Source organism: Mucilaginibacter achroorhodeus (assembly GCF_007846095.1).
In the GTDB taxonomy this organism is placed as follows: domain Bacteria; phylum Bacteroidota; class Bacteroidia; order Sphingobacteriales; family Sphingobacteriaceae; genus Mucilaginibacter; species Mucilaginibacter achroorhodeus.
In genome coordinates this window covers 749,082-806,752 of sequence record NZ_VOEI01000001.1, presented here as the reverse complement: position 1 = coordinate 806,752, position 57,671 = coordinate 749,082, and the positions used below count along the sequence as shown (strand labels likewise).

The 57,671-nt window shown below is 43.3% G+C and carries 52 protein-coding genes (2 of these 52 cut by a window edge); 32 read left to right on the top strand and 20 right to left on the bottom strand.

The genetic code is table 11. The annotated features are described in order from the left end of the window. The 6 genes from FPZ42_RS03795 to FPZ42_RS03770 all read left to right on the top strand — a co-directional run. Positions 1-949 carry the final stretch of a hypothetical protein gene (locus tag FPZ42_RS03795; protein ID WP_146269142.1) on the top strand. The gene continues 1,169 nt to the left of window position 1, outside the view, so the window shows 949 of its 2,118 coding nt (coding positions 1,170-2,118); its start codon lies beyond the left edge, outside the window; it ends in the stop codon at positions 947-949. Further along, positions 949-2,709 (top strand): hypothetical protein, encoded by a 1,761-nt coding sequence (locus FPZ42_RS03790; RefSeq protein ID WP_146269141.1) that lies wholly within the window; start codon positions 949-951, stop codon positions 2,707-2,709. The genes FPZ42_RS03795 and FPZ42_RS03790 overlap by 1 nt, the downstream gene beginning before the upstream one ends. Positions 2,710-2,845: 136 nt before the next feature. Then, positions 2,846-4,483 (top strand): TldD/PmbA family protein, encoded by a 1,638-nt coding sequence (locus FPZ42_RS03785; protein WP_146269140.1) that lies wholly within the window; start codon positions 2,846-2,848, stop codon positions 4,481-4,483. 4 nt (positions 4,484-4,487) lie between these two features. Then, positions 4,488-5,819 carry a TldD/PmbA family protein gene (locus FPZ42_RS03780; RefSeq protein WP_146269139.1) on the top strand — a complete coding sequence of 444 codons (1,332 nt, stop codon included), beginning with the start codon at positions 4,488-4,490 and terminating at the stop codon, positions 5,817-5,819. 79 nt (positions 5,820-5,898) lie between these two features. Next, on the top strand, positions 5,899-6,891 hold the full coding sequence (locus tag FPZ42_RS03775) for a phosphotransferase enzyme family protein (RefSeq protein WP_146269138.1): 993 nt from the start codon (positions 5,899-5,901) through the stop codon (positions 6,889-6,891). A 2-nt stretch (positions 6,892-6,893) separates the two neighbouring features. Further along, complete coding sequence (locus FPZ42_RS03770; RefSeq protein WP_146269137.1) at positions 6,894-7,754, top strand: NAD(P)-dependent oxidoreductase; 861 nt, start codon at positions 6,894-6,896, stop codon at positions 7,752-7,754. On the opposite strand, the gene FPZ42_RS03765 is transcribed toward FPZ42_RS03770, so the two are convergent. The 3 genes from FPZ42_RS03765 to FPZ42_RS03755 all read right to left on the bottom strand — a co-directional run bounded on the left by FPZ42_RS03765 (position 7,751) and on the right by FPZ42_RS03755 (position 9,128). Then, positions 7,751-8,554 carry a hypothetical protein gene (locus tag FPZ42_RS03765; protein ID WP_146269136.1) on the bottom strand — a complete coding sequence of 268 codons (804 nt, stop codon included), beginning with the start codon at positions 8,552-8,554 and terminating at the stop codon, positions 7,751-7,753. The genes FPZ42_RS03770 and FPZ42_RS03765 overlap by 4 nt on opposite strands. An 83-nt stretch (positions 8,555-8,637) precedes the next feature. Next, positions 8,638-8,916 (bottom strand): type II toxin-antitoxin system RelE/ParE family toxin, encoded by a 279-nt coding sequence (locus FPZ42_RS03760; RefSeq protein ID WP_146269135.1) that lies wholly within the window; start codon positions 8,914-8,916, stop codon positions 8,638-8,640. After that, a complete protein-coding gene (locus FPZ42_RS03755; RefSeq protein WP_146269134.1) occupies positions 8,913-9,128 on the bottom strand; it encodes a hypothetical protein in 216 nt (71 codons plus the stop codon). Before FPZ42_RS03755 ends, FPZ42_RS03760 begins: the two co-directional genes overlap by 4 nt. 101 nt (positions 9,129-9,229) lie before the next feature. On the opposite strand from FPZ42_RS03755, the gene ispG reads away from it, so the two are divergent. After that, positions 9,230-11,296 carry a (E)-4-hydroxy-3-methylbut-2-enyl-diphosphate synthase gene (ispG, locus tag FPZ42_RS03750; RefSeq protein ID WP_146269133.1) on the top strand — a complete coding sequence of 689 codons (2,067 nt, stop codon included), beginning with the start codon at positions 9,230-9,232 and terminating at the stop codon, positions 11,294-11,296. A 114-nt stretch (positions 11,297-11,410) separates the two neighbouring features. Here ispG and FPZ42_RS03745 read toward each other — a convergent pair whose 3' ends face one another. Then, entirely contained in the window at positions 11,411-12,553 is a 1,143-nt protein-coding gene (locus tag FPZ42_RS03745; protein ID WP_146269132.1) for a glycoside hydrolase family 26 protein, read from the bottom strand. Positions 12,554-12,861: 308 nt separating this feature from the next. On the opposite strand from FPZ42_RS03745, the gene FPZ42_RS03740 reads away from it, so the two are divergent. From FPZ42_RS03740 to FPZ42_RS03730, 3 genes are read left to right on the top strand one after another with little or no spacing between them, the layout of a single operon-like run. Then, positions 12,862-13,590 (top strand): MlaE family ABC transporter permease, encoded by a 729-nt coding sequence (locus FPZ42_RS03740; protein WP_255563306.1) that lies wholly within the window; start codon positions 12,862-12,864, stop codon positions 13,588-13,590. Between the two features lie 6 nt (positions 13,591-13,596). Then, a complete protein-coding gene (locus FPZ42_RS03735; protein ID WP_146269130.1) occupies positions 13,597-14,370 on the top strand; it encodes an ABC transporter ATP-binding protein in 774 nt (257 codons plus the stop codon). A gap of 16 nt (positions 14,371-14,386) precedes the next feature. Beyond that, positions 14,387-15,376, top strand: coding sequence for an MlaD family protein (locus FPZ42_RS03730; protein ID WP_146269129.1), 990 nt, complete (start codon positions 14,387-14,389; stop codon positions 15,374-15,376). A gap of 60 nt (positions 15,377-15,436) precedes the next feature. Here FPZ42_RS03730 and FPZ42_RS03725 read toward each other — a convergent pair whose 3' ends face one another. After that, complete coding sequence (locus tag FPZ42_RS03725) at positions 15,437-17,236, bottom strand: hypothetical protein (RefSeq protein ID WP_146269128.1); 1,800 nt, start codon at positions 17,234-17,236, stop codon at positions 15,437-15,439. 138 nt (positions 17,237-17,374) lie between these two features. On the opposite strand from FPZ42_RS03725, the gene miaB reads away from it, so the two are divergent. The 12 genes from miaB to FPZ42_RS03665 all read left to right on the top strand — a co-directional run bounded on the left by miaB (position 17,375) and on the right by FPZ42_RS03665 (position 30,765). Continuing rightward, positions 17,375-18,814, top strand: coding sequence for a tRNA (N6-isopentenyl adenosine(37)-C2)-methylthiotransferase MiaB (miaB, locus tag FPZ42_RS03720; protein WP_146269127.1), 1,440 nt, complete (start codon positions 17,375-17,377; stop codon positions 18,812-18,814). Positions 18,815-18,846: 32 nt separating this feature from the next. After that, positions 18,847-19,185, top strand: a complete 339-nt coding sequence (locus tag FPZ42_RS03715) for a four helix bundle protein (protein ID WP_261382215.1) — start codon at positions 18,847-18,849, stop codon at positions 19,183-19,185. 98 nt (positions 19,186-19,283) lie between these two features. After that, complete coding sequence (locus FPZ42_RS03710) at positions 19,284-20,531, top strand: sigma-54 interaction domain-containing protein (RefSeq protein ID WP_146269125.1); 1,248 nt, start codon at positions 19,284-19,286, stop codon at positions 20,529-20,531. 10 nt (positions 20,532-20,541) lie between these two features. Continuing rightward, positions 20,542-21,099 carry an LptE family protein gene (locus FPZ42_RS03705; protein ID WP_146269124.1) on the top strand — a complete coding sequence of 186 codons (558 nt, stop codon included), beginning with the start codon at positions 20,542-20,544 and terminating at the stop codon, positions 21,097-21,099. Positions 21,100-21,110: 11 nt separating this feature from the next. After that, positions 21,111-23,003 carry a hypothetical protein gene (locus FPZ42_RS03700; RefSeq protein ID WP_146269123.1) on the top strand — a complete coding sequence of 631 codons (1,893 nt, stop codon included), beginning with the start codon at positions 21,111-21,113 and terminating at the stop codon, positions 23,001-23,003. An 11-nt stretch (positions 23,004-23,014) separates the two neighbouring features. Then, positions 23,015-23,377 (top strand): preprotein translocase subunit SecG, encoded by a 363-nt coding sequence (secG, locus tag FPZ42_RS03695; protein WP_146269122.1) that lies wholly within the window; start codon positions 23,015-23,017, stop codon positions 23,375-23,377. A gap of 246 nt (positions 23,378-23,623) precedes the next feature. Beyond that, positions 23,624-23,920, top strand: a complete 297-nt coding sequence (locus FPZ42_RS03690) for a co-chaperone GroES (protein ID WP_146269121.1) — start codon at positions 23,624-23,626, stop codon at positions 23,918-23,920. 110 nt (positions 23,921-24,030) lie between these two features. Beyond that, positions 24,031-25,662, top strand: coding sequence for a chaperonin GroEL (gene groL, locus FPZ42_RS03685; RefSeq protein ID WP_146269120.1), 1,632 nt, complete (start codon positions 24,031-24,033; stop codon positions 25,660-25,662). Positions 25,663-26,046: 384 nt separating this feature from the next. Further along, positions 26,047-26,886: a mechanosensitive ion channel family protein gene (locus FPZ42_RS03680; protein WP_146269119.1), complete on the top strand. Its 840-nt coding sequence runs from the start codon at positions 26,047-26,049 to the stop codon at positions 26,884-26,886. Between the two features lie 247 nt (positions 26,887-27,133). Further along, positions 27,134-28,390 carry a pyridoxal phosphate-dependent aminotransferase gene (locus tag FPZ42_RS03675; protein WP_146269118.1) on the top strand — a complete coding sequence of 419 codons (1,257 nt, stop codon included), beginning with the start codon at positions 27,134-27,136 and terminating at the stop codon, positions 28,388-28,390. A 63-nt stretch (positions 28,391-28,453) separates the two neighbouring features. After that, the gene (locus tag FPZ42_RS03670; RefSeq protein ID WP_146269117.1) at positions 28,454-29,164 is read left to right on the top strand and encodes an SAM-dependent methyltransferase; all 711 of its coding nucleotides are present in this window, start codon (positions 28,454-28,456) and stop codon (positions 29,162-29,164) included. After that, complete coding sequence (locus tag FPZ42_RS03665) at positions 29,164-30,765, top strand: FAD-dependent monooxygenase (protein ID WP_146269116.1); 1,602 nt, start codon at positions 29,164-29,166, stop codon at positions 30,763-30,765. The genes FPZ42_RS03670 and FPZ42_RS03665 overlap by 1 nt, the downstream gene beginning before the upstream one ends. A gap of 78 nt (positions 30,766-30,843) precedes the next feature. Here the strand turns inward: FPZ42_RS03665 and FPZ42_RS03660 are convergent, their stop codons facing one another. The 9 genes from FPZ42_RS03660 to FPZ42_RS03620 all read right to left on the bottom strand — a co-directional run bounded on the left by FPZ42_RS03660 (position 30,844) and on the right by FPZ42_RS03620 (position 37,498). Then, the gene (locus FPZ42_RS03660; RefSeq protein ID WP_146269115.1) at positions 30,844-31,368 is read right to left on the bottom strand and encodes a hypothetical protein; all 525 of its coding nucleotides are present in this window, start codon (positions 31,366-31,368) and stop codon (positions 30,844-30,846) included. Between the two features lie 44 nt (positions 31,369-31,412). Then, a complete protein-coding gene (locus FPZ42_RS03655; protein ID WP_146269114.1) occupies positions 31,413-32,141 on the bottom strand; it encodes a dioxygenase family protein in 729 nt (242 codons plus the stop codon). Positions 32,142-32,253: 112 nt separating this feature from the next. Then, positions 32,254-32,955 carry a LytR/AlgR family response regulator transcription factor gene (locus FPZ42_RS03650; protein WP_146269113.1) on the bottom strand — a complete coding sequence of 234 codons (702 nt, stop codon included), beginning with the start codon at positions 32,953-32,955 and terminating at the stop codon, positions 32,254-32,256. A 4-nt stretch (positions 32,956-32,959) separates the two neighbouring features. Continuing rightward, positions 32,960-34,168 (bottom strand): sensor histidine kinase, encoded by a 1,209-nt coding sequence (locus FPZ42_RS03645; RefSeq protein WP_146269112.1) that lies wholly within the window; start codon positions 34,166-34,168, stop codon positions 32,960-32,962. A gap of 70 nt (positions 34,169-34,238) precedes the next feature. Continuing rightward, positions 34,239-34,838 (bottom strand): tRNA-(ms[2]io[6]A)-hydroxylase, encoded by a 600-nt coding sequence (gene miaE / locus FPZ42_RS03640; RefSeq protein WP_261382214.1) that lies wholly within the window; start codon positions 34,836-34,838, stop codon positions 34,239-34,241. Positions 34,839-34,930: 92 nt separating this feature from the next. After that, positions 34,931-35,503, bottom strand: coding sequence for a nicotinate (nicotinamide) nucleotide adenylyltransferase (gene nadD / locus FPZ42_RS03635; RefSeq protein WP_146269111.1), 573 nt, complete (start codon positions 35,501-35,503; stop codon positions 34,931-34,933). 48 nt (positions 35,504-35,551) lie between these two features. Further along, positions 35,552-35,920: a four helix bundle protein gene (locus FPZ42_RS03630; RefSeq protein ID WP_146269110.1), complete on the bottom strand. Its 369-nt coding sequence runs from the start codon at positions 35,918-35,920 to the stop codon at positions 35,552-35,554. A gap of 39 nt (positions 35,921-35,959) precedes the next feature. Then, positions 35,960-36,529: a guanylate kinase gene (gene gmk, locus FPZ42_RS03625; protein ID WP_146269109.1), complete on the bottom strand. Its 570-nt coding sequence runs from the start codon at positions 36,527-36,529 to the stop codon at positions 35,960-35,962. A gap of 93 nt (positions 36,530-36,622) precedes the next feature. Continuing rightward, the gene (locus FPZ42_RS03620) at positions 36,623-37,498 is read right to left on the bottom strand and encodes a YicC/YloC family endoribonuclease (RefSeq protein ID WP_261382213.1); all 876 of its coding nucleotides are present in this window, start codon (positions 37,496-37,498) and stop codon (positions 36,623-36,625) included. A gap of 200 nt (positions 37,499-37,698) precedes the next feature. On the opposite strand from FPZ42_RS03620, the gene FPZ42_RS03615 reads away from it, so the two are divergent. Further along, positions 37,699-38,421 (top strand): hypothetical protein, encoded by a 723-nt coding sequence (locus FPZ42_RS03615; protein ID WP_146269108.1) that lies wholly within the window; start codon positions 37,699-37,701, stop codon positions 38,419-38,421. Positions 38,422-38,463: 42 nt separating this feature from the next. Further along, positions 38,464-38,823: a four helix bundle protein gene (locus tag FPZ42_RS03610; RefSeq protein ID WP_146269107.1), complete on the top strand. Its 360-nt coding sequence runs from the start codon at positions 38,464-38,466 to the stop codon at positions 38,821-38,823. A 39-nt stretch (positions 38,824-38,862) separates the two neighbouring features. On the opposite strand, the gene rnc is transcribed toward FPZ42_RS03610, so the two are convergent. Genes rnc through FPZ42_RS03595 form a run of 3 tightly spaced genes read right to left on the bottom strand, consistent with a single transcriptional unit; the run spans position 38,863 to position 41,115 of the window. Next, on the bottom strand, positions 38,863-39,588 hold the full coding sequence (rnc, locus tag FPZ42_RS03605) for a ribonuclease III (protein ID WP_146269106.1): 726 nt from the start codon (positions 39,586-39,588) through the stop codon (positions 38,863-38,865). A 9-nt stretch (positions 39,589-39,597) separates the two neighbouring features. Further along, a complete protein-coding gene (gene fabF / locus FPZ42_RS03600) occupies positions 39,598-40,851 on the bottom strand; it encodes a beta-ketoacyl-ACP synthase II (protein ID WP_146269105.1) in 1,254 nt (417 codons plus the stop codon). 24 nt (positions 40,852-40,875) lie between these two features. Continuing rightward, positions 40,876-41,115, bottom strand: a complete 240-nt coding sequence (locus FPZ42_RS03595) for an acyl carrier protein (RefSeq protein ID WP_067058906.1) — start codon at positions 41,113-41,115, stop codon at positions 40,876-40,878. Positions 41,116-41,505: 390 nt separating this feature from the next. On the opposite strand from FPZ42_RS03595, the gene FPZ42_RS03590 reads away from it, so the two are divergent. Beyond that, positions 41,506-41,925 carry an IPExxxVDY family protein gene (locus tag FPZ42_RS03590; protein WP_146269104.1) on the top strand — a complete coding sequence of 140 codons (420 nt, stop codon included), beginning with the start codon at positions 41,506-41,508 and terminating at the stop codon, positions 41,923-41,925. Positions 41,926-41,989: 64 nt separating this feature from the next. After that, positions 41,990-43,426: a pyruvate kinase gene (pyk, locus tag FPZ42_RS03585; protein WP_146269103.1), complete on the top strand. Its 1,437-nt coding sequence runs from the start codon at positions 41,990-41,992 to the stop codon at positions 43,424-43,426. 217 nt (positions 43,427-43,643) lie between these two features. Here the strand turns inward: pyk and FPZ42_RS03580 are convergent, their stop codons facing one another. From FPZ42_RS03580 to FPZ42_RS03570, 3 genes are all read right to left on the bottom strand, one after another. Further along, positions 43,644-44,156, bottom strand: a complete 513-nt coding sequence (locus FPZ42_RS03580) for a thioredoxin family protein (RefSeq protein ID WP_146269102.1) — start codon at positions 44,154-44,156, stop codon at positions 43,644-43,646. A 130-nt stretch (positions 44,157-44,286) separates the two neighbouring features. Then, a complete protein-coding gene (locus FPZ42_RS03575; protein ID WP_146269101.1) occupies positions 44,287-44,556 on the bottom strand; it encodes a hypothetical protein in 270 nt (89 codons plus the stop codon). 441 nt (positions 44,557-44,997) lie between these two features. Beyond that, positions 44,998-48,363 carry a methylmalonyl-CoA mutase family protein gene (locus FPZ42_RS03570; protein WP_146269100.1) on the bottom strand — a complete coding sequence of 1,122 codons (3,366 nt, stop codon included), beginning with the start codon at positions 48,361-48,363 and terminating at the stop codon, positions 44,998-45,000. Between the two features lie 652 nt (positions 48,364-49,015). On the opposite strand from FPZ42_RS03570, the gene FPZ42_RS03565 reads away from it, so the two are divergent. The 6 genes from FPZ42_RS03565 to FPZ42_RS03540 all read left to right on the top strand — a co-directional run. Next, complete coding sequence (locus FPZ42_RS03565) at positions 49,016-52,210, top strand: SusC/RagA family TonB-linked outer membrane protein (RefSeq protein WP_146269099.1); 3,195 nt, start codon at positions 49,016-49,018, stop codon at positions 52,208-52,210. A 13-nt stretch (positions 52,211-52,223) separates the two neighbouring features. After that, a complete protein-coding gene (locus tag FPZ42_RS03560; protein ID WP_222431535.1) occupies positions 52,224-53,726 on the top strand; it encodes a SusD/RagB family nutrient-binding outer membrane lipoprotein in 1,503 nt (500 codons plus the stop codon). 141 nt (positions 53,727-53,867) lie between these two features. Beyond that, entirely contained in the window at positions 53,868-54,815 is a 948-nt protein-coding gene (locus FPZ42_RS03555) for a TIGR01212 family radical SAM protein (protein WP_146269555.1), read from the top strand. A 202-nt stretch (positions 54,816-55,017) separates the two neighbouring features. Continuing rightward, positions 55,018-56,256 (top strand): acyltransferase family protein, encoded by a 1,239-nt coding sequence (locus tag FPZ42_RS03550; protein WP_186458672.1) that lies wholly within the window; start codon positions 55,018-55,020, stop codon positions 56,254-56,256. 14 nt (positions 56,257-56,270) lie between these two features. Further along, positions 56,271-57,575, top strand: coding sequence for an acetylxylan esterase (locus tag FPZ42_RS03545; protein ID WP_146269097.1), 1,305 nt, complete (start codon positions 56,271-56,273; stop codon positions 57,573-57,575). 9 nt (positions 57,576-57,584) lie between these two features. Then, a protein-coding gene (locus tag FPZ42_RS03540) for a hypothetical protein (protein WP_146269096.1) crosses the window boundary here: on the top strand, positions 57,585-57,671 show its 5' portion. It continues 759 nt past the right edge of the window; 87 of the gene's 846 nt are visible here — the first part of the coding sequence; it begins with the start codon at positions 57,585-57,587; its stop codon lies off the right edge, out of view.

The following is a 57,671-nucleotide window of genomic DNA, read 5'->3' as shown; positions in this document are numbered from 1 at the left end:
GAGCATACAGGATACTGCTGAATTGCTGAACATGACCGGCATGGTAGCAGGATCGAGCCTGAAGCCTGAATTTTTCAGGAGCGAAAGGCAGATCATTATAGATGCCGAGCAGTTACTGAAAGATAAGGATAGCATCAGCGTAGAGAAATTTAACATCCGCAGCAATAACCTGGCGATAGACCAAAAATTGCTGCGCCTGCGTTATGGCAAATATTTAGGAGAGGAAGCAGAGGACGAGATAGGCAAAGGCAATAATGACCTGGATAACCCGGAAGATTTTAGCAATGCCAAAAAGATACTGAAAGAGTACACAGACGACCACGACAATGCCGATGATGCCGGTTTGTTTGAACCGGCCATAAAAGCCCAGCTTAAAGCCACCCTTACCGAAATGTGGAAGGCCGAACTGCAACTGCGCCTGTACAAACCTGCCGCCGCGCTGCCTTTTGCGTTTAAAGCACTGCGATTATTGAAAGACCTGCAGCAAAAATCCCGCGCTTATGTGGCAAAAACGGCTTACAACTCGCCACCGCTAAAAATGGAAAAGCGATTGAGCGGCGAATTGGACAATGTGACTTCGCCAACTGATAAGCAGGAGATAAAAGCCGCCTCGGATGGGCAAGCAGCACTGCGTACCGCCGTTGCCGTATTACAAAACCTTAAACAAGGAACCACGCCTAATGCAGCGCAAAAACAATCCCTCCAACTGGCAGATCAAAAACTGAGCGAAAATGCCTCGGCGCAACCGGGTGTTTATCTGCCAGCATTAAATGCCATGAGGCGTATCCTTGCTACATCCGCACCCAAACGCACGGACATAGAGCTGGTTGAACGTGCCATTCAGAAAAGTTTATCGCCACTGAATACCGCGCCATCTTCGGCACAGTCGCCTGCCGATATGGGGCTGTCCAAGCAATATTACAAGAACCTTAAATCGCTCAACCGTTAATGCAAAGCCTGCCCCCATATCTTGTAATTACGGTTTGCGCCATTGCTGCCATCATTTTCGGCTGGCTGGAGATCAAACGGCGTAAAAGATCGTGGATAGGGTTACGCCTGGCGGCTGTTTTAATAGCCGTTGTGGCTTTGGCGTGCATTGCCTTGCCACTTAAGTACAATACTACTCGAAATATCGATAAGGCTCAAAAACACATCTTACTCACTCCCGGCTTTGCCAAAGACAGCTTGCCTACTGATGCCAATATTCACTTTTACACCTTAGATGCATCTGTAAAGAAAAGGATGGCAAAAGCAAAGCTGCTTACAGGTTTGGACGAATTAGGCGATTCGATAGGGTTGCATATTTACGGCGATGGTTTAAAGCCATATCAATTAGAACAGTTGGAGGGAGTACCTATCGCTTTCCATCCATCATCTAAACCGCACGGTGTAATTGCTGCAAGTTGGCCGGAGAAAGTTAAAGCTGGCGATAATTTGCAGGTACAGGGCTTGTATAACAATATATTGAACAAAAAAATTAAGTTAACCTTAAAAGGATCGGCAACGGCTCTTGATTCTGTCACTATCGAACCAAGATCTGAGGCTAAATTCAACCTTTCGGCTAAGCCAAAAGCCACTGGTGAGTTAGTTTATCAGTTATATGTCGATACTGCTTTGCAGGGTGATGTTCCGGTGCAGGTTATTCCTACTAAAACGCTTAAGGTATTGATGCTTTCGGCTTCGCCGGATTTTGAAACCAAGTTTTTAAAGAACTGGTTGGCGGGTAACGGCTATGCCGTAGCCATGCGCACAGTTATAAGTAAGGATAAATACAATACCGAGTTTATCAATTTGCCACAAGCTAACATCAATAGCCTGTCAGCAACCATCCTTAATAAATTTGATGTGGTTATTGGTGATCTGTCTGTTTTGGCTTCACTGAACCCGGCAGAAGCAGCAGTGCTTAAACAGCAGATAAATGATGGCGGCTTGGGTGTCATATTACGGGCAGACAGTACTGATAAAAAAACGTGGCTGCAAAACGGTTTTGCTGTCGATAGGCCATCCGGCAAGGAAGCTTCGCCGGGTTTTATTAGTATCGGCACCCAAAAGAGCAGATCGGGTAAATTGCCGGTTGGGGCCGCATACATCAACCATAATAACGGTACGCAGGCTTTAGCTAAAACAGGTGCTAAAACAGTTGCTGCCATAGCGCAAGCGGGCGCAGGGAAGGTTGTATTTAATATCGTCAACAACAGCTATAGTTGGGTATTAGGTGGTGACAAAGAAGACTATGCCTGGTACTGGTCGGCGCTTATCAGTAACGCAGCGCGTAAAGCAGAACCAGATCCGTTAAAAATAACCTTCTCCTCACTTCCTGTTACCGGCGAACCGGTAAAATTCAATATTGATCGTGGCGATAGCGGCCCCATACTTATCAACAACGAACGTGTTGCCCCAGAGCAGAGCCAGTCCGTCCCGTTCTTGTGGTTTGCGGACGGACAAACAACGGCTCCCGGCTGGCAAACATTGCAAAGCGGTGGCCATTCGGCCTTATGGTATGCCTATCCGGGCGACCAATGGCTGGGCATACAATCCGCTCAAAAAATTGCCGCTACTACGGCTTATCAATCAGCCCATCCTATATTATCTGATGTAACAAAACAGATACAAGAAAAAATTAGGATTGACGTGCCAAAAATTTATTTTTATATGCTGCTGCTTGCAGCTTGTACTTTCCTGTGGATCGAGGCTAAGCGCCTCACCTAAATCCTTTCCAAATGAGAGGACTTCAAATGCGGAGAATAAACCCTTTCATTTGGAGAGGGCAGGGAGAAGCTTTTTACACTGTGTTTTTACTTAAACCGTCTTCCCCGGTTGGGAATTAATTTTTGGAGGACAAACTTTGAGAAGAAGAGATTTTATTTATCTGACGGGAATTGGTGCCGGTGCCATGGCTATGCCGTCGTTAAACAGCTATGGCAACACTATTGATGTGCAGCGGGCGCTTGAGGGTATTGATGTACGCCTTAAAAAGCAACTGGCTGATGCAGGCTTAAACACCGCAAAATCTGCCGGGGCAAGTTACGCCGATGTGCGCATTGGCCGTTACCTTAATCAGTTTGTGATAACCCGCGAGAACCGTGTCATCAACGTAGCCAACACCGAATCATTCGGGGTGGGCATACGCGTTATTGCAAATGGCTGCTGGGGCTTTGCTGCCACTAACGAGGTAACCAAAGAAGGCATTGCCAAAGCTGCACAACGTGCAGTTGCAGTTGCCAAAGCCAACGCTAAACTGGGCAGTGCACCGGTACAACTGGCACCACAAAAAGGCTACGGTGAAGTAAGCTGGAAAACGCCTATCGAAAAGAACGCATTTGAAGTTCCTATCAAGGACAAAGTCGACCTGTTATTAGGTACCAATGCCGTTGCCATGAATGGCGGTGCAAACTTTGTAAACTCCATGATATTTGCCGTTAACGAGCAAAAATATTTTGCCTCAACGGATGGCTCTTATATAGACCAGGACGTTCATCGCCTGTACCCAACTTTTACCGTGACCAAGATAGATGCGGCAAGTAACTCGTTTGAAACGCGCCGGTCGTTAAGTTCGCCGGTGGGTATGGGTTATGAATATCTGACCCCGCTTGCCGATCAGAAAATATCTTCCATTACGCCGTTGTATAAACAGCGTTACGATATGCTGGAGGACGTAAAATTTGCTACAACACAGGCTGCAGAAAAGGTAAAATCAAAAAGTGTGGAGCCGGGTAAATACGACCTGGTTTTAGACCCAAGTCACCTTTGGTTAACCATTCATGAATCGGTAGGCCACCCAACAGAGCTTGACCGCGTGTTAGGTTATGAAGCCAACTTTGCAGGTACCAGTTTCTTAACATTGGATAAATGGAAATCGGGCAATTTTGCCTTTGGCAGCAAGAACGTAAATATTGTTGGCGATAAAACCCAGTTGGGTTCGCTTGGTGCAGTTGGTTATGATGACGAAGGCGTTGCCTGCAAAAAATGGGACATCATTAAAGATGGCATCCTCGTGAATTACCAGGCCATCCGCGATCAGGCGCATATCATCGGCTTAAAAGAGTCGCAGGGGTGCTGCTACGCACAAAGCTGGCAGGATGTGCAGTTCCAGCGTATGCCAAATGTATCATTACAGCCGGGCAAAACGCCAATGGCCGTAAATGATATGATCAAAAATGTAGAAAAAGGGATTTATATTATTGGCGACGGTTCTTTCTCTATCGATCAGCAACGCTATAACTTCCAGTTTGGCGGACAGCTTTACTATGAGATCAAGAATGGTAAGATTGTAGGTATGCTTAACGATGTGGCTTACCAGGCCAATACCCGTGAGTTCTGGAACTCCTGCGTAGCAGTGTGCGACGAGCGCGATTACCGTTTGGGCGGATCATTTAACGATGGTAAAGGCCAGCCAAGCCAAAGCAGCGCGGTATCGCATGGTTCATCAACAGCAAGGTTTAACGGTGTTAATGTAATTAACACAAAAAGAAAGATCGGATAAGCATATGCCTATATATACAAAAGAACAAGCGCAGGCTTTACTGAAAAAAGTACTAAGCTATTCAAAAGCCGAAGAATGTGAGGTAAACCTTGGTGGCAGCGAGGGCGGTAACGTACGTTACGCGTTAAACGCCGTTTCAACAGCAGGCGATATCAGCAATGTTGGCTTAAGCGTAACATCTGTTTACGGAAAGAAAGCCGGTTCAGCATCTATCGACCAGTTTGATGATGCATCACTGGAAAGGGTGGTACGCCGTGCGGAGGAGTTGGCCCAACTGGCTCCTGAAAACCCGGAGTATATGCCGATGCTTGGCCCGCGAGAATTTAAAGAATCCATAACCTTTAACGCAAATACCGCAACCATGACGCCTGAAAGCCGAGCCGAAATGGTTGGTAAAAGCTTGCAGGTATCTAAAGACAGCAAACTAAACGCAGCCGGCTTTCTGGAGAACTCAAGTGGCTTTAACGCCATGATGAACTCTAAGGGGTTATTCGCTTACAACAAAAGCAGTGATGTTACTTTTTCGGTTACCACACGTAACGAGGCAGGTACCATCTCCGGTTATGCAGCTCGCGGCTTTACTGATGTTTCTAAATTAGATACCGCCGCTGCAACTCGGGTAGCTTGTATGAAAGCCAATGCTTCGGCAAATGCAAAGGCGTTGGAGCCTGGTAAATATACGGTGATATTAGAGCCTGTTGCAGCCACATACATGATGGAGAATATGTTCCGTTTTGATGCGCGCAGCGCCGAAGAAGGCCGTAGCTTCCTGAGCAAAAAAGGCGGGGGTATCCGTTTAGGAGAACAATTAGTTGATCCGAAAGTAACCATCTACTCAGACCCATTCAATCCTGATCTTCCTGCCTCAACCTGGAACGGCGATGGCTTACCGCGCGAGAAAACGCTATGGATAGATAAAGGTGTGGTTAAAAACCTATCGTACTCGCGTTACTGGGCGCAGAAGAAGGGTGTTGAGCCTATTCCCGGTCCATCAAATATTATCATGCAGGGCGGCGATGCCACTTTGGAAGACCTGATAAAAAGTACAGAGCGTGGTATCCTGGTATCAAGGTTATGGTACATCCGCATGGTTGATCCGCAGTCGTTACTGCTTACAGGCCTTACCCGCGATGGCACGTTCTATATTGAGAATGGCAAGATCATTCACCCGGTTAAAAATTTCAGGTTTAACGAGAGTCCGGTAATTATGCTTAACAATCTTGAAGCGTTAGGTAAAACCGAGCGCAGCATCAGCGTGGAGAGCTACCGCAGCTACCTGATACCACCAATGAAAATTAGGGACTTTACCTTTAGTTCATTGTCCGACGCGGTGTAAACAGCCTATTAAAATAATTTACGCCACTGCCCATAAGCAGTGGCGTTTTTGTTTCTTTGTACCCCCATTATTTAAAGCCATGAATACCTTTCCTGTTATCAGTTCTATTTTATCGCCGAATATTTTAGCGCCTTATGTACAAGATGCTTACGATTTTGATACCGGTGTAACCTGCAAGCTGCTTAAGGCAGGTGTTAATCATAGCTATCTGATCAATGATCAGGGCAGCCAGAAATATGTATTCAGGGTTTACAGCTTTGGCTGGCGCAACAGGCTTGAAATTGAGGAAGAATTGCGGTTACTTAATCTGCTAAAGGACAACAATATACCGGTTAGCTATGCACTGCATGATAGCGACGGCATTTACATACAGGAGATACATGCTCCTGAGGGCATGCGTTACGGTGTATTGTTCACCTATGCTGATGGTGAGAAACTATTGAACTTTCCGGCAGATGTCCACTATTCCGTAGGGCGGATAATGGCGCAGATTCATCAACTAACGGAGGGCTTATCACTTAAACGGCCCACCTACACGGCAGAACTGATGGTGCAAAGATCCGTAGAGCAGATCAAGGACTTTCTTCCCGAATCTTCCGCCGAAATGCATTGGATGCTTTCTACGCAACAAACTTTACTCAAACTGTGGGCCCATGCTGATGATAGCCAATTGCGGAAAGGTGCAGTGCATATGGATTTGTGGTTCGATAATATGAATATAACCGCAGAGGGCAAGATAAATTTATTTGATTTTGACTTTTGCGGTAATGGCTGGCTTTGTTTAGATATTGCCTACTATATCCTCCAGCTTTACAGCACCGAGAAAGTTGACACGGAACGTGACGAGAAATTGAACAGCTTTTTAGCGGGCTACGAAAGTATTTTGCCTATAAATGATGAGGAGCGACGCCTGCTGCCTATGCTTGGGGTAAGCATGTATTTCTTTTACCTGGGTGTACAGTGCGAACGGTTTGAAAACTGGTCTAACGTTTTTTTAAACGAAACCCATTTAAAACGGTTTATTAATTTGTTGGTTAGGAAATATTTCGACGACCACGTACTTACATCATAAATATGAACACAATGAAGATCGGCTGGATAGGCCTTGGCCTGATGGGAACTCCAATGTCGCAGCAATTGCTTAAGGCAGGTTATCCTCTTACAGTATATAACCGGAGTAAAGATAAAGAAGCAGGATTAAAAGAGCAGGGCGCAAATACCGCATCAAGTCCTGAAGAATTATTAGGGCAATCAGATATCATCATCATTATGGTGACTGATGATAAAGCTATCCGCAGTGTTTTTGAAGGCGAAGACGGTCTGTTAGCCGGTGAAGGAGACGGAAAAGTGATCATCAACATGAGTACTGTGTCACCTGCCATCAGTAAAGAAATGGCGCAGCAATGTATGGCGCATGGCTTAAGCTATCTTGATGCACCGGTATCGGGCAGTGTAAAACAGGCCGAAACAGCACAACTGGTAATTATGGTTGGCGGAGAGAAGAGCGTATTCGAAAAAGTTAAACCGGTTTTGGAAACAATAGGTAAGGTGGCCTTAAATGTTGGCGACACCGGAGCAGGCAATGCGGCAAAGCTTGCTATAAACACGCTGTTGAGCTTTTACACACAAGGGCTGGCTGAGGCGCTTATTCTTGCAAAAAATAACGAGATAGAGCCCCAAGTGTTGCTTGAGCTTTTAGGTAATTCAGCTATTGCCAACCCATATACCAAGCTAAAAGGCGAAGCTGTTGTAAATAATAACTTTAAAGCCGCATTCAGCTTAAAGAATATTGTGAAAGATCTGAAACTCTCGCGGGATATCGGTTTGGCTACACCTTTAGGCAAAACAGCTTTAGCAACATTTGAGGCGGCATCGCAAAAGCATGGCGACGAAGATCTTATCGCTATTTACAAATACCTTGATAATAGTAACTAATCGCGTTTGCGTTTTAGGGTATAAGAAGGCTTGTTAGATTTAATGTGTTCGGCATCATCATACAGGTACAAGGTTTTCTTGTTGATGATAAACGAATAAGATTTTTGGCCGGCGGCATTCATGTTAAACATGATTTCGTCATGGCTGTGCTGTGGATCGGCAATATGGTCGTTCTGTACAAAATAGGTGCTTAAGCCGGGCAGGCCACTAACTTTGCCATCATCGGTGAAACGGGCGTTGACAGGCTTGCCTGTTGCATCTGTTCCCTGGTAGTTTCCGCTAAGTATGGCTTGGTTGATCATCAGGTTCATGGCAGTTGCAAGATCACCTACCTTATTTTCATCAGGTGCTTTAATGTATTGGGCGCTACTGGTTTCTTTCGTTTTGTTGTCGTAATGGTAGATGATAAGCGTAGTATCGTTATTTTTAAGTTTATAACTCAACTCGTCGTTGCCAAAAACAATGGTTGTGGTATTTCTGCCGGGTTGAAACCTCAGGGTTAAATTTGCAGCCTCATGATTATTTACCACCGCGGTCACAGGTATGCTATCACCCTTCATTTTTGAAATATCGATGCGGAATACGGTAACGCCTACACCATGGTCAACCGCCTCCAGTGGCGATTTACTTTTCTTTACTTTTTTTATATAATCCTTTTTTACCCAGGTGCCGTTTATCAACGGTTTAAACTGCTGCAACAGTTCGGGGCCCTGGTTAAGGGGTTTATCAGCACTTTGCTGGTTGTTGTCGCAACTGCAAAATAAGGCGGCGGATATAATAAGGGGTACGAAACGCTTCATGCAGATAGTTTATAATGCCTAATATAAACTTTATGTTATCAAAAAACATGCTAAGCGGCATAAATGCTGTAACTATTAAGAGCTTATTTAAAATATCTTTTGTAATGCAATACTCTTAAAATTACAATTTCATCTTTTTTGATGATGTAATGCACACCGTAAGGGAAGCGATACATAGGTGCGATCCGAATTTTTCTGTACCTGATTTGGAATAAGGTAGGCTCTTGTTGTATGAACGATACAGTTTCAAAAAATTCAGCAAAAAAATTCTCAACTACTGCTTGGGAGATATCGGCGTAATAGTTTTTCGTTTCTTCAAGATCTTTTTCAGCTTCGTGTCTGTACTTTAAAAAATATTTCATTTAGGCATGAATTTGCTTTTAATGTGTTCGGCAGATACGTAGGTTGCTGTACCATCATCTTCCTTTAAAAGCATTTCATCCATCATCTTCTTGTACTCATCTGTTAATTCAAGATCGCGCTGATGTTGATGCAAAAGGTTCTCGTAATGTTCTATCGATATAATCACAGATGTCCTTTTACCGTTTTCGTCGGTCACAAATTGCGTTGCCATATTCAAATTTAACTAATTGTTGTCAGAACATCATAGTACTTAGAAACGTTTAACATCTAAACTTCTTTCGTAAATTTGTGCTCATCTAATTCCACGCCTGCATGAATGCTGATGCCGTTAAAGTGCTGCCCGGTAAATATTGTAATTCGCTAACAGATTATTCGCGCTTCGTTACTCGCGAAGTATTTATTGGCGATGTGCCTATGGGTGGCAATAACCCCATCCGCATACAAAGCATGACCACTACCGATACCATGGATACAATTGGTACCGTTGAGCAGACCATCCGTATGGTTAACGCCGGCTGCGAGTATGTGCGCATTACCGCACCAAGCATTAAAGAAGCCAATAACCTGGCCGAAATAAAAAAGCAGCTCCGCATGCGCGGATGCAATGTGCCGCTTGTTGCCGATATACACTTTACGCCTAACGCGGCCGAAGTTGCTGCCCGCATAGTAGAGAAAGTACGTGTAAATCCCGGTAACTACGCCGATAAAAAGAAATTTGACCAGATAGACTATACCGATCTTGAGTACAGGGCCGAGTTAGAACGCATATTTCAAAAGTTTAAACCTTTGGTGGGCGTTTGCAAGGAATATGGTACTGCCATGCGCATAGGCACTAACCACGGCTCACTAAGCGATCGCATCATGAGCCGTTATGGCGATACCCCACAGGGGATGGTAGAAAGTGCCATGGAATTTATCCGCATGTGCGAGGAACTGAATTACTATAACCTGGTAGTATCCATGAAAAGCAGTAACCCGCAGGTTATGGTACAAGCTTACAGGTTACTGGTTGAAACCATGGTGGCCGAAGGCATGAATTACCCGTTACACCTTGGCGTTACCGAAGCCGGCGACGGTGAGGATGGCCGTATCAAATCTGCCGTGGGCATAGGTACATTATTGGAGGATGGCCTCGGCGATACAGTGCGCGTATCATTAACCGAAGAACCCGAAGCAGAAGCGCCGGTTGCAATTGCTTTAGTTCAGCGCTACGCGCTTAGAAGTCAAAAGTCAAAAGTCGAAAGTCAAAAGAATGAAACAGCTTCCTCTCCTTTGGAGAGGGCTGGGGAGAGGCTTTTATACTCTCCTTATGAATATAAAAAACGCGAAACCTACGAGGCCAACGCCTTTATAGGCGGGCACATGGTGCCGCGTGTGGTAATAGATCTGCAGCACGCTAATCTTAAAGATCCATCGGTGTTGAATGCAGCCGGCTACATTTATTCGCCGTTGTTGGATAAGTATAACATGGGCGAGCAATCAGTCGATTTTGTTTTCCTGGGAGATAGTTTGCCATCGTTTAACATGCCGGGTAACCTGCGCCAGCTTTACAACTACAACACCTGGAAAAAGCTGGTTAACAAAATGCTTTGCCACCCGCTGTTCACGCTTGAAGAATATGCCGCAGCAGATGCAGACCGTTCATCGGCACTTAACCTGGTACGCATAACTCATCATGATTTAGAAACCGAAGCTTTTGGCGCTATTCCTTTAGATAGATCTTTGGTATTTGTACTGGAAACTACCGAACTCCACGGCATGGCCGATCAGCGTTCGTTCTTCCTTAAAATGCTGGAGATGGGCCTCGATGTACCGGTTATTGTTAAGCGTACTTATGATTTTGAAAGCCCAAATCCAAAATCCAAAAGTCAAAACGAGGAAGCGGATCTCACATCTCACTTCTCAGATCTCAATACCAATTTACAACTCTTCGCCTCAACAGACCTTGGTGCTCTGCTGGTTGATGGTTTTGGCGACGGTATATGGATTGATGCACCTCAATTGCCGGTAGATGTAATAACTTCAACCGCTTTCGGTATTTTACAAGCCACGCGCTCGCGTATCTCTAAAACCGAATACATATCATGCCCAAGCTGTGGCCGTACTTTGTTCGATCTGATGGTGACCACACAAATGATCCGCAGCCGTACAAGCCACCTTAAAGGATTAAAGATCGGTATTATGGGTTGCATTGTAAATGGTCCTGGTGAAATGGCCGATGCTGATTACGGCTATGTTGGTTCGGGGCCGGATAAGATCACGCTGTACCGCGGCAAGGAAGTGGTGAAGAAAAATGTTAATACTGATAAAGCGCTTGATGAACTCATTGATATCATCAAAAGCGACGGGAATTGGATTGATGCGGTGGAAGATATCTAACTACATGGCCCGTCATTGCGAGCGGTAGCGCGGCAATCCCCGACTTATAGAGCAGCTCTACCAATCGAGGATTGTCACATCGGCTACGCCTCCTCGCAAGGGCGAGGCAAGAACTTACTTCTTTAACACGTACTTCCCATACACACCCAGTGGCGCTATCCTATTCTCAAATATCACCTGCGGACTGGCAAAGAACTTCTTGAAATCAGCCTCGCTTATCTGTCCTGGGTAGGGGGCATAGTAATGGTCGGGGCGGCCGTTGCGCCAAACCATAGCGTATGATGGCTGATGGTTGGCAAGTATGGGTTGCAGTACGGTAGTCCACCAATTGGCTTGCGGAATTTGTTCATATCCTGTCTCGGGCAGGCAGGTAAGCTTATTATTGCGTTTGGCAATGCCATCAATAATGTCCAGTCGCTTATTAAGGTTGTATTTGTAGTCCTCAACATTCTTATAACAATAATTATCAAAGCCTATAAAATCTACATAGCCGTTGCCGGGGTAGCGTTGCATAAACTCTTCCTCGCTGTTAAAATCAGCTTCAGAAAAAACGATGAGCAGATTATGCAGTTTTCTGGTCTGGCGCAGGTAATCGATAGTGAATCGCCATAGCTGCTTAAACTCTTCCGGGGTGCTTGTGTTGGCACACCACCAAAACCAGTTGCCGGTCAACTCATGAAAAGGGCGAAAAAGGATAGGTATCTGCTCTCCGTCATCACCGTTTAGGTTGGCCATGTAGGCGGCTGCCTTATCAAGCCATTGCTTGTAGGTCTCGTGATGCTCCCCGCCGGGCAATATGGTTGCAACGGTACGCATGCTGGTATCCCATGCGGTTTTACCATTGGCAGGGTTATCCATGTGCCAGCAAAATGTATTGATGCCGCCCCGGCGGTAGGCCTCCTGTACCAGTTGTTTTTGATATTTAAAAGGTACGCCGTTTATATCGCGAACGCTGTCGTGTTCTATCTTAGCCAGGTCCCAGCCGTAAATGGCCGGATAGGTTCCGGTAACGCTTTTTACGTCAGACTGATCTTTTACAAAGCACCAGCCAACGCCATAAGCAGTATCATCATGGTGGCCAAATATGGTACCTGCCCCTTTAAGGCGCTGCATACTGTAGTAAAGTTGCCTGGTTTCGTTAGTAGCTTGCGGGTCGCTGGGGTTAAATAACTGTGCATTTGCCGGCAGCCAAAGCGTTGTAAAAACCGTTATAATCAACAAAAAACACTGGCGGCAGATACTAAATCGCAAACTCATTTCACCTCAATTTTAAAATCTAAGATAAAGTTTAAAGACCATGAACGCGAAAGTTTGAACGTTCCTATCCCTAATCAAATTATAGCCTAAATGATTATACAACATACTTGTGTATCAACTTAATGCCTGCATTAAAACAATTATTACAATTAACTGATTTAACTTTTGAAACAAATCGGTCAATCCGGGTTTCTATATCTTACGTAAATTATACCTTTGCCCAGTTAATGGAAGGCACAGAATCGACATCAGGCACAGCGCCATCGCGCTTTAAAAAAATTGGAAACGCAATATCAGATTTTTTCCTGATGCTGTACCGTATCTATGCCTTTGTAATTCGTTTTTTTAAGGAAGTTTTTCTACCGCCTTACGAGTTTAAAGAAGTGGTAAGGCAATGTTATGAAACCGGCGTTAGGTCATTCACGCTGATAACCCTTACCGGTTTTATCATTGGGGTTATCTTTACCAAGCAAAGCCGCCCTTCACTCACAGAATTTGGTGCAACATCATGGCTGCCGTCACTGGTATCTATCGCTATCATGAAGGCACTTGCACCATTGGTAACGGCGCTTATCGCAGCCGGCAAGGTGGGTTCAAGCATAGGTGCGGAATTAGGCTCTATGCGGGTTACCGAGCAAATTGATGCTATGGAGGTATCCGGCACCAAGCCCTTTAAATTTTTGGTATGTACACGTGTTATTGCTACAACATTCACTATACCATTGTTAGCTACTTATGTAGCACTTATTGCCTTGTTCGGCGGGTATTTGAACATAGCACAAAACGAGGGCACCAGCTACGCTACGTTTATTGAGCAGGCCTTTGAGCCTATAACCTTTGTGGATATTTGGGCATCGTTGGCTAAGGCTGTAGTTTTTGGCTTTACTATTGGTATAGTTGGATGTTACCAGGGGTATAATTCAACCAAGGGTACCGAGGGCGTTGGTAAAGCTGCTAACGGCGCAGTGGTAACAGCAATGTTTATTGTGTTTATTGAAGAAGTTTTAATTGTACAGATAGCCGGATGGTTCCGCTAATATAAAATGGAAAAGCAAAAGGCAAATATCGACATGAATAACGAGGTGATCCGCATCCGCGGGTTGCAAAAATCGTTTGGCGATTATCACGTACTGCGCGGTATCGATCTTGATCTTTACCAGGGCGAGAACCTGGTAGTGTTAGGCCGCTCCGGTACAGGTAAATCTGTATTGATCAAGCTGATATCGGGCATGCTTTACCCTGATACCGGTACCATCAACGTGTTGGGAAATGAGTTAACCACCATAACAGAAAAGGAAATGGAAGCATTGCGTATCCGCATTGGCTTCTCTTTTCAGAACAGCGCATTGTATGATAGTATGACAGTGCGCAAAAACCTGGAGTTTCCATTAGTGCGTAACCGCAAAGGAATCACCCGCAAGGAGATAGACACCAACGTACACAGCGTTTTGGATGCAGTTGGCTTATCGCAAACCATCAACCAGATGCCGTCAGAACTATCTGGCGGGCAGCGTAAACGTATCGGTATAGCGCGTACACTGATCCTTAACCCGGAGATAATGTTGTATGATGAGCCTACGGCTGGTTTGGACCCTATCACTTGCATTGAGATAAACGAATTGATAAACGAAGTGCAGCAGCGCTATAATACATCATCAATAGTTATTACACACGACCTTACCTGTGCTAAAATGGTGGGCGACCGTGTGGCGATGTTGCTTGATGGACAGTTTCAGCGGGTTGGTTCTTTTGACGAGGTTTTTGCAACGGATGATGCCCGCGTGAAACCTTTTTATGATTATAATTTTATAGAATAAAGATATAGTATCCATTATGGACGCAGCAGAAAGTAAAAAATCAATAATTGTAGGGGTATTTGTGTTTTTAGGCGTTGCAGTATTTGTACTGGGCGTACTAACCCTTGGCGGGTCACAAAAAACCTTCGTAAAAAGCATTCACATCAGTTCAAAGTTCAACGATGTTGCAGGGCTTAAAAAAGGTAACAACGTGTGGTTCTCCGGCGTTAAGGTGGGTACCATTAAAGAGATCAAATTTACAGGCTTGCACGAGGTAGATGTGATCATGAGCATAGATGCAGCAACCCAGTCTTACATTCACCGTAACGCAGGTGTGCGCATTAGCAGCGATGGTTTTATCGGTAACAAGATCATCGTGATAGACGGCGGCAGCCCGCAGGCGCCTATTGTACAGGATGGTGATGTTTTACAATCAGAAAAGTTATTGTCTACCGATGATATCATGAAAACCCTGCAACAAAATAACCAGAACATCCTGGCCATAACCAATGATTTTAAAACGCTGAGCAAAGATATTTTGTCAGGTAAGGGTACCGTTGGTGCATTGCTTGCAGATAGTACCATGGGTAACCAGTTAAAGCTTACCATGCGTAACCTGGCAAGTGCAACAACAAACGCATCAAAAATGGCCATGCAGTTGAACAGCTTTAGCCAAAAGATAAATACCAAGGGTGGTTTTGCTGATAACGTACTTACAGATACCATTACATTCAATCGTATCCGTTCATCGGTTACCAAATTGCAGGAAGCTGCAGCAAATGCCAGCACACTTACAGATAACCTGAATAAAGCATCAAACAAGCTTAACACCACTGATAATGCCCTGGGCGTCTTGTTAAATGATCCTAAAATGGCAACGCAGGTAAAAAGTACTATGAACTACTTGCAACAAAGCTCAGTAAAATTAAACGACGACCTTGAGGCAGTGCAGCACAATTTCCTGCTTAAAGGTTTCTTTAAAAAGCGAGAGAAAGCGAAACAGGACAGCTTGAAAAAAGCAATGTAAAAATAACAAAGGCGATGAGCAATCATCGCCTTTGTTATCTTAAGCACTATTATTTCTACATCAATTCTTCTTTTCCTTTTTTAGCTGCTCTCTAAAATTCTTATCCTCTTCCTTTTTTTTCTTTATTGCTTTTTTGATGATCTTCTCTTGTTCTTTCTGGTCTTCTGTATCCTGCTGTGCATTCAATTTTTTTTCTTGTGCCGGGCCTACACCTGCGCAGTTCTTAATGCCATTAAGCAGTACATGCCATACTGTTTTAAAGAAAGGAAAGTTCTTAGGACGAATGTAAACCACGTTAGCCAGTCGGGGTGTAGTATTGCCGTCATCAGGGTTATCATGCTTAAGCACAACGGTATTTACCAGGGCTGTTAACAGCATATTTTTAGTGTAGTTGGGCCTAAGCATATCTACGCTAAGGTCTTTATATAAAAGAGAGACTATACCTTTAGAGATCTTTTGTGTGCTGTATATATTAAAGTCAAGGGAAGTTAAATGGCCCTTAGTAACTTTCACCATACCAAGCGGCATCAATACCGGGTTTATAGCCGATAAGTCCATAGGGGCAAGATGGCCTTTATAGCTGTAACTATAGGCCGCATCGCTTAGATTAAAAGCAAAGTGGATATCGAACCTACTGTTTCCCAAAAATGTGCTGCTGATATCTGCAGTGGCAATGTTGTTCTTTTTAAGCAGCTCCTTCCGGTTTGTAATATTTAATAATCTCCCGTTGATGTTATTGAATTTAAGGTGACCAAATTTCATCGTATTTTGGTTCCGCTCAGCGTAGCTAAAATTCATACGTTTTATTTCAAGCGTATCTACATTGACAGGAAAAGGAATTTTATTACGGATAGCCCAATTGGGGAATGTGACAAGCCTGTCTGTAGTTGGCAAGGGGCCATTGTAGTTACTATATAAACCAAAATTACCTTGATCAATTATAAGTTTTTGTACGTCAATGCTTTGGTCTCGCTGAAAGCCATCGTAATCAAAATTGTACAATACCATATTATCGATATGGAGATCGAACCTGTCGTTTTTGCTTTTGCTAAAAAAAGCAGGGTAAGCTACAGGTATAAGATCAATCCCCTTAACAATTAGTTTTTTTGTTTGGGTTGAGAGCTCTGCTGATCTCACCTTAAACGAGTACAGCCCGTCGGCAGATTTACTTTTATAGTTGTGAAATTTGGTTGTGATATTTTTAAAGAATAGAAAACGTGTAGTATCACTTTCCGATGTAGGATCTATCAGCAAGTTGCTACCCATAATATCCATATTTTTCAATTCGGATATAGCTGGTTTGGGGCCGGTATAGTCAATTTTTTTTAAATGGACGTCGCCAAGCCTCAATTCGCCTACGCTTACCAGCTTAAAGGTCTTTTCAATTTTTTGATAAAGGGTTCGGTCATCTTTTTTATTGCTATCGGGTTGATTGGCATATTTGCTTGCGGTTATATCAGGCATATCCAGCGTAATGCGGGAAATTTGCAGATTTTTGTTGAATAGAAGGTCTGTTACTTTTACACCCGATATTATAAGGCGTTGCACCTGTAATTGATAAAGGCTGTTTGGGACACGCTCTTTCCGCTTTCGTTTTGCTCTATAGACATCCACCGAAGGGTTTAAACGGATACTGTAGAATGTTGCCCTACCGCGGAGTACGTTTAATTTTATATCGCTAAAATCAATACTGTACATGCTGTCGCTGCCTTTGCTTACAGCGGTTTTTAACTTTTCAGAGAGTTTGTTTTCGAGGTAATTGTTGAGGAATAGCACAGGTATCAGTACCACTATCAAAATTATTCCCAATGCTGTGAGCAGCATTTTGAGCCACCTGTTCTTCTTTATTGTGTCTGCCATAAATAATGGTGGCTGTAAGCGTTTCTTATTCCTTAAAGTGTTAACAACAGAAAACTGAATTTGTTAAGCGCTGACAAACTGTCACGCTGGTAATGAATTTTTATGTATTTTTGCGGTTCATTTTTTAAGATCTTAATAATGGAATTCCTTACACCGGATAAAACGCACGATGAGGCAAGGCAGGGAGAGGCTTTAGTATTAGAGCCCGGTGAAAAAAACCTGGGGCGCAAACTTTATATTGAAAGCTATGGTTGCGCTATGAATTTTTCTGACAGCGAGATAGTTGCATCCATATTGGCCGAAAAGGGTTTTGAAACGACAAGCGATTTTAATAACGCAGATGTAGTTTTTATCAATACCTGCTCGATCCGCGAGAATGCTGAAACCCGTGTCCGTAACCGCCTTAAAGAGTTTGCTTATGCCAAGGGTAAAAACCCCGGTATGGTGGTAGGTGTATTGGGTTGCATGGCCGAGCGCTTAAAATCCAAATTCCTTGAAGAAGAAAAGTTGGTGGATGTAGTAGTAGGCCCCGATGCTTACCGCGACCTGCCAAACCTGATAGACAAAGTTGACGGTGGGCAAAAAGCAGTAAACGTTCTGCTTAGCAGAGAAGAGACCTATGCTGATATTAACCCTGTGCGTTTAAACAGCAATGGTATTAATGCATTTGTGTCAATCATGCGTGGGTGCGATAACATGTGCTCGTTCTGCGTGGTGCCCTTTACCCGTGGCCGCGAACGCAGCCGCGACCCGCATTCTATCGTAGCGGAATGCCGCGACCTGTTCAATAAGGGTTACCGCGAGGTTACTTTGTTAGGCCAGAATGTAGATTCATATAAATGGAGTGCCACACAGTCGGCAGATGGTAGTGAGCAGTTAGTAGATGAGCCTATTGTAAACTTTGCTAACCTATTAGAAATGGTTGCGCTTATTGACCCTGATCTGCGTGTGCGCTTTTCTACCTCGCATCCAAAGGATATTACCGACGAGGTTTTACATACCATTGCTAAATACGATAACATTTGTAATTATATACACTTACCGGTGCAAAGCGGTAACAGCCGTGTGCTTGAGCTGATGAACCGTACGTACGACCGCGAATGGTATATGGGCCGTGTGGATGCTATTCGCCGGATTATTCCTGATTGTGCCATTTCAACAGACATCATCACCGGTTTCTGTACTGAAACCGAAGAAGAGCATAATGAAACACTCAGCATGATGGATTACGTACAGTATGATTATGCTTACATGTTTATGTACAGTGAACGCCCGGGCACGTTGGCGGCAAAACGCTACGCCGATGACATACCTGAGCCTATAAAAGCTGTGCGTTTGAACCAGGTTGTGGCAAAACAACGCGAATCATCGCACTATCGCCTGCAGCAACATGTTGGCAGGGTAGACAGGGTGCTGATAGAAGGTTTCTCAAAAAAATCAGACCAAGACTATTGCGGCCGTAACGACAAAAATGCCATGGTTGTATTCCCCGTACAGGAAGGCTACAAACCCGGCCAGTACGCCAATGTACTGGTAGAGAAATGTACTTCAGCAACGTTAATTGGAAAGATCATATAAGAGAGTAAGACGACAAGAGGCAGGAAACAAGAGTGAAACATAATTTCAAAAGTCTACGAATTTGGCAAAAGGCAATGGGCCTTACGGATTTCGTTTATGACTATTGCAAAGGCCTGCCAATTGAGGAGCGCTATAATCTGATAGACCAGCTTAACCGCTGTTCGTGTTCGATACCCTCAAATATTGCTGAAGGCTCCGGTAAGCGGACCAAAGCACATTTTGCAGAGTTCCTGACGACGTCGTTAACATCGTCGTTTGAGTTAGAAACGCAACTACTTATTTGTGAAAGAAGAAAATATGGATCTTCTGACAAACTGAAGCAGTGTTTGGCTTTAGTTATTGAATTGCAAAAAAATGATCTTCAATTTTAGAGAATACGTACTTAAAGGAGATGATTAAAAAATGAGTCAGTAAGTGAGCGAACCTTCTTGTCTTGGTTCCTGACATCCTGATTCCTGATTCTATTTAAATGGATATTCAAGAAATAAAACAACGCTTTGGTATCATTGGCAACTCGCCGTTGCTTAACCGGGCTATAAATATTGCAAACCAGGTTGCACCTACTGATATTTCGGTATTAATTACCGGGGAAAGCGGTAGCGGTAAAGAGGTTTTTTCGCATATCATTCACCAGATAAGTGCACGTAAGCATGGTCCGTTCATAGCGGTTAACTGCGGCGCTATCCCTGAGGGAACTATCGATTCAGAACTTTTTGGTCACGAGAAGGGTGCCTATACCGGCGCTATCGGCGAGCGTAAAGGTTACTTTGAAACAGTTAATGGTGGTACTATTTTTCTGGATGAGATCGCAGAGATGCCTTTGGGTACGCAAGCGCGCTTACTCAGAGTTCTTGAATCAGGCCAGTACATCAGGGTGGGTTCATCCAAAGTAGAAAAAACTAACGTACGCGTAATAGCTGCAACCAATGTTGATGTTTATGAAGCTGTAAAGGCAGGGAAATTTCGTGAGGATCTTTACTACCGTTTAAATACCGTGCCGTTGAAGATACCACCTTTGCGTGAGCGTAAAGAAGATATCTTCCTGTTATTCCGCAAATTTACGTCAGATTTTACCGATAAATACCGCACGCCGCCTATCCAGTTAGATGATGATGCGCAGCAGGTACTGATCAATTATTCGTGGCCCGGAAACGTTCGCCAACTAAAGAATATGGCAGAACAGTTGGCCGTTTTAGAGCGTGACCGCGTGATTACTGCACAGACATTATTGACCTATATCCCGCATGAAACCAGCAGAACAAACCTGCCAATGCGTTTGGATAACCAGCCCAAAGAAGATTTCTCTGAACGCGATATTCTGTACAAAGTACTGTTTGATATGAAGCGCGATATGGTAGAGTTAAAAAAACTGGTTGCAGATATTATTGAACATGGTGGTGTTAGCCATGCCCACCAGCATCATCCGCAGGCTATTACCCAGCTTTACCGCGATATTGAACTACCGCAGGCAACCATTCCCGAGTCTCAGTTTACGTTGCAGCAGCCGGTGAACAATAATATCAGCAGCGGTAATAACAATTTCGACATTGTTCATCATACCGAAGAGGTTGAAGAATCGTTATCACTGGTAGACAAAGAATCAGACCTGATACGCAAGGCGCTTAAAAAGCACAAGGGCAAACGCAAACTTGCCGCTAATGAATTGGGCATATCTGAGCGTACCTTGTATCGTAAAATAAAAGAGCTAAATTTATAACAGATAAAAAATGAGCAAAAAGCTGTTGTTTAAGTTATTGACCGGGATGTGTGTGATGGTATTGCTTTTTACATCATGCTCATATAAATTATCGTTAACAGGTGCATCTATCCCTGCCGATCTCAAAACTGTGGATGTTCAGTTTTTTGAAAATAATGCTCAATTGGTTGTACCAACACTTAGTCAGAACTTTACCGAAGCTTTAAAAGCACGGATACGAAATACCACTGATATTAAAATAGTTCGTGGCGATGCCGATGCTGTATTTAGCGGCGCTGTAACAGGTTACAGTATAGCGCCCATATCAATTGAGGCTACAACCGGCGGGCAACGACCCATTGCAGGAGCAAGCCGTTTAACCATCACAGTGGCAGTGAAGTATGTAAAATATATTTACAAGGATGGTAAAAGAACCAGTGATCCTGATAAAATCCTTAGTTTTGATGAAACCTTTACGCGGTTTGCAAATTACAGTGGTGACATAGCCTCGCAGGAGCAGGGCTTGATAGCTGATATAAATAAGCAATTAACGGAAGATATTTTTAACAGGGCATTTGCCAATTGGTAAAAACAACAAAAGTGGATCAATACATCGATAACAGGCAAAAAGAAATTTTCTGGAACTTGTTGGCCAACCTGGCCGATGATGGCGCTGCGCAATTGCAAAGTTTAGAGCGTTTGCTTGCCGACCATCCGCAAAGCGCTGTTTTGCATATGTTAACAACCAGGGCTAACGGTGGAAAGTTTGCCGGCAAGGCAGCTGCTTATATTTCGCCAAGGCTGCTGCACAAGTACATTACCAATGCGCAGGAGTTGCCGGTTGTTGAACAAGCAAGTATTACCGATCTTACTTATCTGTCGCACGGCGCTAAGCATACCGGAGCAACACAAAGTGATGGGTCGCGACCAGAAGATGCTGTTTTAGTTGATCCTTACGAAGAGCTTAGAGAGACAGAGGTGGTAGAGACACCGCAAGAAGAAAGCCAGCCTGAAGTGATAGCCGAATCCCAAGTTCAAACAGCTGAGCCGGTTATTGAAGAAGAACCGCAGGATGTTGAGGAAGGTCCGGTTTCAGAAGAAGGCAGGGAGATCGTCACCGAAGTTATCGTCCCGGAAAAATCTGAGTCTGATAACATTGATGAAGAGCCAATAGAGGAAATTGCCGAAGCGCCGTTTGTGCCTGTTAATGCCGCCATTGAAGCGCCCCAAACAGAACCGGTTATCCGGGTTGCGGATAGCGAACAGGTTGAGGAAAAACAAGATGAGCCGGCAAACGAGCCGGTAACTGTTGATCAATTACCGGAAGCCCCAGTTGAGCAACCTGCGGCTCACGATTTAAACGACGAAGCACCTGCAGAAACCAAAGTTGAGGAACAGGCCGCTGAACAGCCTGCCGTAAACGAATATAGGTTTACATCACGTTTCCCTAAGCGCGAGGCACCAGCTGCTCAGGAACATGAGCAGCCTAAAGAGGCAGAACCAATTGAGGATGAAGTTTATGATGAGATAGTTGGCATCGACGATATTGGTTTCAAACCTGTTACCTCTGAACCTAACGCTGACACTGCAACAGAACATCGCTTTAGCGAACCTGCTACCGAAGCCGGTTTGGAGGAAGATGAGCCTCAGTCTGAAGTGCTTTTCCATCAGCCCGATGGTGATGTAGAGCCCACGCAAGACGATAAAGCAAACGACATTCATAAGGAAGAAGAAAAGCTTATCCTTGGTGGTATTGTGGGCGGGGATTACCTGTCTTTCGATAAAAAGCTTGATGAATTACGCGAAGCAAGCGGCTATGTAGCGCCACGGTTTAAACCCCGGGAAGAGGAGGAGCAGCCTGAACCTGATGAGGCGCAGAAAGTACCTGATCAGGTACAGCCTGCCACTCATGCAGAGCAACCCGCTGCACATACCGAACAAGCTGCTGCAAGCCATATCGACCCTAACCATGTGTCTCGGTATGATGACGACAAAATGCCGTATACGTTTTTATGGTGGCTTGATAAAACCCGTAAAGAGCATGCTGAGAACCTGAGGCCTTATGCTGAGACGGGTTTGCAACAAGTGCCAATCGGCGGTAATCAAAATTTAAAACGTCCGGATGAACTGCAACAGCAATATTTTGAGAACATATTTAGTCTTACCACGGTAAGCGGTGTGGAACGTGATCCTGAACAGGAGCGCGTACAGTTTAATCCGGAGAAAAAGGAGGATGTTATTATCGAACGCTTTATACAAACTGATCCGCAGATAAAGCCGCTTTCGGCAGATAAGCTGGACAATGAAAATAAGGCCAAGCGCAGCTCTGAAGATAGCAACGAAGTAGTGACAGAAACCCTTGCCCGTATATATGCCGACCAAATGCTATATCATAAAGCGATAGCTACTTATAAAAAATTAATATTGAAATTCCCGGAAAAAAGTACGTACTTTGCAGCCCGGATTGAAGAGTTAGAAAAGAAAACCAATTGATATAAAAAGAAATGTATTTAGTATTAATCGTAATCACGATAATTTTGTGTGTGCTTTTAGGCCTTATCGTATTAATCCAAAACCCTAAAGGCGGTGGTTTGGCATCAAACTTTTCAGGTTCGTCGCAATTAATGGGCGTACAAAAAACCGGCGACTTCCTTGAAAAAGGTACTTGGGTACTGGCAATCGGTATTATGGTATTGTCGCTCGTTATTAATGTATCTGTTAAAGGTGGTGCACAAAAATCAGAAGACCCTGCGTTAATGGAGCAGATCAAAAAAGCTTCTAAACCTTCTGCAGCGCCTGCAACTACAACCCCGGTTATGCCTGCACCAACCAATACACCGGCTCCGGCTAAAAAACCTGCTCAATAACAAGCAGTAAAATAATATAGGCAAAAGGCTTTGGACACGTCCAAAGCCTTTTGTGTTTATTAAAGTTGCCGACTGACACGATGACACCCGGCGTTAAGTGCACTTTAACTGGTTGTAACTAAATGCCATAAAAAGTGACAATAAAACAGAAAAATATGCCAATTTTAGCGCCCCGGCTTGCTTGGCACAATTGCTGTGAAAAGCAAATCACAAAACTTAAATTATATAATTCAAAATAACATTACTATGTCATTAAACATTAAACCAAGTGCAGACAGAGTGGTTGTTGAGGCTGCTGCTGCAGAAACCAAAACCGCTTCTGGTATCTACATTCCGGAAACAGCACAGGAGAAACCACAAAAAGGCACTATCGTAGCTGTTGGCCCTGGTAAATACGCCGATAACACAGGTACATTGATTCCAATGTTAGTTAAAGTGGGTGACCAAGTGTTGTATGGCAAATACGCCGGTACCGAGATCAATATCGACGGTAAAGAGTATTTGATTATGCGTGAAACAGATATTTACGCAGTTTTTAATTAATTAAATGTTGAAAGGTTGGACGTTGAAATGTTATAATCAATACAACAGCAACGATCCGCACCAAACCTTAAAACCTTACAACTTTATAACACTACAACAGAACAAAGAAAATGGCAAAACAAGTTAAATATAATGTTGAAGCCCGCGATACTCTAAAACGCGGTGTTGATATCCTGGCTAACGCCGTAAAAGTTACTTTAGGCCCTAAAGGTCGTCACGTAATTATTGACAAAAAATTTGGTTCACCTGCTGTAACTAAAGATGGTGTTACTGTAGCAAAAGAAATTGAACTGAAAGACCCTATTGAAAACATGGGTGCACAAATGGTTAAAGAAGTAGCGTCTAAAACTGCTGATATAGCAGGTGATGGTACTACTACAGCAACTGTTTTAGCTCAGGCTATTGTTACTGCGGGTATTAAAAACGTTGCTGCCGGTGCAAACCCAATGGATTTGAAACGCGGTATAGATAAAGCCGTTGCGCAGGTTGTTGCTAACTTAAAAGAGCAATCACAAACTGTAGGCGAAGACAATAACAAAATTAAACAAGTTGGTTCTATCTCAGCTAATAATGACGAGGTTATCGGTTCGTTAATTGCTGAGGCGATGCAAAAAGTAGGTACTTCTGGTGTTATCACCGTTGAAGAAGCAAAAGGTACTGAAACTGAGGTTAAAACTGTAGAAGGTATGCAGTTTGACCGTGGTTACCTTTCTCCGTACTTTGTAACCAATTCTGATAAAATGGAAGTGGAATTAGAAAGCCCTTACATTTTGATCTACGATAAAAAGATCTCTTCAATGAAAGAGTTGTTGCCAATACTTGAAAAACAAGTACAAACCGGCAAACCACTTTTGATCATTGCTGAAGACTTAGACGGCGAAGCGTTAGCTACCTTGGTAGTTAACAAAATTCGTGGTTCACTAAAAGTTGCTGCTGTTAAAGCACCAGGCTTTGGCGACCGCAGAAAAGCAATGTTAGAGGATATTGCTGTATTAACTGGTGGTACCGTAATCTCTGAAGAACGCGGTTACAAACTGGAAAGCGCTGACCTTTCAATGTTAGGCCAGGCTGAAAAGATCTCTATCGATAAAGATAATACTACTATCGTAAACGGTGCAGGTGATGCTGAGCAGATCAAAGGCCGTGTTGGCGAGATCCGTTCACAGATCGAAACCACTACATCTGATTACGACAAAGAAAAACTACAAGAGCGTTTAGCTAAACTATCAGGGGGTGTTGCCGTGTTATACATCGGTGCTGCATCTGAAGTTGAGATGAAAGAGAAAAAAGACCGTGTTGATGATGCTTTACATGCAACCCGCGCTGCGGTTGAAGAAGGTATCGTAGCAGGTGGTGGTGTTGCTTTCATCCGTGCAGTTGCGTCATTAACTGATCTTAAAGGCGCTAACGAAGATGAGAATACTGGTATCCAGATCATCCGTCGTGCTATCGAAGAGCCTCTTCGCCAGATCTGTGAGAACGCAGGTATCGAAGGTTCTATCATCGTTCAAAAAGTGAAAGAAGGCTCTGCTGACTACGGTTATAACGCACGTACCGACAAGTTTGAGAACCTGATAGGTGCTGGTGTAATTGACCCAACTAAAGTAAGCCGTGTTGCATTAGAAAATGCTGCTTCTATCGCTTCAATGTTGTTAACTACCGAGTGTGTGTTAGCAGATGAGCCAGAAGACGAAAAAGCTGGTGCTCCACCAATGGGTGGCGGCATGGGCGGTATGATGTAATATCATTAAGTCTAAAGTTAAAATCCAAAAGTCAAAAAAGACTTAGGAATTATAACCTTAGACTATCGACTAAATAAAAGAAACCCTTGTACGGTAAAACGTACAAGGGTTTCTTGCTTTTGGGTGATTGATTGGCCCTTATGTATCATTTTAGTCACCAAAAAGTCCTGGAGGGCGCTAAAACGTTAAGCTGTGTTAAATGTTTGTTACATAATTTGGGTTTGGTTTTTTGGGCATAGGCTTTGCTTTTAACGCTGCATGAAACAAATAGTGCATAAAAAGAGACATTTACACAGCCGGATAGTGGAGTGGGTGCTGTATAAAGGCCCCGAGCTATTTGTAGCACTTTACAGTTAATAAATAGTATTATTTTTAGCTCCAATTATGGAGCTCGAATCTTTCTACAATATTTTTCACCGTTGGCTCATTAACAGAGGCCCGGTTTACGCTTTCGGTATTATTGTTTTACTTGTCGGTTTTTGGGTAATATCATTTATCCGGGCCAGGTTATTACAACGCTTAAGCAACCGCAAGGTTAATTCATCTTTACAGCCTTTTATTCTTAGTCTTTGTATTACGGGAATGTATGTACTGCTGATCATCAGCGTGCTTAACATTGTAGGGTTCGAGCTCACGCTGATCAACACGGTGATAGGTGCTTTTGGTGTTGCAGCAGGTTTGGCCTTATCGGGTACTTTGCAAAACTTTGCAGGTGGTGTTTTGATATTGTTGTTAAAGCCATTCTCCATAACGGACAGCATTAAAGCGCAAGGGCAAGAGGGAACAGTTACATCTATCCAGTTGTTCTATACTGTACTGCTTACTGCGGATAACAAAACGGTAATTATCCCCAATGGTAAATTATTTAACGAAGTTATTGTAAATATTACCCGCGAGCATAAACGTCGCTTGGATTTCGAGCTCAAATTGGGCTACGCAGCAGACATAGATAAGGTAAAAGACATCATCAACAACATCATAAAATCAACGCCCGAGGTACTTACCGAACCTATAACCCGGGTAGGTGTGAGCGCTTTGGAGAACGATGGTATGCGCTTTATTATAAACGTATGGGTAGAGCCTGCCAATTATCTAACCACCAAAATTTCCTTGCAGGAGCGCATTGTTAAAGAGCTTTCCGCCGCAGGCGTTAAACTCCCCGGCACCGGTGACCCGAGCGGCGCAGAGTTGATACAAGCGCTGGTAAACAGGACTAATAGGTAGTAGCCGTTTTCCTGAGCAACGTAAGGCTTGATGAATATACATAAGATGTGATTTTTTGGGTGTATAGGATCTCTCGTTGTGCTTCGCAGAGACTTACACTTCTGCCCGCTCAAAATATAATCGTAGCCTGATCTTTAAAATCTCTCCTATCTCAGGGAGAGATTACCACATTTAATTGTTTGGTGTTCACGATTGCTTCGCGATTTCGAGGGGGCTTTCCTATCTTTGGCGCTCAATATATCTTATAATGAAAATATCAGTATTAGCACAAAATCTTCATGGCTCTGAGATCATCAAAATAGCCGGAGAGATAAACGAATTGAAAAAGCAAGGCCAGAACATTGCCAATTTAACGATTGGTGATTTCGACGCTGATATTTATCCTATCCCGGCTGAACTGCGCGATGGCATTATCGATGCTTATAATCATAACCAAACCAACTATCCACCGGCAGATGGTATGCTTAGCTTGCGCGAAAGTGTGTCATCATTTCTTAACCGCACATTAGGTTTGGATTATGCTGCCAACCAGATACTGATCTCGGGCGGATCGCGACCATTGATATATTCTACTTACCTGGCCCTGGTTGACCCCGGCGATAAAGTGGTTTTCCCTACACCATCATGGAACAATAACCATTACTGCGACCTTACCGGTGCCGAAGCAGTATTGGTAGAAACCCGCCCTGAAAATAATTTTATGCCTACGGCAGAAGAGATCCGCCCGCATTTAAAGGGCGCTACTTTGCTGGCCCTTTGTTCTCCGCTTAACCCAACCGGTACCATGTTTGATAAAAAGGATCTGGAAGAGATATGCGACCTGGTGATAGCCGAAAATAAAAGCAGGAGTGCCGATGAGAAACCATTGTACCTTTTGTATGATCAGATCTATTCTCAGCTAACGTTCGGTGAGTACAAACATTACGACCCGGTAACGCTTCGCCCCGAATTAAAAGATTATACTGTATTCATCGATGGCGGCTCAAAATGCTTTGCTGCTACAGGTGTACGTGTAGGTTGGGGCTTTGGCCCGGCGTTTATCATCAATAACATGAAGGCCATTGTTGGCCACATGGGTGCATGGTCGCCGAAGGCAGAACAGGTTGCCATGGCCGAATACCTGAAAAACGATGATTTTGTAAACGGTTATCTTGATACGCTTAAAGACAGGATACAAGCCAGCCTGAACAACTTGCATCAAGGTTTCCAGCAGCTCAAATCAGAAGGCTTTGCGGTGGATTCAATAGAGCCGATGGGTGCTATATATCTTACCATTAACTTAGACTACACCGGCAAAACAACCCCGGATGGTAAAGTATTGGAGAACAGCGCCGATGTAAACTTTTACCTGATAAAAGAAGCGGGTGTTGCCTTTGTACCGTTCTCGGCCTTTGGTACCGGCGAGGAAGTTACCTGGTTCAGAGCATCGGTTGGTGCAACCACGCTGGAAGATATCGAGCAAATGACACCAAGAATCAGAGAGGCATTAGCTAAACTCAAATAACGATACACTATCCTCACAAAGCCCCCTATTAGGGAGGATTTGTGAGGGCTATATATTTGCACCATGCCAAACGGAACACTCTACCTCATACCTGTACCCCTTGCTGATGAAGCTGCGGCCCAATCATTTACGCCGTATCTCACGGATACCATCAACAGTATTAAGGAATACATCGTAGAGAACGAGAAAACCGCCCGCAAGTTTCTGAAACAGGCCGGATTGAAAACACCGCAGAGCGAATTGCTGATACACGATTATGGCAAGCACAATCGTGATAGCGGATTAAAAGATTTTTTTAAAGGCTTGCTGGCAGGCAATGATGTTGGTTTGATGAGCGAGGCTGGTTGCCCCGGTATAGCTGATCCTGGTGCGGATATTGTTGCTGAGGCACACCGCAAGGGAATAGCGGTGGTGCCATTGGTAGGGCCAAGCTCCATTTTATTGGCGCTGATGGCATCGGGATTTAACGGGCAACGCTTTACTTTTCATGGGTATTTGCCCATAGATAAAGCGGATCGCGCTAAACGCATTAAAGATCTTGAGAGTGCGGCTGAGAAGCATAAACAAACTCAGCTGTTTATAGAAACACCGTTCCGTAATGATAGCATGCTGCAGGAGGTTTTAAAGACCTGTAAACCTAACACCCGCCTTTGCATTGCCTGCGATATTACGGCCCCCACAGAATTTATCAAAACACAAACCATAGCAGCCTGGCAAAAACAGGTACCCGATCTGCGTAAACGCCCGGCAATATTTTTGCTGTTCCATGCCTGATGCTGAAGCCGCCGCAACATACCAGTGTGCTCATTGTAGGGGCAGGTCCATCTGGCTTAATGATGGCTGCACAACTGCTGCGTTATGGTATACAACCAGTTATTATAGATAGCAAGCCAGGCCCAACAAGCCAATCAAAAGCGTTGGCTGTACAAGCCCGTTCTTTGGAGATGTACCGCCAAATGGGCATGGTTGAGAAAGCATTGGAGGAGGGTAAAAAGGCAAAAGGCTTAGCCTATTACAAGGAAGGCGAACACCTTGCAGAACTCGATCTCGATCAAATTGGGGACCAGCAAACGCTATACCCGTATATACTCCTCTACCCGCAAAGCAAAAATGAACGCCTGTTGCTGAATTTTCTGACGCAAGCTGCATGCCCGGTTTATTGGCAAACATCGCTTGTATCGTTACGTCAGTTAGGCGCTAAAAGCCAAGCCCGCTTACAAATTGCTGATCAAACTTATCAGATTACCTGCGATTACGTAATTGGTGCAGATGGCGCGCATAGTATGGTACGCAAGCAAATGGGTATGCATTTTAGCGGTGATACTTACAAGCATAAGTTTTTTCTGGCAGATGTTAAGCTAAGGTCGGTTATTGATGATCAATTGATCAGTTTATATATAGATAAACGAGGCTTCGCCGGGTTTTTTCCATTACCGGAGACTGATAGCTTCAGGATAGTGGCCAGTTTGCCGGATGAGTTGGAGAACGACGAAAGCCCCACGCTTGATGCTGTTTTACCTGCATTAAAAAGCGTTACTAAAAAGGACTTGCAGGTAGAAAAAGTTAACTGGTTTACCACCTATAAACTACATCACAGAATGGCTACCCAATTTAACGAGGGTAACTGTTTCCTTGTAGGCGATGCTGCGCACATTCACTCGCCGGTTGGCGGGCAGGGCATGAACACCGGTTTACAGGATGCTTACAACCTGGCGTGGAAACTGGCTGCCGTGATAAACGGACAGATAGTGCCTAACATCCTTGATAGTTACGCAGAAGAAAGAATGCCGGTAGCAAAGCAATTACTGAACACTACTGATAGGGTCTTTAATGTGGTAACCTCCCGAACATGGTTTGGAAACATTTTAAAAAAATATGTTGTGCCGAGGGTACTTAAGTTTGGCTGGGAGAAAGAAGGCACCCGTAATTTCTTTTTTAAACGGGCATCACAGATCGGGATCAGTTATCGCGATAGCAAACTGAGCCTTTCATTAGGCAGACCGACGGAAATTAAAGCCGGCGACAGGCTGCCTTATCTTGAAATTTTCGACGAAAAGAAAAAAACCAAGACCGACCTTCACAGTTGGTGTGCCAAGCCCGGTTTTACACTACTTACCTTTGGGCATGTGCAGGAGAGCTTTTTGTTTACTATAGCAAAATGGCTTACGCAGGATTACAATGGCGCCATTAACTTTTTTCATTTGCCTTACTCGCCGGCTAACCAAAAGGTATTTGATGTACTGCAGATACCGGAAGGCACCCGCAAAGTCGTTATTGTAAGGCCGGATATGCATATCGGTTACCTGAATGACCTGATAGATATCGGCATGATGAATAATTACCTGCGTAATGTGGTTGGTTTTAAAACCCCATAAAAAGTTATGCCCCCGCAATCGCTGCAGAGGCATAAACACTAAACCAAACACTAATTATGAAAAAATCGGGGTATACCGTTATGCAGCTAAAGCATTTTGTTTGTTTAAAACATTGCTGCCAACAGGTTGATAGCTGCTTATAGCCAAGTGGTCCTGCATCTTTATGGTAAATGTTGTTTCGCCTTTGTTGGCCGATAGCACAAGGTATTCGCCTATAGTGTTCAATAACAACAGTTCGCCGGTAATGTAGTTAATGGCAACTTTATGCGCTTTAATATCTGTTATATCAGATTCTATCAACTCCATTTGCGGCACCTCAAAGTTGATGCTGTTGCCCAGCGTATCGGTGAGTAACGGTATCTTATTCTTTAACGTTTCAATAAAGTAACCTATCACAAAACTGAGCTTGTAATGCAACGAATTGGCCCGCCCATCGTTATTCTTCATCTCGCTGAACGTTTTTAAAACATTACCGGGGTTATATGCCTGCGACTTGAGTAAAAACTCCCGGTAAGAAGCAGAAAGAATGTTGCGTTCAAAATCTGTTTTGGCCGATGAATCAATAACCTGTTTGTAGGTAAGTTTGATGATAGCTTTTGACATGACGATAGTTTTGTTGTGATCGAAATATATATTGTCCCGGTGATCTATAATGCAATGCCGAATGTATACGTACCTGTGTAACCTGCTGCAATGCTCCCTGTTAGCGATGGCGTTTCGTTAGCCAGGTCGGTAGCCGAGTTGCCTAAAATGCCGTCATTGGCATTGCGGGTAGTATTTACGCCTACGCCGTAATGCGTATGCACCGCGTCGGAGATATTTTCAGGGAAGGCAAACTGCGCCGTTTTCTTCATTACATTATTAACAAAGATCTCAAAGTGAATATGTGTTGCCCGGCCCTGGTACCAACCCGGATAAACGGTGGTAAAGGTTACAGCACCCTTAGCATCAGTGGTTTGATAACCGCGTAAAAAGGTTTCGCCTACAAAGCTTTTACCATTTTGGTTACCGTAACCAGAGTAATATCCATCCTTGCTGCAGTGCCATATATCAACCCGGGCATTTTGTACCGCGTTACAATTGTCGTTAGTGTTAACAACCAAAAGGTTAAGCACCAGCGGTACACCTGTTTGTCCGCCGGTAATGTCAGATCGGTCAAGCGGGTTTTTCAATTCACCTCCGGGGTAAGGGTAAGGACCTTCTACCTCGGTTGGGGTTAGCCGGCAGGCACTACTGCCCGTGTTGGTATCTGCTGATGTTGTGGTGCCTGTGCTGTCGATTGCGGTATCTGTTGAATCTTTTTTACAGGCATCTAACAGCATTGGAGTTGCCGCGGCGGCAATGGCAAATGATCTTAAAAAATGTTTACGCTCCATGTTACAGAAATTAGCAGGGGTGTGTTTATTTGTTTCTGTAAAAGTAGAACGCTAATAACGGGGACTGAAGCGGGTATCGGTAAACGCCTGTTTTGTGTCGATTACTGCAGATTTACTTCATTTTCATCCAGCGGCGCGCAAAGTCGGCATAGCTGTCGCTTACCGGTAATTCAACGGTAGGGAGTTTAATTTTGCGGTTTTGTATAGAGATGATCTTGTTTACCGGCACAATATAGCTGCGGTGAATACGCTGAAACCTATCCTCCGGCAGTTTCTCTAAGACCCGCTTAAGCGGCATCAGCGTTAGTATGGTTTTATCAAACTGCAGGTGTATCTTAATATAGTCTTCCATGCTCTCAATGTATTCGATATCCTTATGGTTTATCTTAACCATTTTGTATTCCGAATAGACATATAAGCTTTCGCCCTCCCCATCACCATTGGTTGCATTTTTGTACCGGTGGTAATCAGCGGCTTTCTCAATAGCCTTACCGAAACGTTTAATATCAATAGGCTTAAGCAGGTAGTCTACAGCTTCCAACTCAAAGCCCTCAAACGCAAAGTTTTTGTATGCTGTAGTAAATATCACCATGGGTTTGTTCTCCAGCGCACGCACCAGGTCTATACCCGTAATATCGGGCATGTTGATATCGATGAATAGCAGGTCGATAGGATTGTTACGCAGGTATTCCGCACCGTATATGGCATCCTCAAAAGTTTGCATAAGGTTCAATGATGGAAACTTTGAGATATAATTTTTTATCAACTCCAGTGCCAGCGGCTCATCATCTATGGCAACACATTTCAATTGCATATCATCAGCTGTATAAGGTAAGTATCACGGTGAATTGGTTATTCTCCTCGTTGATGTTGAGGATGTGTTTACCGGGATAAAGATATTTTAATCTTTCGCGTGTGTTGTTAATGCCGATGCCGGTACGTTCCAGATTTTGGTTTCGTTCAAATATCGGGTTCACACAAAGGAAGGTGATGGTATCAGGTTTAACAAGCAGGTTTATGTCGATATTGCTTTGGTGCTGTTTGCTTATGCCATACTTAAAAACGTTTTCTACGAAGGTCATTAGCAGTAAGGGGGCTATCTTTTTGTTTGCAAGATCGCCTTGCACGGTAAAGCTTACAACCGTTTTTGCACCCAGGCGTAACCGTTGCAGATCAATGTAATTGGAGATACAATTAACCTCATTTTGCAGATCTACCAGGTCTTCTCTCACATCATCGGTAACGTAGCGCATAATGTTAGATAGCTTCATGATGCTATCTGCCGTATACTCGTTATTGGTAATGGCAAGCGTGTAGATATTGTTAAGTGTATTGAATAAAAAGTGAGGATTGATCTGTGCTTTTAGAAAAGATAGTTCTGCGCTTGCCTTTTCAGCCTCGGCACTAATTGCTCTTTGCTCTGTTGTTTGCCATTGCACAACCGTTTTGATAGCGGTGCTCAAAGCCATTATCATCAGGAACAGGAATAAACTCGAAGAATCAAAATGTTTTCTTCTGCCATTACGCCAGCGCTCTCTGAATTGCGGAGGAGGCATCCCTCCGGGAAACATTTGCGGCCCTTGAGCGCTGTCAGGCTGCATATTTGGCGGCGGCGGCAGCTGTTGACCGTTACTATCCGGTGTAAAACCTGGTGGCATAGCTCCGGGAAAACCGGTCGGCGGCATACCAAACTGTGAAGCTGCCATTTGTGCAAAAGCTTTTTTGTTAATGCTGTGCAACAACTTATCGTAAGGCTTAAGAACGTATACCACACCGAGCAGACAAAAACAGATGACGGCATAGTCAATATATTTTTTCCTGAGGAAAAACCGCGGAAAAAGGAAGTTGGTGTTGAGATAGAATAAGGCAATATAGGTAGCGCAGAACAGCCAATAGTATGGCGACACGATGATAGTGCCCATGGAAACATTGCCATCCGGGCCGTTCAAGAACAACAGCGGGAAGGCCATGAACAATAACCAGCAGGCTATATGTATGAGTACCGAAAAGGTTTTTAAGCGTAGCATCCCCAAAAGAACTGTTAATCAGCTTAAAAATAAGTAAAGTATCGGTAAGCGGGCAGTATGTGTAGACGAATTATCCGTGGATGGTTTCGGCCTTGCCGTAATTTTGGATAACCTGGGCTTCAAAAGCCAAAAACGCTGTCCAGCGTTTATCTACATCAACATCAACAGCATACTTTTTAGCCAAGCGGATAAAGGTGGCGTAGTGGGTAGCTTCACTCACCATCAGTTCATAATAGAAATCGGATAATTCTTTATCGTCGATATTTTCTGAAAGGACCTTGAAGCGTTCGCAGCTGCGCGCCTCGATCATGGCAGATAGCAAAAGGCGATCTATCAGTTGTGCCTCGCGGCCTCCGCCAACTATCATAAACTTGCGAAGTTCGTTTACGTAATCGTCCTTACGTTCGCGGCCTAAAGTGTAGCCGCGTTGAATAATGATCTGATGAACTCGTTTAAAATGTTCCATTTCCTCCTGCACCAAATCGCACATTTCCTGCACCAGGTCGCTAAGGTTGGGGTTTTGTACAATTAGGGTAATGGCATTGCTGGCCGCCTTTTGCTCGCAAAACGCATGATCGGTCAGCAACTCTTCAATATTGCTTTCCACAACGTTTTTCACCCACAATGGATCGGTAGGTAATTGCAGCTTTAAAATGGTTTTCTCGTTCACAGGAGCAAAGATAGAGGTTATGAGCGGAAAGGTGAAAGACTAAAGCCGAAAGCTTGCAAAAGGCTTTTAGCTTTATGCGTTAAGCTCTTAGCTTACTTATACAAACTTTTGCTCTCAATAAACTTAAGAACAGGATCGGGCACGAAAAACTGTATGTTCTTCTTTTCTTTGATGGATTTTCGGATAAATGTCGCTGAGAGTTCCATCAACGGTGTCATGGTAATGGTTACTGATGGATGGGATGCAAACTCAGCATTTTCATACCCGGGGCGTGGGTAAACAAATATCTGGTAATCGCGCAGAATGAGGTTATAATTCTTCCACTTGTGCAAGGTAACCAGGTTATCAGAACCCATGATCAGCGCAAATTCGTGTTCAGGATATTTTTCTTTGAGATGGGCAAGTGTATCTATGGTATAAGACGGCTGCGGCAGCTTCAACTCCACATCGCTTACCGAAATATTTGAGGCATTCTCGGTAGCCAGCTTAGCCATCTCTAAACGATCATAAGTATTGATGAGGTCTCCGTATTTTTTTAAAGGGTTTTGCGGCGATACTACTAACCAAACCTTATCCAAAGCGGTATGGTTAGCCATGTAGTTGGCAATTATCAAATGCCCGATGTGGATAGGATTAAATGAACCGAATAGTAAACCAATCTTCATAAGTTTGCAGTTTTCAGTGAGCAGTTTGCAGTAAAAACCTAAATTAGTTCATAAAGCGCCGAATTTTTCCGGATTATTAATCATGAAGTGAAGCAGTTTACCAACTTCAATTGATTGATTATTTAAAAGGGTAAACTCTTGTTCTGAAATGTAATTGCAGGCAAGTGAAAATTCTAACCAGCCTTGTGTTTCGCTATTTTCCATATCTGCATCTGTTAGCTTGCTGATAAAATGATTGGGATAACGGCGCTTTCTGTAAGCTTCTATCATACAAATATTAACCGACCTTGACGAACGTCTAATTTGATCAGTTAATGAGTACGTTTCTTCTTTTGGAAATCGCTTAGTCATTGCAAAAATTTCCATTGCCAGCTCGAAACTCTTTTGATAAAGGAGAAGGTCTTTATAAGTGCCCATCGATAAATAATTTGCAAACTGCCAACTTAGAACTGCAAACTATCGCCCGATAAACTTAGTTACCAATTCCTCAGCTTCTTTACAAGCTGTCTGAAGATCGTAATTTTTAAGGATAATATCAAACTGAGGTGCGTAATTAAGCTCCTTTTCAGCTTTTGCAAAACGTTCCTGAAGCTTTTCGGGGCTATCAGTGCCGCGGCCGGTTAAGCGTTCTATCAATACCTCTAAAGATGGCGGCTGTACAAATATAGCCAGCGCCTGGTCGGCATATTTGCGCTTAAGGTGCATGCCGCCCTCTACGTCAATATCAAATATTACGGTTTTACCTGTAGACCATATCCGCTCTATCTCCGTACGTAAGGTTCCGTAAAAAGTACCGCTGTAAACTTCCTCAAACTCAACAAATTGTTTTTTAGCAATGCGGTGCAAAAATTCTTCTTTGCTGATAAAGTAGTAATCAGATCCGTCTTTTTCATCGCCGCGCGGGGCGCGTGTGGTAGCCGAAATAGAAAACTCCAATTCGGGTATTTTGCCCAGCAGGTGGTGCACTATAGTTGTTTTACCTGCGCCCGACGGGGCCGAAAATATAATGAGTTTTCCTTCTTTCATTATTGTTGGAAAGTTAAAAGGTTACAATGTTTGAATGTTATAAGCTTGATTATCTTAACGTTTCAACCTTATAACATTTAACCTTAAAACCATTTATAGTACATTCAATAATTGTTCTTTAATTTTCTCAAGCTCTTCTTTCATGCCTACAACCAGTTTTTGGATGTCGGCATCGTTTGCTTTTGAGCCAAGGGTATTGATCTCACGACCGATCTCCTGCGAAATAAAGCCAAGCTTCTTACCATTGGCGTCGGCAGCCTTAAGTGTTTCAAGGAAATAGTCGCAATGGCTTTTAAGCCTTATTTTTTCTTCGGTTATATCCAGCTTGTCTATGTAATAGATCAGCTCCTGCTCAAAGCGGTTCTTATCTACGTTCTCAGAACCAACAGCCTCAGTCAGAAACTGGTTCAACCTTTCGCGGATAACCGGTATGCGTTTAGGCTCCGCTATTTCAACAGCGGCAAGGTTGTTCAGGATTATCGCTATACGCTGCTTGATATCATTCTCCAGCACATTACCCTCGTCACTTCTGAATTTCTGGAAAGCTGCCAAGGCTTGCTGAAAGGTCTTTTCAACCTGTTTCCATTCATCATCGTTAACGGTGTCCTCATCGTATTTTACCACCTCAGGTAGGCCAAGGGCTAGTTGGAATAGGTTGGCTGATTGCTCTCCAGCTTCTTCGCTAACGCTTTTAAGCTGGTTGTAGTAGTGCATTAAAAGGTCGCGGTCAATCCCTGCAGCTTTTACATTGGCACCGGTCTGTTCCACATTAATGCTCAGATTTACCTTACCGCGTTCTATCTGCTTGCTGCATTCGTTTCGCAGTTGAAACTCTTTTTCAGAAAACATTTTGGGCAAGCGTAAAGACAGCTCCAGGAATTTGCTGTTCAGCGATTTAAGCTCGACGGTATATTTAACATTGCCGGCATCGAAAGTGGCAATACCATACCCGGTCATGGACTTTATCATGTGCAAAGATAAAGATTTTAGGGGAAATTGGGGTAACAGAGATCAGAGATTGGTGATTGGAGATTAGGCAATACAAATCATCATGCTATAACCATTAACTGATCTCCATTCGTTAATCTATAATCTTAACCACAAACCTTAACATTTTTTCACATTTGGCAACCATGTACATTTTGTACTTTTACTACGTTTAAATTTATATGCACTTTAGGTTTCTATCATTCTTAATTATCCTGTTATGTATATCGGTTGTGGCGGGGGCCCAAACCGGCGTAATAAAAGGTGTTATATATAAACGCATCTCTTCTGAAAGGCTTAACGCCGTGGCTGTTACAAACATTAAAACCAACGTATTTGTAATGTCTGATGATCTGGGGAACTTCTCTATCAGCGCAATGCCCGGCGACACACTGGAATTTACCAAAAAGGGGTTTACCCCGCAAAAACAAGCGGCATCACCGTACGGAGGTTTGGTTGTGTACATGCAGCCCTCAATGGAACTTGCAGAAGTAAAGGTGGTTGGGCAAACCAAAAAGCAGGAACTTAACGAGGTGATGAAAGATTACCGCAAGCAAGGCACCTTCTACAATGGTAAACCTCCGGTGTTAACAATGCTTACCAACCCAATAACCGGCTTATATGAGCTTTTTGGCAAAACCCCGGGAAGGGCTAAGCGATTTGCTGCATATCAGAAAAAGGAACTGGAAGCCAGTGAGGTCGACCGGCGTTACAACCGCCCGTTTATAATGCGCGTGACCGGAGAAGCAGATAGTACAAAAGTGCTTCAGTTTATGAACTTTTACCGACCCAGCTTTGAAGACCTAAAGCAATGGGGCGATTATGACCTTATAAAGCACACCAAGATACAGTGGGAGTATTTCCAAAAAAATGGGGGTAAGGATAGATTGCAGAAATTGTATTGAAGATTAGAGGTTGGAGATCAGAGATTAATTAGCTATCTTAATATGGCAAGTTTTACTGATCTCGATGTTTGGAAAAAGGCAAGACTTGTGAGAAATAATATTACAGAGATTACGAGAGAATTTCCAGTTGAAGAAAAATATCGTTTAGTAGATCAAATTATTCGTTCATCACGATCCATTGGAAATAACATTGCAGAGGGGCATGGACGGTTTCACTATCTTTACGCGTCAAAATTTCTAATAACTGCGAGAGGTTCTTCTTCGGAAACAATTGATCACCTGATAATAGCGTTAGATAATAATTTGATTAGCGTAGAAATGTTCGATTGCTTGAAGGCTGATTGTGAAGAATGCTCAAGTATGATAAACGGTTATATTAGTTATCTTAATAGCAAGGCTTAAAGTTAACTAATCTCTAATCTCCAGCCTCTAATCCTTAAACTATATCCCTAACGCAGCACAGGCTTTCTCAGCGGCCAGCTTCTCAGCGTTTTTCTTACTGAACTCTTTGCCAGATCCCAATATTTCACCGTCAACATTTACCTGTATGGTGAACAGTTTGGCACTTTCGCCTTCCAAGTTAGTGGTTAGCTCAAAGGTAATATCCTTGCCATGGCGCTGGCACCATTCTATCAGTTTACTTTTAAAGTTAGTTTCGGTTTGCTCAAGGGTATGTATATCAATGTGAGCTTTGATAATGTGGTTCACCAGGAAGTGGCGGGTAAAATCGTAGCCTTTATCCAGGTAAACGGCACCAACAAGCGCTTCAAAGGCATCACCTAATAACGAGCCCTGACGGCCATTTGCTAAAATCTTGGGATCAAATTCTATCAGCTTATCGAACCCCAGTTTGCGCGCAAGCTGATTGAGGTTATTGCGGCTAACAATTTTTGAGCGAAGCTCGGTAAGGAAACCCTCATCCTCGTAAGGGTAAAGTTTAAATAGCACTTCGGCCACTACACTGCCCAAAACGGCATCCCCGAGAAACTCGAGGCGTTCGTTACTGTTCTTTACGCCCTTCCGGATATTTTGCGCAACCGACTTATGGCGAAAAGCCAGCCGGTATAACGACAAATTGCCCGGCACAAAGCCGAGCAAATTCTTTAAAACCTTAACGTATTTTCTATTGGGCGAAAGGTATAGCTTATAAAAGCGGCTAATTGGCATCCAATGAGATTAATCCTGGTATTTTCTAAATATAACCGAAGCGTTATGGCCACCAAAACCGAAGCCATTGCTTTGCGCTACATTAACTACACGTTTTTGTGCCTTGTTAAATGTAAAGTTAATTTTAGGGTCAAACGCCGGATCATCAGTAAAGTGATTGATAGTTGGCGGTATAATATCGTTTTTGATAGCCAAAATAGCTGCAATTGCTTCAACGGCACCGGCAGCACCTAAAAGGTGACCAGTCATTGATTTGGTTGAGCTGATATTAATATCATAAATACGATCACCAAACGCATCTGTTATTGCTTTAACTTCTTGCGGGTCGCCAATTGGGGTTGATGTACCATGTACGTTCACGTAATCAACATCGGCAGGCGTTAAACCGGCATCCTCAAGGGCCGCCTTCATCACCAAACAGGCACCCAGGCCTTCGGGGTGAGGGGCAGTCATGTGGTATGCATCGGCGCTCATGCCGCCGCCAACCATTTCAGCATAAATTTTAGCGCCGCGAGCTTTCGCATGCTCCAATTCTTCTAAAATAATGGTACCTGCACCTTCACCGGCAACAAAACCATCGCGATCCAGATCAAACGGACGGGATGCAGTTGCAGGGTCATCGTTACGGGTACTTAGCGCGTGCATAGCGTTAAAACCACCAATACCGGCTTCGTTTATAATAGCTTCAGACCCGCCGGTAATAAACATGTTTGCTTTACCAAGGCGAAGGTAATTGAAAGCATCAATAAGCGAATTGTTGGATGAAGCACAAGCGGAAACCGTTGTGAAGTTTGGCCCGCGTAAACCATATTTAATGGAGATATGGCCCGGTGCAATATCGGCTATCATCTTTGGGATAAAGAACGGATTGAACTTTGGCGTACCGTCACCTTTTGCAAAGTTAACAACCTCATCCAAAAACGTTTTTAAACCACCAATGCCCGATCCCCAGATAACACCTATGCGGCTGGTATCAAGTTTTTCAAAATCTAAACCGGCGTCTTTAACAGCTTCTTCTGTTGAAAATAAAGCATATTGTACAAATGGGTCAAGCTTACGTGCGTCTTTACGACCCAGAAAGCCATCGGCGTCAAAATTCTTTACCTCACAGGCAAACTTGGTTTTGAATTTTTCAACATCAAAACTCTTAATAAAGGCAGCGCCGCTTACCCCATTAATAAGGCCGTTCCAATATTCTGCAACGGTATTACCAATCGGAGTAAGCGCTCCAAGCCCGGTTACTACAACTCTTTTAAACTCCATTTAACAGTCTTAAGGAGCTTTAAATTAAGCTTTAACGTTTTTTTCTAAGTAAGCAACAGCCTGGCCAACAGTACCGATTGTTTCAGCCTGATCATCAGGGATAGCCACGTTAAATTCTTTTTCAAACTCCATGATTAATTCCACGGTGTCTAAAGAGTCAGCACCAAGATCGTTGGTGAAGCTTGCTTCTGGTGTAACTTCACTTTCGTCAACACCCAGTTTTTCCACGATAATAGCTTTTACTCTTGAAGCGATATCAGACATAGTCTTTATGATTTAATGATTAATAAATTCAGTGCAAAGAAAAATAAATTATGTTAAATATCAAATTGCAAAAACTTATACAATAAATGGCTAACACCTGTTTATTGTAAAAGGTTTGTTTTGAGTTCCTAATGCCTCAAAAGTAATCAAATTGTACAGAGTAATAAATAAAAATGTAGTTAGCCAAAATTAAGCTATATTGGTGATAATGAGGTGCAAAGCAGTTTTGTGTAGGTGAGTTTTATTTAAGCACACTTATTTTAAAGGCAAAATGGGTAATAGCTTCTGCATTTATTATAACGTTTGGTATGCCTGTGCCGTTAAAACAAAACTTTATGGTTAGGTTAAGCTAAGTGTTTGTACTTTTGCTCATCAATAAAGCAAAGCCGGTTGAATAGGAAAATATTAAAGTTTGAGATAGATCTGGATTTTGTATTGATAGCCATCACTACATCACTGAAAGATTACCGCATTTGTTATTATATAAACAAATGTTTGAATTTTAATTTTACCCGCGTTGATGACCTGAAACTGGATAGTGGTAACTACGGCAACGAGATGCTTTTCTCTTTCTATAATTACAGTTGGGAAAACACCGAAACGGATTTCTATTTTATTGGTAATAAGGGAACTGAGGGTTATCTGGTGCCCGAAATGCGTGAGGCAGACTATTTTTTAATGATCAAAAACTACATTGATGATGAAGACCTGGAGAACATCATATCATGCCTTAATAAGATACCGGAAATTGTTGCAGCCGTAAAGATTGACCCAAAAAAAATAAAATCACGGGAAAATCTTTTATTTTAGCCAAAATTTTAAAAATGTGTATTTAGTACACATTCATCCAAATAGCCTGAATTAATCTGAGAATATGAATTTTAATTATAATCGTACCAAGATCGTTGCTACAATGGGCCCTGCGTCGGCCAAGAAAGACACATTATTGGCAATGATAAGGGCTGGTTTAAACGTTTGCCGCCTTAATTTTTCTCACGGTAAAACCGAAGATCATAAAAAAGTAATTGACATTATTCGCGAGATAAACGCAGAATATAAAACTAACGTAGGTATTCTTGCCGATCTGCAAGGACCTAAGATCCGCATAGGCTTGGTAAAAGATGGCGGTATACACCTTGTTAACGGTACCCGCATTAATATTACCACCCATGAATTAATTGGTGATGACAACCAGATCTACATTACTTACCCAAGCTTTCCGCAGGATGTACAGGCAAACGAGATCATTTTGCTTGACGATGGTAAACTGCAATTACGCGTAATTGATACCAACCGTAAAGATACAGTGGTTTGTGAAGTGGTACACGGCGGTATATTAACATCACGTAAAGGTGTTAACCTTCCAAATACTAAAGTATCTATCCCAAGTTTAACGCCAGAAGATATTGAGAACCTTCATTTCGCCTTAGAGCAGGATGTAGATTGGATAGGCCTTTCGTTTGTGCGTACCGGTGCTGATATTGTTGATCTTAAACGCATCATCCGCGAAAGCGGCAAAGGCGCACGTGTTATTGCTAAAGTTGAGAAGCCTGAGGCTATTGACAATATAGATGATATCATTGCCGCTACTGATGCTGTGATGGTAGCCCGTGGCGACCTGGGTGTTGAATGCCCGCTTGAGGAAGTGCCGTTGTTGCAAAAAATGATCGCAAGAAAATGCCGTGACGCATCTAAACCTGTTATTGTTGCAACACAGATGCTGGAATCTATGATCACAACTCCACGCCCAACACGTGCGGAGGTTAACGACGTTGCCAACTCTGTATTAGACGGTGCCGACGCGGTAATGCTTAGCGGTGAAACATCAGTTGGTGAGTTCCCGGTTATTGTTATCGAAACCATGGCAAAAATCGTTCGCAATGTTGAAGAATTGGGCTATCCGTTCAATGCTGCCAAAGCGGAGAATAAAGACACCGCTTCTTCAAACTATTTAAGCGATGCGCTTTGCGGTTCTGCCGTTTATTTGGCAGAGCATACCAACGCGGTAGGTATCGTATCGATGACCACTTCAGGTTACACCGCTTTTGAGATATCAAGCTATCGCCCTAAAGCTGGTACTTATATCTTCACATCAAACAGGCAATTATTGAACTCGTTGAGTTTAGTATGGGGTGTACGTGCGTTCTACTATGATAAACTGGAAAGCACCGACCAAACCATTGCTGATGTTAACGCGATACTTAAATCAGAAGAATTGCTTCGTCCTGGTGATGTAGTTATCAATACTGCTGCCGTGCCAATTGTTAAACAAGGCAAAACCAACATGATCAAAGTGAGTGTTATTGAATAATATTGAGTCAGACAAGTCTTTGGTCGAAAGTCCGAAGAGCGGAAATAGAAAGGGTTAAGCGATGAGCTTAACCCTTTTTTATTATATTCAAACTGTCATGCTGAGAAACGAAACATCTTTAGACTGTGCTGGAACGCGGTCAGATTCTTCGCTGTCGCTCTGAATGACAAGTTCTATCCAGAGCCCAATTAATCTCCGATCACAAATTAACCAATTTCTACTTAGCCTTCTCTTCGTAACTTTTAGGATTAAGTGCCGCCGGCGACCAGCCCTGCAAAAACTCCATTACTTTTGCTTTACTATGGCCCTTGCCTTCTTCAAGGTAACCGGAGTTTTGGGTATGGAGGCGATTACCTTCCCCATCCAAAACCACAAATACCGGGAAACCAAAGCGTTGCGGATACCCTAAACTTGCCAGGACTTTTTCATTCTTATTTTCGGGGCTGTAGTTTACGTGTAATACTATATAGTTGTCCGCAAGATACTTGCTAAGGTCTGCATCCGTAGTAACCAGGTTGTTGAACCGCAAGCACCATATACACCAGTTACCACCTATTTGCAATAACACATTCTTGTGCTCAGCATTTGCTTTTTTGATTGCAGATGTAATATCAGCTTTAGCATCTGCCGCCGGGTTGTAAATTTTAGGTGCATCTGCCTTTTGAGTGTCTTGTGCGTTAACACTTGTCACAGTAAACGCAAGGGCGGCTATCAGGATAATTTTTTTCATTTGTCAGTAGTCTTTCTGCTAATATACTGCAATGCGCAGTTGGTGAATATACTTTTAAAGTAAATATGCTATTACAAAAAAGCCCCTCAAGGTATTACTTGAGGGGCTCGAGAAATTTTATAGGTTATACTTAGTGCGCGTAACGTTGCATTCTTAAAGTATTTGGCATGTTTTGCCCTTTCATCTCTGCAACCGGTTTACCCTTTCTATGGTTAACATTGGTATTAACAGAGTTATGTTTTTCGTTATTTCTCATCAATCTGCGGCGGCGTTGTTTTAAACGGTAACGCTCGGTCCAGTGGTCAAATGTACCTGTAAGCGCTAATATACCACCCACCACAAACACAACCATCATAAAAACCACAAAGAGGTGTAATAAATTCGATAACAGATTTTCCATAACGTATAATATATATGTACAATAGATGTAAGGCAATCACCGTGCCTGTTTTTAGCAGCTGTAATTTTCAATTGTAACAAAAGCGTTGTTTTGCGCCGTCAGCTGCGTTGATATTTAACCCGTTTTAATGACACTTTATTGTGGTTTATAAGGCTGAGTTGTTGTTGCAGCGTTGTTGGTTGCTGTAAATAGCTGTAAACAAGGGTAAAAAAATTATACATTGGTTAAAATTTCTTAGAGACTGCAGTTGTATAGTTAAGTTTTTTGATTTTTAAGCGAGATTTGAAAAATATTGGGGATAGGCTGCGTTTACAATTTCGCGGTAAGGTATTTCCACAACTTGGGGTAAATTAAACCACAGTGAGCCGCCTTGCAAAACTTGGAGGTTTTGGGCCGGCGTAAGGCTCAGCGGGCGGTGATAGTCTTGCTTAAACACCTATTTTACATGTTTCGCCTGTATTGCCCGCCAACTTCGTAGAGGGCGTGGCTGATCTGGCCAAGTGAACAGTATTTACATACTTCCATCAACTCCTCAAAAATGTTTTTGCCGGCAATAGCGGCCTGTTGCAAATGCTTTAACAGATCTTCTGCTCCGTCGGCATTACGTTGATGGAAGCTTTCCAGGTTGGCTATCTGCGCCCGCTTCTCATCCTCAGTAGCACGGATAACTTCTGATGGGATGATAGTTGGCGATCCTTTTTTGTTAAGGAAAGTATTTACACCGATAATAGGGTATTCGCCTGTGTGTTTCAGGGTTTCGTAATACAAAGATTCTTCCTGTATCTTGCTGCGCTGGTACATGGTTTCCATGGCGCCCAGCACGCCACCACGATCGTTGATGGCTTTAAACTCGGTGAGTACAGCTTGTTCTACAAGGTCGGTCAATTCTTCGATAATGAATGCGCCTTGAATAGGGTTCTCATTTTTTGCGAGACCCAACTCGCGGTTAATGATCAGCTGTATAGCCATTGCCCTGCGTACCGATTCTTCGGTTGGGGTGGTGATAGCCTCGTCGTAGGCATTGGTGTGCAGCGAATTGCAATTATCATAAATGGCGTAGAGCGCCTGCAAGGTGGTTCGGATATCGTTGAAGTCTATTTCCTGTGCATGTAAAGAGCGGCCGCTGGTTTGGATATGATATTTAAGTTTCTGCGATCGGTCGTTGCCCTTGTACTTGTTCTTGATGGCCTTAGCCCAGATGCGTCTTGCTACACGTCCGATCACCGAATATTCCGGATCGATACCGTTACTGAAGAAGAACGACAGGTTGGGCGCAAAATCATCAATATGCATACCGCGGCTGAGGTAATACTCAACATAAGTAAAACCATTGGACAATGTAAAAGCCAGTTGAGTAATAGGGTTAGCACCGGCTTCAGCAATGTGGTAGCCTGAGATAGACACCGAATAAAAGTTTCTTACTTTTTCATCAATAAAATATTGCTGAATGTCGCCCATCATCCGCAGGGCAAACTCGGTACTAAAAATGCATGTGTTTTGTGCCTGGTCTTCCTTCAGAATATCGGCCTGTACGGTGCCTCTTACAGTTGATATAGCTTTTGCTTTGATTGTTTGATAAACATCCGCCGGCAAAACCTGATCGCCGGTTAAGCCCAGCAGCATTAAACCAAGGCCGGAGTTGCCGGGTGGGAGAGTGGAAGCGTTTTGTACTCCATACACCGGTCTCTTCAACCCTTTATCATCGTATAATTCTTTAAACTTTGCCTCAACCAAATGCTGCAAGTTGTTTTCTATGATGTACTTTTCGCACTGCTGATCTATAGCGGCATTCATGAAAAAGCCGAGCAACATTGGTGCAGGGCCGTTGATGGTCATGCTGACCGAAGTAGATGCATGGCAAAGGTCAAAGCCTGAATACAGTTTCTTTGCGTCATCAAGCGTGGCGATACTAACGCCGGCATTGCCTATTTTTCCGTAAATATCCGGTCGTACGTGTGGGTCCTCGCCGTAAAGCGTAACTGAATCAAATGCCGTTGAAAGCCTGTGCGCAGGCTGACCGAGCGAAACGTAATGGAAGCGCTTGTTTGTACGTTCGGGACCGCCTTCACCGGCGAACATACGCGTGGGGTCCTCACCTTCGCGTTTTAAAGGGAATACACCTGCAGCATAAGGGAATTCGCCGGGAACATTCTCAGTTAATAGCCAGCGCAATACATCGCCCCATGCTTCATATTTGGGCAGCGCTATTTTTGGTACCTTAAGTTGTGAAAGAGAGGTATAATAGAGCGGTTGTTTTATTTCCTTATCCCTTACTTTATATATAAAGTTATCGGCCTTGTATTTGGCAACGGTTTCCGGCCACTCTTTAAGTAGACGCCTGCAATCAGGATGCAGATGTTCTTCCAAATTACTGTAGATCTTTTCCAATTCGGATTTGAAACCTTTCGTTTCAATCTTATCCTCGGTAACTTTTATCGTCCCTTTTATGTTATACAATTGCTGCGCTATGCGGCATTGTTCGTTCACCCAATCAGTATAAGATGCGCTGCTTTCAGCTATCTCTGCTAGGTAGCGTATCCTGTCCGGCGAAATGATATAGATCTTTTCAGATTCGCCATCCTGGTTGTTTAAAGGTTGCTCTTTACCTTTAAAAATATCTACACCGGTTTTGTCTCTCAGTTTGGCCGCAAGCGCAGCAAACAGTGTGTTCATGCCCGGGTCATTAAACTGCGATGCCATGGTGCCGTAAACCGGTATATCTTCGTCTTTGGCCTCAAAAAGCATATGGTTGCGGCGGTATTGCTTGCGCACATCGCGTATGGCATCTAAAGCACCTCGTTTATCAAATTTGTTAAGCGCAACCAGGTCGGCAAAATCAAGCATGTCAATTTTCTCTAACTGTGTTGCAGCGCCAAATTCAGGGGTCATTACGTAGAGCGACAAGTCGCAATAATCGGTGATCATGGTGTCAGACTGGCCTATGCCGCTGGTCTCAACGATCACCATATCATATCCTGCAGCTTTACAGATGTCAATAGCTTCCTGAACATGTTTGCTTAACGCAAGGTTGGCCTGGCGAGTAGCCAGCGAACGCATATATACCCTGGGATTATTGATGGCGTTCATCCTTATCCTGTCGCCAAGTAAGGCCCCACCGGTTTTGCGTTTGCTTGGGTCTACAGAAATTATGGCAAGCGTTTTATTGGTATGCAGCAGATAGCGGCGTACAATTTCATCAACCAGGCTTGATTTACCTGACCCGCCGGTTCCGGTGATACCAAGTACAGGGACCCGGAGCGAAGTGCAGGGAAAGGTAACAGGAGTGTAGTTACCTTTTTCAGCGGCGGATATGAGCCGTGCAATTTGTTTGATCTTATCCGCACCCTCACCGATCTCTCGCTCTGCTAAAGAGAAATCGCACTCCTGCATCATATGGTTGATCATGCCTTGTAAACCCATCCGGCGGCCATCATCCGGCGAATAGATCTTACAAATACCATAATTCTGTAATTCATCTATTTCATTTGGCAGAAAAACGCCACCACCACCGCCAAAAATCTTGATATGTCCCGCTCCACGTTCCCGCAAAAGGTCATGCATATATTCAAAATATTCAACATGCCCGCCCTGGTAGCTGGTGATGGCAATGCCTTGTACATCCTCTTGTATGGCGCAATTAACTATCTCGTCAACACTTCTATTATGCCCCAGGTGTATCACTTCCGCACCTGTACTTTGCAGGATACGCCTCATGATATTTATGGTGGCATCATGACCATCAAATAATGAGGCTGCAGTAACCAGGCGGATCTTATTTTTAGATTGATACGGGGCAATACTTTCCATTACAGGCTATTATAATTGGGAGTAAGCAAAAGTAGGATTTTTTAATCAGGCATAGTAAATACGCTACGCTCACCTACATCTATTGGCACAATAGTTTAATTTTTCTTGATTGTTAATGTTGGAGGTGTCCTGTTAACACAATAGGAATTTTAACGAAAAAAATTGTCAGATATGTAAAATTGATGTTACCTTTGCGTAATAAACCAGTTGTTTAATCGAAAATTTGACCAATACAACTCGTTGGTTTATAGTGTAAAAGGGTAGCGATTTAACCTTTTCACCGTGCTGACATTGTCTTAAGCGGCACCTGTTCTAATCAATTTTTAATTTTTGGTGGTACCCCTTAATCAAAAATTAATAGATTTGCGATGTTGATGTTCGTGATCGATGGGATTTTAAACTCGTCGTCATGCGTTTGCAATAACCTGAACCTTAACGACCAATACCCATACCCCTCCTAATTTACTATTGGCTTAAACCAAGTTGTTAAGACTTTTTTGCATGCATAATTGCGCGTGCTCAATAGATATTTCACGCTTGTTGTTCTTTATAAGATCAGTTAATTAGTTAAGCAACCTTCTTGAGGCGTAGAAGGTTGTTTTTTTTGTTAAAGTGCTCAAACTAAAATCGTTTATGAATAGGAGTGAAAAGTATGAATAGAACATTATTACTCATTTTTTTTCTTTTTAATGTTGCCGTTGCGGCAGCGCAAAACAGCACAGTAACGGGTACCGTTACTGCCGCCGCCGATAAAGGCATATTGCCCGGTGTAAGCGTGCGTGTAAAAGGCAGCCAGGCCGGTACAGTTACCGATGCTAATGGCCGGTACTCTATCAGTGTGCCATCAAGCTCTTCAGTGCTTGTTTTTTCGTTTGTGGGTTTCGCACCACAAGAAGTAGCCGTAGGTGGCCGCTCAACTGTTAACGTTGCCCTTGCAGAAAGTAGCCAGCAACTTGGCGAAGTAATTGTTACGGCCCTGGGCATCTCACGTTCAGAAAAATCTGTTGGTTACGCTGCACAGCAAATTAAAGGTGAAAACCTTACCATGACTCGCCAGCAGGATTTTAATACATCATTAGCCGGTAAGGTTTCTGGTGTGCAGATACTTGGTGGTTCTGGTGCTAAATTTGGTGCTTCAACCATTCGTATCAGGGGTATCAACTCATTACAGGGCGGTAATCCAATCTACGTTGTTAATGGCGTTATTACTGATCCAAACGCAATCAACAATGATGATGTTGAAACACTTACTGTACTAAAAGGCCCTGCAGCTACCGCATTATATGGCCAACGTGCATCTGAAGGTGCAGTTGTTATTACACTTAAGAGAGGTTCAAAAAAAGGTATCGGTGTTACCGTAAACCAAACAACCACACTTGAGCGTGTTTACACTTTACCACAATACCAAAACGAATATGGTGGTGGTACCAGCCAAACCTGGAATGTTTATAACTATAAAGCAGGCGATCCTGATTACCTGAAAGGCTTTAATGGTATCAAATACTACAACTATTCTGTTGATGAGAGCTGGGGCCCTAAAATGGATGGCACCCCTTATGCGCCATGGTATTTCTGGGATCCGTCAAACCCTGACTTTGGTAAGCTTAAGCCGTTTGTTGCACAGCCAAATAACATCCGCGATTTCTATCAAACCGGTGTTACCACTAACAACAACGTAGCTTTTGCGAAAGCAGGTGATGATTACAACACCCGTATCTCGTACACAAACTTAAACCGTACAGGTGTTAGCCCTAACACTAAGCAAAGGCGTAATAACCTTAGCTTTAACGGCGATGTAAAACTTACTGATAAATTAACAGTTAGCGCAAACATCAACGTATTCCAGGAAAACTTGAAGAACGTACCTACCGAAGGTTACGGTACCCAAACTGCGGGTTCATTTAACCAGTGGTTTCACCGCGACCTTGAAATGGATAAGTTGAAAAACTACCGCAGGCCGGACGGTACTTACACCACCTGGAATATCACTTCTCCAACAGATCTTACTCCAAAGTATTGGGATAACCCATACACGGAGGCTTATGTTAACACATCAGAAGCTAACAGCAACCGCTTATACGGTAACGTTACCGCTGCTTACAACTTCAGAAAAGATCTGAAACTATCTGTTATAGCACGTGGTGACTATTTAAACCGTGATGCTAACAGCAGGGTAGGTTCTTACACGCTTAATCCTGATTCATACAGCGAAAATACCTATCAGTACAAAGAATACGATTACGTAGCTTCATTAGAGTACGATCACATGTTTGGTAAAGATCTTTCTTTCCGTGCAGGTGCTTATGCCGAATCGAGACAAGATGTTACCAAGTATTTATTCTCAGCTACCAACGGAGGTTTATCTGTACCGGAATTATACACTGTAGGTAACTCTTTAGACCGTCCAAGCACAACCTCATTGCATAGCAATAAGGTTGTTAACAGCGCGTACGGTTATACTTCATTCGGTTACAAACAATTCTTATACTTAGATTTGAACATCAGAAACGACGTTTCTTCGGCTTTGCCATCAAATCATAACTCCTACTGGTATGGTGGCGCTTCAGGATCATTCGTGTTCACTGAATCAGGTTTAATTCCTAAGAATGATGTACTTTCTTTTGGTAAGATCAGAGCTTCGGTAGCTAAATTGGGATCCGATCTTGATCCTTATCAGATCTATCAAACCTATACGCTAAGCAGCGTTCCTTACGGTAGCAGCCCGGTACAATTTGTGCCTAACACTTTGCCTAATGGTAACCTGAGGCCTACGTTATCAACTTCTTATGAATTAGGTACAGAGTTACACTTCTTAAGAGGCGATCGTATCCGTTTAGACTTCAACTACTATCACCGTAATACTAAAGATCAGATACTTAACCTGCCTGTTAACGGTAACACCGGTTATTCTGCTATCACTATCAACGCTGGTTCAATTGTTAACCAGGGTATCGAGATCTCGTTAGGTGGTACGCCGGTTAAAACAAGTGATGTTACTTATGATCTTAACTTTAACATTGCGTTTAACCGCAATAAAGTTGTTCAATTGTATCCTGGTTTTAATACGCTACGCAATTCACCTGAAGGTTCTGGCGGTGCTACAATATCAGGTTATCAGGCAGCAGGCGCAACCGGCTTCGGTTTTGTAGGTTCGCCAAGCTTCTCTGTAAACAGTGTGGTAGGCCAGCCTTATGGTCAGCTTATCGGTTCTGGTTTCCAGAGAGATAAATCAGGCAACATCGTTGTTGATGCAGATGGTTACCCTGAGCGTAATGACAACGTAAACCTGGGTAATATCCTGCCTAAATTTACAGGTGGTTTTACCAACAACATCAATATCAAAGGTGTTAACGTTGGCTTCTCTCTCGATTACCAATACGGTGGCAAATTTGTATCTGTAACCCAACAAAATCTTGCCGGTTCAGGTCTTGCCATGTCAACCATTGGTAACAACGAGAACGGTGTTCCTCGTCGTAACGCCCCTGCAGCAGGTGGTGGTACGTTGGTTAAAGGTGTGCATGAAGATGGCACTCCTAACACCACTTATGTTGATACCCGTACCTTGAATGAGCAGGTTTACAGCCAAATTTGGGAGCAATACACTTATGATGCTACCTACATTAAATTAAGGGAAGTAAGCGTGGGTTACAATTTGCCAAAACGCTGGTTTGGCCGTTTCCCACTGCAATCAGCAAGGTTCTCCATCGTGGCTCAAAACCCATGGTTGATCTATACTAAAGCGAGAGTTAAGGGTATTGATCCGTCGCAACTGCAAACATCTTTTTATGAAGGTGGCCAGTTACCGGCAACACGTACCATTGGTTTCAACCTTAATTTAAACTTTTAAGAAATAGACATATATGAAAAAGTTTTTAAATAAAGTTATGGTTGTATTTGTTGCAGGTGCTGTTTTAACATCATGCAAGAAAATAACCGACGATATAAACATCAGCCCTAACCAACCTGCAAATCTATCTACCGGTTATGCACTTACCAGTGCGTTACAATATATAGGTGGTACAGGTGGTGGTGGTGCTACAACTAACATCAACAGCTACGCCGGTGAGTTATATTCGCAATATATTTCTGAAACGTACTATACCAATGAATCAAGGTTTGCACTTGCGCAATATGATTACCAGGGATATTACACCGGCCCGCTTACCGATCTTAAGCAGGTAATTGATTTTAACACCAATGATAAAACCAAAAACCTGGCTACCACAATCAGATTTGGGTCAAATGCTAACCAAATAGCATCCGCACGCATTCTTAAAGCATTCATATTCCTTACCATGACTGACCGTTGGGGCGATATCCCTTACTCTCAGGCTTTGCAGGGTAATGTTAATTTAACGCCTAAGTTTGATGCTCAGAAAGATATCTATACAGATCTTTTCAAAGAGCTTACAGAGGCGCAGGCTCAATTTGATGATGGTGCACCGCTTACCGGCGACGTACTTTTTGGCGGTGATAACACTAAATGGAAACACTGGGCAAACTCGCTGCGCGCTGTTATGGCATTGCGCTTAAGTAAAGTTGACCCGGCAACTGGTTCAGCAGAATTTAAGAAAGCTGTTGCAGATGGTGTAATGACCTCAAATGACGATAACGCAACTTACCAGTACCTATCTGAGCAAAACAACGAGAACCCATACTTTGGTAATTACAGAACAAGGTATGACTACGCAGTTAGCAGTCAAACTGTAAATACGATGAAAGCTAACAGTGACCCTCGTTTACTTGTTTTTGCAGAAAAAGCAAACACAGGCGACTACATAGGCTTGCCTTATGCTACGCAAGGTGATGACTTAAACAACTTTAGCATCGGTAACAGGAGCGGATCTACTATTAAAGCAGGTAATATTTCACAAATAGGCCTTGCTTACTCAAGCCAAAACAGCCCAACTACCTGGACAAGCTATGCGCAAACACTTTTTGCTGAGGCTGAAGCAGCTCATTTGGGTTGGATACCTGGCGGCGATGGACAAGCTGCTACTTACTACACTCAAGGTATAACAGCATCCTTAGAGCAAAATGGCGTAGATGCTGCATCTATTACCGCTTATCTTGCAAAACCGGGTGTTGTTTTCAACGCGGCAAACGCAGTTGAACAAATCGTTACGCAAAAATGGTTAGCTAACTATCTTGGTGACGGCTGGGAGTCATGGTCTGAGTACCGTCGTACCGGTTTCCCAAGGTTGCTTGACCCTGTTCCAACTGCAGTAAGTGCTGATAAACACATACCACGCAGACAACAGTATCCTCAATCAGAAAACGACCTAAACAAGGCAAATTACAACGAAGTAATTGCAAGGCAAGGTCCGGATGCTTTGAGCACACACGTATGGTGGGATAAATAACCGATCATATAAACCTGATCTATAAAAGGGTGGCACAGCGAAAGCTTGCCACCCTTTTTGTATATGATGAATATTGCATCTGCATATCTGAAATCTGCAAATTTGCACATCCTTAAAAACCGTATCTTTGCGGCTATCATGATGTTATCAAACCAGGCAGGTGTACAGTGGGAAAAAGGTTACAATAATTACGGGCCGTGGCTTCGCGAGAAGTATAAGGGCAAACGCGTATTTAAGGTAATTGTTGATGGCGGTTTTACCTGCCCCAACCGCGATGGCAGCAAAGGTTATGGAGGTTGTACTTATTGCAATGTAGATTCGTTCACACCATCTGTAAGCCGCAATGCCACTACCGTAAGGCAGCAGGTGATGGAAGGCATGGAACGCGCCCGCAAAGGCAATAAAGCCGATAAGTTCATCATCTACTTTCAGCCTAACACCAACACTTATGCCCCTGCTCATTATTTAAAGATGATGTACGATGAGGCACTTAGCTATGGTACCGAAGATATTGTTGGTTTAAGTGTAGGTACCCGCCCCGATTGTATCGACTTTGAAAAAGTGGCTTTATTAGAGAGTTATACCGATCGTTTTGATGTTGACCTGGAGATGGGGATGGAAAGTATTTATGACGATACGCTTGCCCAGATAAACCGTGGTTGCAGCCATGATGAATTGCTGAAAGCCTTAAAACTGGTAGAGAATAGTCCTTTGGATATTTGTGTGCATACCATTTTTGGCTTGCCGGGAGAGACAAAAGACATGATGCTGGCATACGCCGATGAGATCAATCGCCACCAACAGATCAAGTTTGTAAAGTTTCATCACTTACATATAGTGGAAGGCAGTGTAATGGGTGTTAAATATAAACGCGAGCCATTTAAGCTTTTCAGCCTTGATGAGTACGCCGATTTCCTTTGCGACCTGTTACCATTGGTTCGCCCGAATATTGTGATACAGCGCCTGTTCGGCCTCAGTGATCGCGAATTGTTGATAGCACCCAATTGGGGGTTAAAAAAGAGCGAGATACAGTACCGGATAGATCAGCGCATACTCGAGCGTGGAGTAGTGCAAGGCAGCGCTTTGTAGATAGATGCACAACTGTGCAGATGCGTTTAAACATAAAACGCTGTCATTGTTATTCCGTATTTCTCTAAAGTGGTTTTAAACAATTAGCCAATAAAATCCTTAATTCAGTATTTGATACCCACAAGAAAATAGCAGTTGGTACTTCCTTTGTATAACTATTAGGAACAATTTACCGTAAAAATTAAATTCAAATACTGTTTTGGTGCAAAAACCTTTACAAAATTACATCCCGGCATTAACAGGCGTGCGTGCATTAGCAGCGTACCTGGTGTTCATATCACATTACGCGTACGCGTTTGATGAAAAATTTCCCCAGGGCGTGCAACGTTTTCTTAATGAATTCCATATCGGGGTAACCATTTTCTTTGTGTTGTCTGGTTTTTTAATCGCCTTCAGATATTTTGATAATTTTAAACTAACCGGTGATTGGTTCAAGCAATATTTAAAGAACCGAGTAGCGCGTATTTATCCAATGTATTTCCTGATTACGGCAGGCGCTTTCATATCTTACTATTTTACCCGCGATCCAAAAACGGTTAACGGCTTTGGCAGTCCGGTGGGTTTGTTTTTTATGAACATCACTTTTGTTCGCGGATTTTTTGATCAGCTTAAATTTACGGGCATAGCGCAAGGCTGGAGCCTTACTGTTGAGGAATGTTTCTATTTCTCGGCGCCATTCATATTCTACTTTGCAAAAAAATACAACAAATTCTGGCTGCAGTGGGCTGTGGTTACACTGTTTGGTGTTGGGCTGGTAATGATATTCAGGAACGTTAACTGGTATGGTTTCTTCGGCAACTTTACGTTTATGTTCTTATATACTTTCCTGGGTCGGTGCTTCGAGTTTTTTGCAGGGATTCAGCTTGCATTGATTGTAAAGCGCAGGCAGGATAAAATTGACGGGCAAGCTAAAACCTGGTTTACCTACGGCGGCTTTCTGGCCGTATTTGTTTGCGTATGGATCATGTCTATCCTGCCAATCCCGAAAGGCGAGGTGGCAGGTTTGCACCATCCGTTTGGTATTGTTACCAACAACTATCTTTTAGCTACATCCATTGCCGTGTTTTTCTATGGTTTACTTACCGAGACCACCGTGCTTAAAACGATACTCAGCTTTAAATTTGTTGAGTTGCTGGGCAAAAGCTCTTACATTTTTTACCTTATACACCTGGGTTGGATGTATGATCTGTTCCACAATTATCTGAATAAATGGAACGACGATATTTTTGAACTCTACGATAAGTGGGGTAAAGACTGGAACTCGCCCTTCCAGTATGATAACCTGAATGTGCTTTACGGCTTCATTGTATTAAATGCCGTCTCTATACTGTTGTTTAAACTGGTTGAGGAACCGCTGAATCATTATATCCGACAGTCGGATTTTTTGATCAAAAATAAAGCACGTAACCCTGAGAACAGATCGGAGGCCATTAAAGCTTAAGTTTTATTTATACTATGTTAATCAGATCAAATAAGATATTTTTCATGTTGCTTTGCATCTTCACCCTTGCGGGCATAAATCATTGCCTTGCACAGGATGATGAGGAAGAAGGAATTTCGACCGTGCTTACCGCAGGTAACAAGAACGCCATTTTTGGTGATCATGCCAGCTATACCTTCGAGGTGAAAAATCCTACCAATAATCCGCAAACAGGTACGGTTTCCTACATTATAACCCAGCATGGTAAGGACATCAAAACAGCATCGCAGAAGGTAAATCTCGGCAAGAAAAGTTCAGGGAAATACAGTTTCGAACTGCCATCCCTGCCGACAGGTTTCTATAAGGTTAACTTTATGGTTAACGTATCTGAGTATGACGATACTACCCGCAGGGTTTTTGGTATCCGTCCTGACGAGATACGCTCTAAATATCAAAAACCTGCAGACTTTGATGCCTTTTGGAATAAAGCCAAAGCAGAGCTGGCCGCGGTTAAACCTAATTTTAAGGTAACGCCAATGCCTAAAATGAATACCGATAACCGTAAGGTATTCCTGATAGAAATGCGCTCCCTGGATAATTACCTGATAAAGGGATGGATGACAGTGCCGAATAATCCTAACCCAAATCGTAAATTTTCGGTACTGTTGGGTTTGCCGGGCTACCAGGTTAACCTGATGCCCATAACGGGTTTGGATGAAGACCTGGCTATTATTACACTAAACGTAAGAGGGCAGGGTAACAGTCGTGGCCAGATAGACACCCGCCGCGATGAATTTATATTTTACCGGATAGAAGACAGGGATAAATACGTTATGCGCGGCGTTATAATGGATTGTTTACGCGCCATTGATTTTATCTACGCCCAGCCAAATTTAAAGCACGATAATATCCTGGTATCAGGCGGTAGTATGGGTGGTTATTTGGCACTTGCTACGGCATCGCTTGATAAAAGGGTTAACCTGTGCTCTGCCCAAAACCCTATACTTTGTGATGTAAATAATCTGGACGGCGAAGTTACCTGGCCTATCAGCGATATTAAGAAGTACATACGCACTCAACCAGGGTTAACCCTTGATAAGGTGATGAGCAACCTTAACTACTATGACGGTAAAAATTTTGCAGAAAATATAACTTGCCCCGCCATAATGGGTATAGGTTTATTAGACCCTTACGCACCGCCTTATAACGAGTATGCCACTTTCAACGTAATTCCCGGGAAGAAAAGGATGATGGTATTTAAAGACCTGGGGCACGAGATATCACAATCATATAAAGACCTTGAAGGGCGTTGGATGCGCGACCATTTTGCACTATTTTAAGCTTAAGACATGACAGTACCTAAAACTGACTTTAAGATATTTTTATTAGCAGCAAGCTTTATGTTGCTGGCTAACACCAGCAGTTTTGCGGGTGGT

What these genes read in the sequence shown, in the direction of transcription:
- FPZ42_RS03545 (WP_146269097.1), top strand. Translation starts at nt 56,271, where the DNA reads ATGTTAATCAGATCAAATAAGATATTTTTCATGTTGCTTTGCATCTTC.
- FPZ42_RS03755 (WP_146269134.1), bottom strand. Translation starts at nt 9,128, where the DNA reads ATGGCAACGCAATTTGTGACCGACGAAAACGGTAAAAGGACATCTGTG.
- FPZ42_RS03760 (WP_146269135.1), bottom strand. Translation starts at nt 8,916, where the DNA reads ATGAAATATTTTTTAAAGTACAGACACGAAGCTGAAAAAGATCTTGAA.
- FPZ42_RS03775 (WP_146269138.1), top strand. Translation starts at nt 5,899, where the DNA reads ATGAATACCTTTCCTGTTATCAGTTCTATTTTATCGCCGAATATTTTA.
- FPZ42_RS03735 (WP_146269130.1), top strand. Translation starts at nt 13,597, where the DNA reads ATGGAAAAGCAAAAGGCAAATATCGACATGAATAACGAGGTGATCCGC.
- FPZ42_RS03565 (WP_146269099.1), top strand. Translation starts at nt 49,016, where the DNA reads ATGAATAGAACATTATTACTCATTTTTTTTCTTTTTAATGTTGCCGTT.
- FPZ42_RS03790 (WP_146269141.1), top strand. Translation starts at nt 949, where the DNA reads ATGCAAAGCCTGCCCCCATATCTTGTAATTACGGTTTGCGCCATTGCT.
- fabF (WP_146269105.1), bottom strand. Translation starts at nt 40,851, where the DNA reads ATGGAGTTTAAAAGAGTTGTAGTAACCGGGCTTGGAGCGCTTACTCCG.
- FPZ42_RS03725 (WP_146269128.1), bottom strand. Translation starts at nt 17,236, where the DNA reads ATGGCAGACACAATAAAGAAGAACAGGTGGCTCAAAATGCTGCTCACA.
- FPZ42_RS03675 (WP_146269118.1), top strand. Translation starts at nt 27,134, where the DNA reads ATGAAAATATCAGTATTAGCACAAAATCTTCATGGCTCTGAGATCATC.
- rnc (WP_146269106.1), bottom strand. Translation starts at nt 39,588, where the DNA reads ATGCCAATTAGCCGCTTTTATAAGCTATACCTTTCGCCCAATAGAAAA.
- FPZ42_RS03745 (WP_146269132.1), bottom strand. Translation starts at nt 12,553, where the DNA reads ATGAGTTTGCGATTTAGTATCTGCCGCCAGTGTTTTTTGTTGATTATA.
- FPZ42_RS03620 (WP_261382213.1), bottom strand. Translation starts at nt 37,498, where the DNA reads ATGATAAAGTCCATGACCGGGTATGGTATTGCCACTTTCGATGCCGGC.
- FPZ42_RS03580 (WP_146269102.1), bottom strand. Translation starts at nt 44,156, where the DNA reads ATGAAAAAAATTATCCTGATAGCCGCCCTTGCGTTTACTGTGACAAGT.
- FPZ42_RS03705 (WP_146269124.1), top strand. Translation starts at nt 20,542, where the DNA reads ATGAGCAAAAAGCTGTTGTTTAAGTTATTGACCGGGATGTGTGTGATG.
- FPZ42_RS03670 (WP_146269117.1), top strand. Translation starts at nt 28,454, where the DNA reads ATGCCAAACGGAACACTCTACCTCATACCTGTACCCCTTGCTGATGAA.
- gmk (WP_146269109.1), bottom strand. Translation starts at nt 36,529, where the DNA reads ATGAAAGAAGGAAAACTCATTATATTTTCGGCCCCGTCGGGCGCAGGT.
- FPZ42_RS03780 (WP_146269139.1), top strand. Translation starts at nt 4,488, where the DNA reads ATGCCTATATATACAAAAGAACAAGCGCAGGCTTTACTGAAAAAAGTA.
- FPZ42_RS03615 (WP_146269108.1), top strand. Translation starts at nt 37,699, where the DNA reads ATGCACTTTAGGTTTCTATCATTCTTAATTATCCTGTTATGTATATCG.
- FPZ42_RS03660 (WP_146269115.1), bottom strand. Translation starts at nt 31,368, where the DNA reads ATGTCAAAAGCTATCATCAAACTTACCTACAAACAGGTTATTGATTCA.
- FPZ42_RS03770 (WP_146269137.1), top strand. Translation starts at nt 6,894, where the DNA reads ATGAACACAATGAAGATCGGCTGGATAGGCCTTGGCCTGATGGGAACT.
- FPZ42_RS03680 (WP_146269119.1), top strand. Translation starts at nt 26,047, where the DNA reads ATGGAGCTCGAATCTTTCTACAATATTTTTCACCGTTGGCTCATTAAC.
- FPZ42_RS03765 (WP_146269136.1), bottom strand. Translation starts at nt 8,554, where the DNA reads ATGAAGCGTTTCGTACCCCTTATTATATCCGCCGCCTTATTTTGCAGT.
- FPZ42_RS03730 (WP_146269129.1), top strand. Translation starts at nt 14,387, where the DNA reads ATGGACGCAGCAGAAAGTAAAAAATCAATAATTGTAGGGGTATTTGTG.
- FPZ42_RS03595 (WP_067058906.1), bottom strand. Translation starts at nt 41,115, where the DNA reads ATGTCTGATATCGCTTCAAGAGTAAAAGCTATTATCGTGGAAAAACTG.
- FPZ42_RS03740 (WP_255563306.1), top strand. Translation starts at nt 12,862, where the DNA reads ATGCTGTACCGTATCTATGCCTTTGTAATTCGTTTTTTTAAGGAAGTT.
- FPZ42_RS03575 (WP_146269101.1), bottom strand. Translation starts at nt 44,556, where the DNA reads ATGGAAAATCTGTTATCGAATTTATTACACCTCTTTGTGGTTTTTATG.
- secG (WP_146269122.1), top strand. Translation starts at nt 23,015, where the DNA reads ATGTATTTAGTATTAATCGTAATCACGATAATTTTGTGTGTGCTTTTA.
- FPZ42_RS03645 (WP_146269112.1), bottom strand. Translation starts at nt 34,168, where the DNA reads ATGCTACGCTTAAAAACCTTTTCGGTACTCATACATATAGCCTGCTGG.
- FPZ42_RS03555 (WP_146269555.1), top strand. Translation starts at nt 53,868, where the DNA reads ATGTTATCAAACCAGGCAGGTGTACAGTGGGAAAAAGGTTACAATAAT.
- ispG (WP_146269133.1), top strand. Translation starts at nt 9,230, where the DNA reads ATGAATGCTGATGCCGTTAAAGTGCTGCCCGGTAAATATTGTAATTCG.
- nadD (WP_146269111.1), bottom strand. Translation starts at nt 35,503, where the DNA reads ATGAAGATTGGTTTACTATTCGGTTCATTTAATCCTATCCACATCGGG.
- FPZ42_RS03560 (WP_222431535.1), top strand. Translation starts at nt 52,224, where the DNA reads ATGAAAAAGTTTTTAAATAAAGTTATGGTTGTATTTGTTGCAGGTGCT.
- FPZ42_RS03665 (WP_146269116.1), top strand. Translation starts at nt 29,164, where the DNA reads ATGCTGAAGCCGCCGCAACATACCAGTGTGCTCATTGTAGGGGCAGGT.
- FPZ42_RS03690 (WP_146269121.1), top strand. Translation starts at nt 23,624, where the DNA reads ATGTCATTAAACATTAAACCAAGTGCAGACAGAGTGGTTGTTGAGGCT.
- pyk (WP_146269103.1), top strand. Translation starts at nt 41,990, where the DNA reads ATGAATTTTAATTATAATCGTACCAAGATCGTTGCTACAATGGGCCCT.
- groL (WP_146269120.1), top strand. Translation starts at nt 24,031, where the DNA reads ATGGCAAAACAAGTTAAATATAATGTTGAAGCCCGCGATACTCTAAAA.
- FPZ42_RS03610 (WP_146269107.1), top strand. Translation starts at nt 38,464, where the DNA reads ATGGCAAGTTTTACTGATCTCGATGTTTGGAAAAAGGCAAGACTTGTG.
- FPZ42_RS03570 (WP_146269100.1), bottom strand. Translation starts at nt 48,363, where the DNA reads ATGGAAAGTATTGCCCCGTATCAATCTAAAAATAAGATCCGCCTGGTT.
- miaB (WP_146269127.1), top strand. Translation starts at nt 17,375, where the DNA reads ATGGAATTCCTTACACCGGATAAAACGCACGATGAGGCAAGGCAGGGA.
- FPZ42_RS03650 (WP_146269113.1), bottom strand. Translation starts at nt 32,955, where the DNA reads ATGCAATTGAAATGTGTTGCCATAGATGATGAGCCGCTGGCACTGGAG.
- FPZ42_RS03710 (WP_146269125.1), top strand. Translation starts at nt 19,284, where the DNA reads ATGGATATTCAAGAAATAAAACAACGCTTTGGTATCATTGGCAACTCG.
- FPZ42_RS03630 (WP_146269110.1), bottom strand. Translation starts at nt 35,920, where the DNA reads ATGGGCACTTATAAAGACCTTCTCCTTTATCAAAAGAGTTTCGAGCTG.
- FPZ42_RS03655 (WP_146269114.1), bottom strand. Translation starts at nt 32,141, where the DNA reads ATGGAGCGTAAACATTTTTTAAGATCATTTGCCATTGCCGCCGCGGCA.